Annotated in this window: 51 protein-coding genes and 1 tRNA gene (2 of these 52 cut by a window edge); 32 read left to right on the forward strand and 20 right to left on the reverse strand. The window is 72.8% G+C overall.

The window, feature by feature from the left end; translation table 11 throughout:
* Positions 1-801, reverse strand: the beginning of a protein-coding gene (typA, locus tag FHS22_RS11855) for a translational GTPase TypA (RefSeq protein WP_184941045.1). It extends 1053 nt beyond the left edge of the window; only the first 801 of its 1854 coding nucleotides appear in the window; it begins with the start codon at positions 799-801; the stop codon falls past the left edge of the window.
* A 210-nt stretch (positions 802-1011) separates the two neighbouring features.
* On the opposite strand from typA, the gene FHS22_RS11860 reads away from it, so the two are divergent.
* Genes FHS22_RS11860 through FHS22_RS11870 form a run of 3 tightly spaced genes read left to right on the forward strand, consistent with a single transcriptional unit; the run spans position 1012 to position 5001 of the window.
* On the forward strand, positions 1012-1761 hold the full coding sequence (locus FHS22_RS11860; protein WP_221473529.1) for an alpha/beta hydrolase: 750 nt from the start codon (positions 1012-1014) through the stop codon (positions 1759-1761).
* Between the two features lie 43 nt (positions 1762-1804).
* Positions 1805-3844: a phosphate acetyltransferase gene (pta, locus tag FHS22_RS11865; RefSeq protein ID WP_184941046.1), complete on the forward strand. Its 2040-nt coding sequence runs from the start codon at positions 1805-1807 to the stop codon at positions 3842-3844.
* Complete coding sequence (locus FHS22_RS11870; protein WP_184941048.1) at positions 3841-5001, forward strand: acetate/propionate family kinase; 1161 nt, start codon at positions 3841-3843, stop codon at positions 4999-5001. The genes pta and FHS22_RS11870 overlap by 4 nt, the downstream gene beginning before the upstream one ends.
* A 247-nt stretch (positions 5002-5248) precedes the next feature.
* On the opposite strand, the gene FHS22_RS11875 is transcribed toward FHS22_RS11870, so the two are convergent.
* On the reverse strand, positions 5249-6682 hold the full coding sequence (locus FHS22_RS11875; protein ID WP_184941049.1) for an aldehyde dehydrogenase: 1434 nt from the start codon (positions 6680-6682) through the stop codon (positions 5249-5251).
* A 482-nt stretch (positions 6683-7164) separates the two neighbouring features.
* Here FHS22_RS11875 and FHS22_RS11880 point away from each other — a divergent pair, with 482 nt between their 5' ends.
* The 5 genes from FHS22_RS11880 (at position 7165) to FHS22_RS11900 (ending at position 12542) form a co-directional block, all read left to right on the forward strand.
* Positions 7165-8076, forward strand: coding sequence for a coiled-coil domain-containing protein (locus FHS22_RS11880; protein ID WP_184941050.1), 912 nt, complete (start codon positions 7165-7167; stop codon positions 8074-8076).
* 86 nt (positions 8077-8162) lie between these two features.
* Entirely contained in the window at positions 8163-8768 is a 606-nt protein-coding gene (locus tag FHS22_RS11885) for a DUF4240 domain-containing protein (protein ID WP_184941051.1), read from the forward strand.
* Between the two features lie 149 nt (positions 8769-8917).
* Positions 8918-10387, forward strand: coding sequence for an AAA family ATPase (locus FHS22_RS11890; RefSeq protein ID WP_184941052.1), 1470 nt, complete (start codon positions 8918-8920; stop codon positions 10385-10387).
* Between the two features lie 96 nt (positions 10388-10483).
* Positions 10484-10870: a nuclear transport factor 2 family protein gene (locus FHS22_RS11895; RefSeq protein WP_184941054.1), complete on the forward strand. Its 387-nt coding sequence runs from the start codon at positions 10484-10486 to the stop codon at positions 10868-10870.
* A gap of 163 nt (positions 10871-11033) precedes the next feature.
* A complete protein-coding gene (locus tag FHS22_RS11900) occupies positions 11034-12542 on the forward strand; it encodes a glycosyltransferase family 39 protein (RefSeq protein WP_184941056.1) in 1509 nt (502 codons plus the stop codon).
* Here the strand turns inward: FHS22_RS11900 and FHS22_RS11905 are convergent.
* Positions 12533-13846 (reverse strand): GH1 family beta-glucosidase, encoded by a 1314-nt coding sequence (locus tag FHS22_RS11905; RefSeq protein ID WP_184941058.1) that lies wholly within the window; start codon positions 13844-13846, stop codon positions 12533-12535. The two genes, FHS22_RS11900 and FHS22_RS11905, sit on opposite strands and share 10 nt — an antisense overlap.
* 71 nt (positions 13847-13917) lie before the next feature.
* On the opposite strand from FHS22_RS11905, the gene FHS22_RS11910 reads away from it, so the two are divergent.
* Positions 13918-14568: a TetR/AcrR family transcriptional regulator gene (locus tag FHS22_RS11910; protein WP_184941059.1), complete on the forward strand. Its 651-nt coding sequence runs from the start codon at positions 13918-13920 to the stop codon at positions 14566-14568.
* A gap of 18 nt (positions 14569-14586) precedes the next feature.
* On the opposite strand, the gene FHS22_RS11915 is transcribed toward FHS22_RS11910, so the two are convergent.
* A complete protein-coding gene (locus FHS22_RS11915; RefSeq protein WP_184941060.1) occupies positions 14587-15525 on the reverse strand; it encodes an aldo/keto reductase in 939 nt (312 codons plus the stop codon).
* Positions 15526-15688: 163 nt separating this feature from the next.
* On the opposite strand from FHS22_RS11915, the gene FHS22_RS11920 reads away from it, so the two are divergent.
* Positions 15689-16054 carry a MerR family transcriptional regulator gene (locus FHS22_RS11920; RefSeq protein ID WP_184941062.1) on the forward strand — a complete coding sequence of 122 codons (366 nt, stop codon included), beginning with the start codon at positions 15689-15691 and terminating at the stop codon, positions 16052-16054.
* Between the two features lie 159 nt (positions 16055-16213).
* The gene (locus FHS22_RS11925) at positions 16214-17677 is read left to right on the forward strand and encodes a penicillin-binding transpeptidase domain-containing protein (protein ID WP_184941064.1); all 1464 of its coding nucleotides are present in this window, start codon (positions 16214-16216) and stop codon (positions 17675-17677) included.
* Positions 17678-18036: 359 nt separating this feature from the next.
* Here the strand turns inward: FHS22_RS11925 and FHS22_RS11930 are convergent, their stop codons facing one another.
* Positions 18037-19188: an RNA-guided endonuclease InsQ/TnpB family protein gene (locus FHS22_RS11930; protein WP_184941066.1), complete on the reverse strand. Its 1152-nt coding sequence runs from the start codon at positions 19186-19188 to the stop codon at positions 18037-18039.
* A 22-nt stretch (positions 19189-19210) separates the two neighbouring features.
* On the opposite strand from FHS22_RS11930, the gene tnpA reads away from it, so the two are divergent.
* The 5 genes from tnpA (at position 19211) to FHS22_RS11955 (ending at position 24398) form a co-directional block, all read left to right on the forward strand.
* Positions 19211-19627 (forward strand): IS200/IS605 family transposase, encoded by a 417-nt coding sequence (gene tnpA, locus FHS22_RS11935; protein ID WP_184941067.1) that lies wholly within the window; start codon positions 19211-19213, stop codon positions 19625-19627.
* Positions 19628-20369: 742 nt separating this feature from the next.
* Positions 20370-21656 (forward strand): ABC transporter substrate-binding protein, encoded by a 1287-nt coding sequence (locus FHS22_RS11940; RefSeq protein WP_184941069.1) that lies wholly within the window; start codon positions 20370-20372, stop codon positions 21654-21656.
* 180 nt (positions 21657-21836) lie between these two features.
* Positions 21837-22724, forward strand: a complete 888-nt coding sequence (locus tag FHS22_RS11945; RefSeq protein ID WP_184941071.1) for a carbohydrate ABC transporter permease — start codon at positions 21837-21839, stop codon at positions 22722-22724.
* A complete protein-coding gene (locus FHS22_RS11950) occupies positions 22721-23629 on the forward strand; it encodes a carbohydrate ABC transporter permease (protein WP_184941073.1) in 909 nt (302 codons plus the stop codon). The genes FHS22_RS11945 and FHS22_RS11950 overlap by 4 nt, the downstream gene beginning before the upstream one ends.
* 31 nt (positions 23630-23660) lie before the next feature.
* Entirely contained in the window at positions 23661-24398 is a 738-nt protein-coding gene (locus FHS22_RS11955) for a hypothetical protein (RefSeq protein WP_184941074.1), read from the forward strand.
* An 80-nt stretch (positions 24399-24478) separates the two neighbouring features.
* On the opposite strand, the gene FHS22_RS11960 is transcribed toward FHS22_RS11955, so the two are convergent.
* Entirely contained in the window at positions 24479-25321 is an 843-nt protein-coding gene (locus FHS22_RS11960) for an NAD(P)H-binding protein (RefSeq protein ID WP_184941076.1), read from the reverse strand.
* 76 nt (positions 25322-25397) lie between these two features.
* Between FHS22_RS11960 and FHS22_RS11965 the strand changes: the two genes are divergently transcribed.
* Positions 25398-26000 carry a TetR family transcriptional regulator gene (locus FHS22_RS11965; RefSeq protein ID WP_184941078.1) on the forward strand — a complete coding sequence of 201 codons (603 nt, stop codon included), beginning with the start codon at positions 25398-25400 and terminating at the stop codon, positions 25998-26000.
* A 31-nt stretch (positions 26001-26031) separates the two neighbouring features.
* Here the strand turns inward: FHS22_RS11965 and FHS22_RS11970 are convergent, their stop codons facing one another.
* The 6 genes from FHS22_RS11970 to FHS22_RS11995 form a co-directional block, all read right to left on the reverse strand.
* Entirely contained in the window at positions 26032-27027 is a 996-nt protein-coding gene (locus tag FHS22_RS11970; protein WP_260407870.1) for a LacI family DNA-binding transcriptional regulator, read from the reverse strand.
* 94 nt (positions 27028-27121) lie between these two features.
* Positions 27122-27925, reverse strand: coding sequence for an IclR family transcriptional regulator domain-containing protein (locus FHS22_RS11975; RefSeq protein WP_184941080.1), 804 nt, complete (start codon positions 27923-27925; stop codon positions 27122-27124).
* A gap of 84 nt (positions 27926-28009) precedes the next feature.
* Positions 28010-29338 (reverse strand): 3-carboxy-cis,cis-muconate cycloisomerase, encoded by a 1329-nt coding sequence (pcaB, locus tag FHS22_RS11980; RefSeq protein ID WP_184941082.1) that lies wholly within the window; start codon positions 29336-29338, stop codon positions 28010-28012.
* Positions 29339-29471: 133 nt separating this feature from the next.
* Positions 29472-30677 (reverse strand): thiolase family protein, encoded by a 1206-nt coding sequence (locus FHS22_RS11985; protein ID WP_184941083.1) that lies wholly within the window; start codon positions 30675-30677, stop codon positions 29472-29474.
* 73 nt (positions 30678-30750) lie between these two features.
* Complete coding sequence (locus FHS22_RS11990) at positions 30751-31515, reverse strand: CoA-transferase subunit beta (protein WP_184941085.1); 765 nt, start codon at positions 31513-31515, stop codon at positions 30751-30753.
* The gene (locus FHS22_RS11995) at positions 31512-32345 is read right to left on the reverse strand and encodes a CoA transferase subunit A (RefSeq protein WP_184941087.1); all 834 of its coding nucleotides are present in this window, start codon (positions 32343-32345) and stop codon (positions 31512-31514) included. The genes FHS22_RS11990 and FHS22_RS11995 overlap by 4 nt, the downstream gene beginning before the upstream one ends.
* A 140-nt stretch (positions 32346-32485) precedes the next feature.
* Between FHS22_RS11995 and FHS22_RS12000 the strand changes: the two genes are divergently transcribed.
* Positions 32486-33709, forward strand: a complete 1224-nt coding sequence (locus tag FHS22_RS12000; RefSeq protein ID WP_338047714.1) for a CynX/NimT family MFS transporter — start codon at positions 32486-32488, stop codon at positions 33707-33709.
* A gap of 52 nt (positions 33710-33761) precedes the next feature.
* On the forward strand, positions 33762-34805 hold the full coding sequence (locus tag FHS22_RS12005) for a glycerophosphodiester phosphodiesterase (RefSeq protein WP_260407887.1): 1044 nt from the start codon (positions 33762-33764) through the stop codon (positions 34803-34805).
* Positions 34806-34818: 13 nt separating this feature from the next.
* On the opposite strand, the gene FHS22_RS12010 is transcribed toward FHS22_RS12005, so the two are convergent.
* Together FHS22_RS12010 and FHS22_RS12015 are read right to left on the reverse strand one after the other, a co-directional pair.
* The gene (locus tag FHS22_RS12010; protein WP_184941089.1) at positions 34819-35331 is read right to left on the reverse strand and encodes a cysteine dioxygenase; all 513 of its coding nucleotides are present in this window, start codon (positions 35329-35331) and stop codon (positions 34819-34821) included.
* Between the two features lie 109 nt (positions 35332-35440).
* The gene (locus FHS22_RS12015; protein ID WP_260407871.1) at positions 35441-36349 is read right to left on the reverse strand and encodes an amidohydrolase; all 909 of its coding nucleotides are present in this window, start codon (positions 36347-36349) and stop codon (positions 35441-35443) included.
* 108 nt (positions 36350-36457) lie between these two features.
* Between FHS22_RS12015 and FHS22_RS12020 the strand changes: the two genes are divergently transcribed.
* Positions 36458-37453: a LacI family DNA-binding transcriptional regulator gene (locus tag FHS22_RS12020; RefSeq protein ID WP_184941090.1), complete on the forward strand. Its 996-nt coding sequence runs from the start codon at positions 36458-36460 to the stop codon at positions 37451-37453.
* Positions 37454-37480: 27 nt separating this feature from the next.
* On the opposite strand, the gene FHS22_RS12025 is transcribed toward FHS22_RS12020, so the two are convergent.
* Positions 37481-37849 carry a phage holin family protein gene (locus FHS22_RS12025; RefSeq protein ID WP_184941092.1) on the reverse strand — a complete coding sequence of 123 codons (369 nt, stop codon included), beginning with the start codon at positions 37847-37849 and terminating at the stop codon, positions 37481-37483.
* Between the two features lie 234 nt (positions 37850-38083).
* On the opposite strand from FHS22_RS12025, the gene FHS22_RS12030 reads away from it, so the two are divergent.
* The 5 genes from FHS22_RS12030 to FHS22_RS12050 all read left to right on the forward strand — a co-directional run bounded on the left by FHS22_RS12030 (position 38084) and on the right by FHS22_RS12050 (position 41352).
* On the forward strand, positions 38084-38359 hold the full coding sequence (locus FHS22_RS12030; protein WP_338047716.1) for a hypothetical protein: 276 nt from the start codon (positions 38084-38086) through the stop codon (positions 38357-38359).
* A gap of 73 nt (positions 38360-38432) precedes the next feature.
* On the forward strand, positions 38433-38831 hold the full coding sequence (locus FHS22_RS12035) for an OsmC family protein (protein ID WP_184941095.1): 399 nt from the start codon (positions 38433-38435) through the stop codon (positions 38829-38831).
* 429 nt (positions 38832-39260) lie between these two features.
* A tRNA-Lys gene (locus FHS22_RS12040) sits at positions 39261-39334 on the forward strand.
* A gap of 114 nt (positions 39335-39448) precedes the next feature.
* On the forward strand, positions 39449-40942 hold the full coding sequence (locus tag FHS22_RS12045) for an AAA family ATPase (protein WP_260407872.1): 1494 nt from the start codon (positions 39449-39451) through the stop codon (positions 40940-40942).
* Positions 40943-41100: 158 nt separating this feature from the next.
* Positions 41101-41352 (forward strand): hypothetical protein, encoded by a 252-nt coding sequence (locus tag FHS22_RS12050; protein ID WP_184941097.1) that lies wholly within the window; start codon positions 41101-41103, stop codon positions 41350-41352.
* Positions 41353-41543: 191 nt separating this feature from the next.
* Here the strand turns inward: FHS22_RS12050 and FHS22_RS12055 are convergent, their stop codons facing one another.
* From FHS22_RS12055 to FHS22_RS12070, 4 genes are all read right to left on the reverse strand, one after another.
* Positions 41544-42974: a hypothetical protein gene (locus tag FHS22_RS12055; RefSeq protein ID WP_184941099.1), complete on the reverse strand. Its 1431-nt coding sequence runs from the start codon at positions 42972-42974 to the stop codon at positions 41544-41546.
* Between the two features lie 2 nt (positions 42975-42976).
* Positions 42977-44431, reverse strand: coding sequence for a hypothetical protein (locus FHS22_RS12060; RefSeq protein WP_184941101.1), 1455 nt, complete (start codon positions 44429-44431; stop codon positions 42977-42979).
* Between the two features lie 84 nt (positions 44432-44515).
* Positions 44516-46132, reverse strand: a complete 1617-nt coding sequence (locus FHS22_RS37280) for a serine/threonine-protein kinase (protein ID WP_221473532.1) — start codon at positions 46130-46132, stop codon at positions 44516-44518.
* 11 nt (positions 46133-46143) lie between these two features.
* The gene (locus tag FHS22_RS12070; RefSeq protein ID WP_184941102.1) at positions 46144-47715 is read right to left on the reverse strand and encodes a serine/threonine-protein kinase; all 1572 of its coding nucleotides are present in this window, start codon (positions 47713-47715) and stop codon (positions 46144-46146) included.
* 249 nt (positions 47716-47964) lie between these two features.
* Between FHS22_RS12070 and FHS22_RS12075 the strand changes: the two genes are divergently transcribed.
* The 3 genes from FHS22_RS12075 to FHS22_RS12085 all read left to right on the forward strand — a co-directional run bounded on the left by FHS22_RS12075 (position 47965) and on the right by FHS22_RS12085 (position 53220).
* Positions 47965-51096: a M14 family metallopeptidase gene (locus FHS22_RS12075; RefSeq protein ID WP_184941104.1), complete on the forward strand. Its 3132-nt coding sequence runs from the start codon at positions 47965-47967 to the stop codon at positions 51094-51096.
* A 216-nt stretch (positions 51097-51312) separates the two neighbouring features.
* Positions 51313-52188, forward strand: a complete 876-nt coding sequence (locus tag FHS22_RS12080; protein ID WP_338047717.1) for a lytic polysaccharide monooxygenase auxiliary activity family 9 protein — start codon at positions 51313-51315, stop codon at positions 52186-52188.
* Positions 52189-52638: 450 nt separating this feature from the next.
* Positions 52639-53220, forward strand: a complete 582-nt coding sequence (locus tag FHS22_RS12085) for a DUF305 domain-containing protein (RefSeq protein WP_184941106.1) — start codon at positions 52639-52641, stop codon at positions 53218-53220.
* A gap of 76 nt (positions 53221-53296) precedes the next feature.
* Here FHS22_RS12085 and FHS22_RS12090 read toward each other — a convergent pair whose 3' ends face one another.
* Positions 53297-53815 (reverse strand): shikimate kinase, encoded by a 519-nt coding sequence (locus FHS22_RS12090; protein ID WP_338047718.1) that lies wholly within the window; start codon positions 53813-53815, stop codon positions 53297-53299.
* Between the two features lie 76 nt (positions 53816-53891).
* On the opposite strand from FHS22_RS12090, the gene FHS22_RS12095 reads away from it, so the two are divergent.
* From FHS22_RS12095 to FHS22_RS12110, 4 genes are all read left to right on the forward strand, one after another.
* Positions 53892-54155 (forward strand): DUF6458 family protein, encoded by a 264-nt coding sequence (locus FHS22_RS12095; protein ID WP_184941108.1) that lies wholly within the window; start codon positions 53892-53894, stop codon positions 54153-54155.
* A gap of 37 nt (positions 54156-54192) precedes the next feature.
* Positions 54193-54444: a DUF4235 domain-containing protein gene (locus tag FHS22_RS12100; RefSeq protein WP_184941110.1), complete on the forward strand. Its 252-nt coding sequence runs from the start codon at positions 54193-54195 to the stop codon at positions 54442-54444.
* 836 nt (positions 54445-55280) lie between these two features.
* Positions 55281-55526 (forward strand): BON domain-containing protein, encoded by a 246-nt coding sequence (locus FHS22_RS12105; protein ID WP_184941112.1) that lies wholly within the window; start codon positions 55281-55283, stop codon positions 55524-55526.
* Positions 55523-56227, forward strand: partial view of a metallophosphoesterase family protein gene (locus tag FHS22_RS12110; protein WP_184941114.1) — the 5' portion only. 24 nt of this gene lie beyond the right edge of the window; 705 of the gene's 729 nt are visible here — the first part of the coding sequence; its start codon is at positions 55523-55525; its stop codon lies beyond the right edge, outside the window. The genes FHS22_RS12105 and FHS22_RS12110 overlap by 4 nt, the downstream gene beginning before the upstream one ends.

Consider the following 56227-nt stretch of genomic DNA (forward strand, 5'->3'; position numbering starts at 1 on the left):
CTCGGTCATCAGCAGCTCGCTGATCTTGACGCGCTCGATGGTGCCGTCGGTCTTGCACCAGGCGACCTGCTGGCCCTTCTTGATGGTGCCCTGGTGGACGCGGAGCAGGGCGATCCGGCCCAGGTAGGACGAGGAGTCCAGGTTGGTGACGTGGGCCTGCAGCGGCGCGGACGGGTCGTAGGTCGGGGCCGGGATCGTCTCGTTGATGACCTGGAAGAGCGGCTCCAGGTCATCGGAGTCGGGCATGCCGCCGTCCTCGGGGCGGTTCAGCGAGGCGCGCCCGGCCTTGGCCGAGGCGTAGACGATCGGGAAGTCGATCTGGTCCTCGGTGGCGTCCAGGTCCATGAAGAGCTCGTAGACCTCGTCCACGACCTCCTTGATGCGGGCGTCGGGGCGGTCGACCTTGTTGATGCAGAGGATGACCGGCATCTTGGCGGCGAACGCCTTGCGCAGCACGAACCGGGTCTGCGGCAGCGGGCCCTCGGAGGCGTCCACCAGGAGCACGACGCCGTCCACCATCGACAGGCCGCGCTCGACCTCGCCGCCGAAGTCGGCGTGGCCGGGGGTGTCGATGATGTTGAGGGTCATGTCGCCGTGCTTGACGGCGGTGTTCTTCGCGAGAATGGTGATGCCCTTCTCGCGCTCGAGGTCGTTGGAGTCCATGACGCGGTCGTCGACGTCCTGGTTGGCCCGGAAGGCGCCGGACTGCCAGAGCATGGCATCCACGAGAGTGGTCTTGCCGTGGTCGACGTGCGCGATGATCGCGATGTTCCGCAGGTCGTCGCGGCTGTTCAAAGGCATGATGGAGTCTCACTCTGTGATCGTGGAGGCTGGCCGCGGACCGTGCGGCCCCACCATTTTAGTTGATGCGCGCAATCGCTCAGGCGCTCTCCTGGTGAAGTGCCCCAATTCATCCCCCGTCTACCTTTTTGTCGATAAGTCGTCGATGATCCCGGCGGTCGCGGCCGATCCCGGCACGCCGTGAGATCGATCACTCCCTAAGCTCGGGGCATGCCTCTCGCGCCCTCGTTCCCCGTGATGCTCAGGACGTCCGACCACGTGCGGATCGACGCCGCGCACACCCCGTCACGCGGTGCCGCCGACCTCGGGATCGTGCTGGCCCACGGGTTCACCGGCTCGCTCAGGGAGCGCCCCACCCGCCGGATCGCCCACGTGCTCAGCGGGTTCGGCGGGGTCGTCTCGCTCGACTTCCGGGGGCACGGCCGGTCGGGCGGGGAGACGACCGTGGGGGACCTGGAGATCCTCGACCTGGACGCGGCGGTACGGCACGCCAGGGTGATCGGCTACACCAGGGTCGTGACCGTCGGGTTCTCGATGGGCGGGGCGGTGGCCCTGCGCCATGCCGGGGTCCTCCAGGGCGTGGACGCGGTGGTCGCGGTGAGCGCGCCCGCCCGGTGGTACTACCGGGGCACCCGGCCGATGCGGCAGGTCCACTGGGCCATCGAGCACCCGGCCGGGCGGCTGGCGGCCCGGCTGGGCAAGGGCACGCGGATCAGGCGGGGCGTGTGGGACCCCGTGCCGCTGGCGCCGTACGAGGCCGCGGCGAAGATCGCGCCGACGCCGCTGCTGGTCGTGCACGGCGACGCCGACACGTTCTTCCCGCTGGAGCACGCCCACCAGATCCACGACGCGGCCGCCGAGCCGAAGGAGCTCTGGATCGAGCCGGGGTACGGCCACGCGGAGTCGGCGGCCACGCCGGAGCTGATCCGCCGCATCGGGCGCTGGGTGAGCATGGTTTAGTCCTGAGGTGTACGGCAAATGGTCGATGCGGGGGTAAGCGCGCATGCGGAGCATCTACGTGGCGGGTCTCGGCCCCGGGGACGGCCGGCAGATCGTCGAGCTGGGCCTGATGGAGCTGCTGACCCGCCGGGTCGACAGGACAGGGGTGTTCCGGCCGATCGCCCGGGGCGCGCACGCCTCGGAGCTCCTGGAGGCCAGGTACCGCCCGGCCGCCGCGGCGATCGGGGTGACCGCGGAGGACGCCGCCGGGATCTACGCGCGGCAGGGCGCCGAAGAGCTCATCGGCCGGCTGGTCGCCCGCTTCCACACGCTGGAGCGCGAGTGCGACGCGCTGCTGGTGCTGGGCAGCTCGTTCGCCACCGACGACCTCCCGCGCGAGCTGGCCTTCAACGCCCGCCTCGCCGCGGAGTTCGGCGCCCCGGTGATCGTGGTGGTGGGCGCGCACGCCGACGCCGCCGACGAGATCGTCAGGGAGATGCGGACCGGGTACCAGGTCTTCTCCGACCTGGGCTGCACGGTCCTGGCGGTGATCGCCAACCGGGTGCCGCCCGAGATGGTCGTCGAGCCCGACCTGCCGGTGCCCTGCTACGTCATCCCCGAGCATCCGTCGCTCTCGGCGCCGACCGTGGGCCAGGTGGCGCAGGCCGTACGGGGCAAGCAGGTCCAGGGGGACGAGGAGGGGCTGCGCCGCGACGTGACCGGGTTCGTGTTCGGCGGCGCGACGATCCCCGTCTTCCTGGAGCACCTGGTGGACGGGGCGCTGGTGATCACTCCTGGTGACCGGCCCGACCTGCTGCTGGCCTCGCTGGCCGCCGAGGCGGCCGGTACGACCCGCCCCTCCGGCGTGGTGCTCACGCTGGGCGAGGAGCCCACCGCGAACGTGCGGGCGCTCACCGCGCGGCTGGCCCCCGGCATGCCGGTGCTGGCGGCCGCCGACGACAGCTTCACCGTGGCCACCACCCTGGCCGGACTGGAGGGGCGCCTCACCGCGGAGAACCCCCGCAAGATCGAGACGGCGCTCGGCCACTTCGACGCGCACGTCGACACCGCCGATCTCGCCGACCGCATCGAGCTGGCCCGCTCCGAACGGGTCACCCCGATGATGTTCGAGCACATGCTCCTGGAGCGGGCGCGCGCCGACCGCAGGCACATCGTGCTGCCGGAGGGCGAGGAGGACCGCATCCTGAGGGCCGCCGACGTCCTCCTCCGGCGCGGCACCGTCGATCTCACCCTGCTGGGCCGCGAGGAGGTGGTCCGGCGGCGGATCGCCGACCTCGGCCTGGACCTGGCCGGGGCGGCCGTGGTCGACCCGCTGACCTCGCCGCTGCGCGACTCCTTCGCCGAGGAGTACGCGCGGCTGAGGGCGCACAAGGGCATCAGCATGGAACGGGCCAGGGACGTGCTCACCGACGTCAACTTCTTCGGCACGATGATGCTGCAGGCGGGCGAGGTGGACGGCATGGTCTCCGGCGCCGCGCACACCACGGCCGCCACGATCCTGCCCGCCTTCCAGATCGTCAGGACGGTCCCGGGCACCTCGATCGTCTCCTCGGTGTTCTTCATGTGCCTGGCCGACCGCGTGCTCGTCTACGGCGACTGCGCGATCAACCCCGACCCGGACGCCGGGCAGCTCGCCGACATCGCGGTCTCCTCCGCCCGTACGGCACGGCACTTCGGCGTCGAGCCGAGGGTCGCGATGCTCTCCTACTCGACCGGGCGCTCGGGCCACGGGGCCGACGTGGACAAGGTCCGCGAGGCCACCGCCATGGTCGCCGAGCGGGCGCCGGAGCTGCTGGTGGAGGGGCCCATCCAGTACGACGCGGCGGTGGACCCGAGGGTCGCGGCGGCCAAGCTCCCCGGCTCGCAGGTCGCCGGCCGGGCCACCGTGCTGATCTTCCCGGACCTGAACACCGGCAACAACACCTACAAGGCCGTGCAGCGCTCGGCCGGGGCGGTCGCGGTCGGCCCGGTCCTGCAGGGCCTGCGCAAACCCGTCAACGACCTGTCGCGCGGGGCGCTGGTCACCGACATCGTCAGCACCGTCGCCATCACCGCCATCCAGGCCCAGGAGGCCGCCCGATGACCCGCGTCCTGGTCCTCAACTCCGGGTCGTCCTCGGTGAAGTACCGGCTGCTCTCGGCCGGGGACCGGTCCTCGCCCGGCGCGGCGGTCCGCCTGGCCTCGGGGACGGTCGAGCGGATCGGCGAACCCGGCTCCCCGGTGGCCGACCACACCGCGGCGCTGGAGTCCGTGGCCGGCGAGCTCGCCGCCGCGGGGTTCGGGATCGACTCGCCGGAGCTGACCGCGATCGGGCACCGGGTGGTGCACGGCGGCACGGCCTTCACCGAGCCCACGCCGATCACCGACGAGGTGGTCGCCGGGATCAGGGACCTCATCCCGCTCGCGCCGCTGCACAACCCGGCGAACCTGGCCGGCATCGAGACGGCCCGGCGGCTCCGCCCGGACCTGCCGCAGGTCGCGGTCTTCGACACCGCCTTCCACGCCACGATCCCCGCCGAGGCCGCGACCTACGCGATCGACCGGGAGACGGCCGCGCGCCACGGCGTCCGCCGCTACGGCTTCCACGGCACCTCGCACGCCTACGTCTCGCGGGAGGCGGCGGCGCTGGCGGACCGGCCGGAGACCGCCAACGTGATCGTGCTGCACCTGGGCAACGGCGCCAGCGCCTCGGCGGTGGCGGCCGGGCGGTGCGTGGACACCTCGATGGGCATGACCCCCCTGGAGGGCCTGGTGATGGGCACCCGGAGCGGTGACGTCGACCCGGGCGCGATCGCCCACCTGAGGCGGGCGGGCATGTCCCCCGACGAGATCGACACGCTGCTCAACCGGCGCAGCGGCCTGCTCGGCCTCTGCGGCGACAACGACATGCGGGAGGTGGAGCGGCGGGTGGCGGCCGGGGACCCGGACGCCGAGCTGGCCCTGTCGGTCTACTGCCACCGGCTGCGCAAGTACGTCGGGGCCTACTACGCGGTGCTCGGCACGGTGGACGTGATCGCGTTCACCGGCGGGGTGGGGGAGAACTCGTCCCTGGTCAGGTCGCGGGCGCTGGCCGGCCTGGAGCCGCTCGGGATCGAGCTGGACCCGGTGCGCAACGCCGCGGGCGGGGGGACGGTCTCGGCCGAGGGCTCGCGGGTGAGGGTCGCGGTGGTGCCCACGGACGAGGAGCTGGAGATCGCCCGGCAAACTTTGCGCGTGATTCCGCGAACTAATCACGGATGAATGCCGTCTACCTAGAGCGGATGGATGAAATCCGCCGGGAGAAGTCCACGGGACACGAACCGCCATCAGCCGGTGGTCGTGGGACATACTTCATGCAGTCGGGCGGTTGCCCAGCGTCGCGGGGGCGTGCTGGGCCTTCCATTCCCGCCGGCGCGCGCCGTACGGCTCCGCGTGAGCCGCACGGCGCGCTCCGGCGGTCCTCGGCCCGGCCGGGCAGTGGACCTGAAGCCCGGCCGGGCGATGGACCTCAGCCCAGCCGGGCGATGGACTTGTACTCCAGGTAGGAGGCCAGGCCCTCGGGGCCGAGCTCACGCCCGAGGCCGCTGCTCTTGAAGCCGCCGAACGGGGAGCTGGTCTCGATCATGAAGAGGTTGACGCCGTAGGTGCCGGTGCGTACCCGGCGGGCCACGTCCATGCCCCGCTCGGTGTCGGCGGTCCACACCGTGCCGGCCAGGCCGTAGTCGCTGTCGTTGGCGATGCGGACCGCGTCCGCCTCGTCCTCGTAGGGGATCACGGTCAGGACCGGGCCGAAGATCTCCTCACGGGCGATGCGCATCTCGTTGGTGGCGCCGGCGAAGACCGTGGGGGCGACGTACCAGCCCCGGTCGTGGGGGCGGTCCAGGCCGCCGACGACGGGCTTGGCGCCCTCGTCGATGCCGATCTTGATGTAGCCCTCGACCCGCTCCTGCTGGCGCCTGGCGACCAGCGGGCCGATGCCGGTGGCGGGGTCGGCGGGGTCGCCGACGGGCATGCTCCGGACCATCGCGGCGACCGCGTCCACGACCTCGTCGTAGCGGTTGCGGGAGGCCAGGATGCGGGTCTGGGCGACGCAGGCCTGGCCGTTGTTCATCAGCGAGGCGATGGAGAGGAAGCCCGTCGCGGAGGACAGGTCGCAGTCGTCCAGGATGATGGCGGCGGACTTGCCGCCGAGCTCCAGGGTGCAGCGCTTGAGCTGCTCGCCGCAGATGCTCCCGATGCGCCGGCCCGCCGCGGTCGAGCCGGTGAAGGCCACCTTGTCCACGCCGGGGTGGGAGACCAGGTGCTCGCCGGCCTCGCGCCCGGCGGCGACGATGTTGACCACGCCGTCGGGGATCCCGGCCTCCTTGACCATCTCGGCCAGGAGGTAGGCGTCGAGCGGGGTCTCCGGGGCGGGCTTGACCACGACCGTGCAGCCCGCGACGAGCGCCGGGGCCAGCTTGATCATGATGACGAACTGCGGGACGTTCCACGGGACGACCGCGGCGACCACGCCGACCGGCTCGCGCCGTACGATCACCGGGCCGAAGGTGCCGGGCCGCTCCTCCTCCACCGGGAAGGTCTTGCCGAGCTCGGCGTAGTACTGGAGCATGCCGAGCGGCTGGGGGGCCTGGGCCATCTGGGAGAAGGTGATGGGGGAGCCCATCTCCTCGGTGATGATCTCGGCCATCTCGCCCTGCCGGGCCGCGTAGATCTCGGCGAGCCTGCCGACCACGGCGGCGCGCTCGGCCATCGTCATCCGGGGCCACGGGCCCTGGTCGAACGCCTGGCGGGCGGCGGCCACCGCGCGGTCCATGTCGGCCGGAGTGCCGTCGGGGACGCGGCCGACGACCTCCTCGGTGTGGGGGGAGATGACGTCGATGGTCCCGGTGCCCGCGGGGGCCACCCAGTCGCCCCCGATGAACAGCGTGTCGTGCTGGCGCATGATGTGTTTCCTCCTGGTGGGCGGGCCGGAGTGTCGGGTCGCATTTGAGCTAATGCTTGCTTGGATAGTGTCGTCCGGGGAGGGGGGCTCCACAAGTCCCGGTATCGATGAGACCGAATCACGTTCTAGCCACCCTGACAAGAGAGCGCCGTGCCCGGATCCACCGGCCGCTCGTGCGCCGTGCCCGCGGTCGCGGGGCGGGGAGTTCTGGACGGGTTCCTCCCTGGCCGGACGGAGTGCGTCCGGCCCCTTCTCTCCTTCCGGGACCCCGGCGGCATCCGCCTCGGGCTATCCTTCACGCAGGGTCGACGCTTGGATCCGTCACCGCGTGATGATCCCTTTGGTCGTTTTGTCCAAAGCGCCGCAAACTGGTAGATAGTTCGTCAATGACACATGAGTTCTGTCGTTCCGGTGGCGGGCCTGAAGATCGTCTTCTATAGTTTCGCTCCGTCCATGAGGGGGCTCTTGGAGGTGAGCGAGGGGTGAGACCGAGCCGCCCGGCGATGCTGGGCGTCCTGCTCACCGCGCTGCTCCTGAGCCCGGCGATGGCGGGGGCGAGCGCCGGCCGGAGTGCCCGGTTCGACCCCGAGGCCGAGCTGCGCAAGCTGACCAAGCAGGCCGGCCAGCTCAACAAGGACTACCGGGGGCAGGTGCAGAGCCTGGAGGACGCCCGGGTCAAGGCGAAGAAGGCCACCGACACCGCCAAGAAGCTGAAGGCGGCCCTGGCCACCGCCGACAGCGACGTCGTGCGCTTCGCGCAGAGCGGCTACATGGGCGGGGACCTGGACGGCGAGAGCCTGTTCTCCTTCCAGGGCGACGCCTCCCTCGCCCTCAGCCAGGCCGCCGTGGTCTCGCACCTCGCCAGTGAGCGCGCCAGCCGGCTCGTCCGGGTCAAAGAGCTGATCAAGGAGGCCGAGAAGGCCGAGAAGGCCGCCGAGGCCGAGATCGTCGAGCTGCGCAAGGACATCGAGAAGCTCAAGAAGGACCGCGTCAAGATCGAGACGCTCCTGGCCAAGTACGGCTTCCAGACCCCCTCCGGCAGCGGCGGTCTCACCGCCCGCACGGTCACGATGCGCAACCTGGTGCTGCAGACCTTTCCGATGCCGTACGGCTACGGCTGCCTGCGCCCCGGTGACCCCGGAGACCACGGCAGCGGCCGGGCGTGCGACTTCATGATGAGCACCGGCGGCCGCGTGCCCACCGAGGAGGCCAGGGCCCGCGGCGACCGCCTGGCCCAGTGGGCCATCTCCAACGGCCAGCGCCTCGGGGTCATGTACGTCATCTGGCAGCAGAAGTACTACGACGTCCGCACCGGCGCAGGCTGGCGGATGATGGCCAACCGCGGCGGCAACACCGCCAACCACATCGACCACGTGCACATCTCGATGTTCTGACCGGCTGAGCCTTCGCAGCGGTACCGAGTTCGGCGACGAGGAACTCGGGACACGCGGGCATGCCAGAGATGCCATGATCGCCTTTCATGGATGTGGATGCCTTCTGGGATTTGATCGAGCGGTCCGGCAGGGAGAGCGCCACCAGACAGGAGCGCCTGGCATGGCTGGAGGGTGAGCTCTCTCGGCGCTCGGCTGAGGAGATCGTCGGCTTCAAGGCGTGGTGGGAGTCCGTCAGAAGCCGGCTGTGCACCTGGGACCTGTATGCGGTGTACTGCTCCGCCCTCGGCTGGGGGTCGTTGGACGGGTTCGAGTACTTCGCGAACTGGATCGTGAGTCTGGGGCGCGAGCCGTACGAGCAGGTGGCGGAGTGTCCGGACACGGCGATCGAGCTGCCGCAACTCCTGCGTCTGTTCGAGGTGCGGCACAGGCAGATCGCCGAGAAGAAGCCTCCTGTCTGGTCGGTGGAGGAGGAGCCGAAGTTCGAGCTTCTGGACTACGTGACATTCGGCCCGTACGAGAGCGCCACGGGCCTGGACGCCGGGTCGCTGGGTGAGGCCGTACACGCTAGGGGAGTTCGTCGGAGGTTCCCGCTCGTCGGTGCTGATTTCGGCGGTGAGGCATGGGACCTCGACGATCCGGCGGAGATGGCGCGCCGGCTTCCCCGTGTCGCTCGCCACCTGGGCATTCCGTAGGAGACAGGTCCTGTAAGGATGGGGCGGGGTGACTGTTGGTCGAACCGCGACGGGTTTGGCTGTCGGCCGCCCGGTCTGGCTGCTCCGCAGTTGCCCTCATCAATGATGAACGTATCTATAATAGACTTACTCATCATTGAGGAGGAGGCGTGGACAGGCCTGCGGAGATGTTCGACCGGGAATACGAATGGTCGGAGCTGACGCGGTTCGTCCGCTACCCGGGGCCCGAGGCGACGCTGGGGGTGGTGTCCGGCCGGCGGCGACAGGGCAAGACCTTCCTGCTGGACGCGGTCTGCCGGGCGGCGGGCGGGTTCTACTTCGCCGCGACCGAGGCGGGCGAGGCCGAGTCCCTGCACCAGTTCGGCACGGCGCTCGCCCGCCATCTCGGAGAACCGGTCCCCCGCAGGTTCGCGCACTGGGACGAGGCCGTCGAGGTCCTCATGACGATCGCGACCTCCGGGCCGACGCCGGTGGTCATCGACGAGTTCCCCTACCTGGCCAAGGTCTCCCCGCACCTTCCCTCCCTGATCCAGCGGGCCCTCGGCCCCCAGGGGCGGCGGCAGGGCGGCGCCGTACGGCTGCTGCTGTGCGGATCGGCCCTGTCCTTCATGGGCTCGCTGCTCGCCGGGACGGCACCGCTCCGCGGCCGGGCGAGCCTGGAGCTGGTCGTCCCCACCCTCGACTACCGGCTGGCCCGGGAGTTCTGGGAGATCGGCGACCCGGCCCTGGCGCTGCTCGTCAACGCCGTCGTCGGCGGCACCCCCGCCTACCGACGGGAGTTCACCCTCGGCGACACCCCCGCCGGCATCGAGGACTTCGGGCCGTGGGTGGTCAGGAACGCGCTCAACCCCGGCCGGCCCCTCTTCCGAGAGGCCCGGTTCCTCCTTGCGGAGGAGCCCGAACTCCGCGACACCGCCCTGTACCACGGGGTCCTGTCGGCGGTCGCGGGCGGCAACCACACGAGAGGCGGAATCGCCGGCTACCTGGGCCGCAAGTCCACCGACCTGGGCCATGCCCTGACGATCCTGGAGGACGTCGGGATGATCACCCGGGATCCGGACGCGTTCCACGGCAAACGCTCCGCCTACCGCATCACCGAGCCCATCCTCGCCTTCTACCACGCGATCATGCGTCCGGAGTGGACCGACCTGGAACGTCCCGGTTATGCCGTCCAGGTCTGGGAGCGCTCGCAGGAGGCGTTCCGGAGCAGGGTCCTGGGTCCGCATTTCGAACATCTCGCCCGCACCTGGACCCGCTGGCACGCCGACGCCGGGACCCTCGGCGGGCTGCGCACCCGTGTCGCCTCCGGCGTCCTGCCCGATCCGGCCGCCAAGACCGGTCACGAGATCGACGTCGTCGTCTTCGGGCGCGACGGCGAGGGCAGGGAGAGCATCCTCGCGATCGGGGAGGCCAAGTACGGCGACGTCATCGGCCGCGGTCATCTGGAACGCCTTGAGCGCCTCCGCGAGCTGCTCGTCCGCCGCGACGCCCGGGCCGCCGCCGGCACCCGGCTGCTGCTGTTCAGCGTGGCCGGGTTCATGCCCGAGCTCCGGGAGGCCGCCCGGACCCGCGAGGATCTGCAGCTCGTCGACCTCGACCGCCTCTACGGAGGATCCTGAGCACTCCATCGGCGGACGCCCGTGGCGGCGCGGCGGGCGTTCTGGTGTACTGCGTGCGGACCGGCATGCATCCCCATCCGGAGAAGCGGAGTCCCCATGACCGAACGGACGCTCACCGACGAGCTGTACGAAGCCGAGCGGCGGCTGCAGGCGGCGCAGCTCGCCGGGGACGTCGAGGAGCTGGACCGGCTGCTCGACGAGAGGCTCGTCTTCACCGGCCCGCCGGACGGACGTCTCCACACCGGGGCCAAGCGGCTCGACCTGCACAACCACCGCTCGCGGACGCAGGTCATGACCAAGGTCGCCGAGGAGGAGCTCACCGTGCTCGTCGCGGGGACCACCGGCGTCACCTGCTTCCTCGGCACGCTGGAGGGCGCGTTCGCGGGCGAGCCGTTCGCCGGTCGGCTGCGCTACACCCGAACCTGGATCCACACCCCCGAGTACGGCTGGCGCATCCTGGCCGTCCACGCCGGCCCGGCGTGACGGGAGCGGTCTCCCCGCCGGAGGCGCGGTGGGCTCCGGCCGGCCGGTGCCCACCGCTTCCGCGCGGAGCTCCCGGAGCGTCGGATGCGTCCGTGCGCAGAGGAATGATCTGTCGCGCGGGACCCATGGGGAGTGCGTCCCCGCGCTGATAGTTTGACTGGTCATGGTGCGATTGCGGATGCTCCCCGCTGAGGACGACCGCGCCGGGGAGATCCCCGCGTTCGCCTGGCGGGGTGTCGCGGCCGTCTCCGCCGTACTCTTCGCCGTGCTGCTGGCCCTCAGCCCGTGGTACGGCTACCACCGCGACGAGCTCTACTTCCGCATGCTCGGCGAGCAGCCGGCCTGGGGGTACGTCGACCAGCCCCCGCTGACGCCGCTGCTGGCCCGGGCGGCGATCGCGCTGTTCGGTGACACGGTGACGGCGATCCGGGTGCCCGCCGCGTTGAGCGCCGCGGTCCTGGTCGTGCTGGTGGCGCTGCTCGCCCGGGAGCTGGGCGGCGGCCGTACGGCGCAGCGGCTCGCCGCGGCGGGCATCGCCGCCGGCGCGTTCACCCTCGTCGCCGGGCACAGCCTGCTGACGCTCAGCGCGGACATGCCGCTGTGGGCCGCGGCGATCCTGTTCGTCCTGCGGGCACTGCTCCGCGGGGACGGGCGGTGGTGGCTCGCCGCCGGGGCGGTGATCGGGCTGGCGACCTACAACAGGCACCTCATTGCGCTGCTGGTCATCGGACTCGCCGCGGGCCTGCTCGCGACCGGCCCCCGGGAGGTGCTGCGCGGCCGGTGGCTCTGGGCCGGTGCCCTGCTCGCGGTCGTGCTGGCCCTGCCGAACCTGCTCTACCAGGTCGCGAACGGCTGGCCGCAGCTGGAGATGGCCGCCGCCCTCGGGGAGGACAAGGGCGCGGAGTTCCGGGCGCTGTTCGTCCCCCTGCAGATCATGCTGTTCGGCCCGGTGGCGGCGGTCGTCGGCGCGGTCGGCTGGGTGCGGCTCTGGCGGGACCGGCGGGTGCGCGCGCTCTCCGTGGCCTACCCGGTGGCGGCGGCGCTGACGCTGCTCAGCGGCGGCCGGTTCGACTACACGGCGGGCCTGATCCTGCTGCTGTTCGCGGCGGGCTGCGTGAGCACCGAGGCATGGGCGGCGGGGCGCGGGGGCCGGCTGCGGAACGTCGCGCTCGCGCTGGCCGCCAACGGCGCCCTCTCCGCGGTGGTCGCCCTGCCGCTGGTCCCGGTGGCGGCGCTGAGCTCCACGCCCGTCCCGTCCATGAACGAGGTCGCGCGCGAGTCGGTCGGCTGGCCGGAGTTCGCCTCACAGGTCGCGGCGGTCGTGCGGGCGCTGCCTCCCGGGGACCGGGCCCGGGCCGTGCTCCTGGCCGGGAGCTACGGCGAGGCGGGGATGCTGCACCGCACCGCCGCGCAGTACGGCCTGCCGCCGGTGTACAGCGGGCACAACCAGCTCCACCTGTACGGCCCGCCGCCGGAGGCGGCTGCGGTCGCGGTCGCGGTCAAGATCCCGCGCAGGCTCCTGGGGAGGGTGTTCGGCGACTGCGCGGAGGCGGGCCGGACCGGTAACCGCGCCGGCGTCGAGAACGAGGCCCAGGACCTGCCGATCTTCGTCTGCCGGGAGCGGAAGGAGCCGTGGCGCACGGCGTGGCCCCGCTTCCAGCACTACAGCTGAGGCGCCGCCCCGGCGATGCGCTCCCTGAACCAGTGGTAGGAGGCCTTGGGGGTGCGCTTCTGGGTGGCGAAGTCGACGTGGACCAGGCCGAAGCGCTGGTGGTAGCCCTCGGCCCACTCGAAGTTGTCCAGCAGGGACCAGACGTAGTAGCCGCGCACGTCCACGCCCTCGGCCGCGGCCTGCTCGACGGCCCTGATGTGGCCGTCGAGGTAGGCGATCCGGGCCTGGTCGTCGACGGTCCCGTCCGGGCCGGTCTCGTCGGGCTGGGAGCAGCCGTTCTCGGTGATGTAGACCGGGGGCAGGGCGTCGCCGTACCGGGCCTTCAGGCCGGTCAGCAGCTCGCGCAGGCCGTCGGGGACGACGGGCCAGCCGAAGGCGGTGACCGGGTGGCCGGTGATCCCCGCGTCGGTGAACGGCAGGCCGTCCCCGGTGGGGGCGGCGATCCGGGTGGGGTTGTAGTAGTTGATCCCGAGGCCGTCGAGCGGGGCGGAGATCAGTTCGAGGTCGCCGTCGCGCACGCAGTCGAGCGCGGTGCCGTACGGCGCGAGGTCCGGGTAGCTCCCGAGCAGGACCGGGTCGTTGAACAGGCGGTTGTGCAGGATGTCGTAGGCGTCGGCGGCGGCCAGGTCGGCCGGGTCGGCGGAGGCGGGCCAGACGGGGGTGCAGTTGTTGGTGATGAGCACCTGCCGCGCGCCGTGCGCCCGGAGCGCGGCCGTGGCCAGGCCGTGCCCGAGGAGCTGGTGGTGGGCGGCCGGCAGGGCGCCGGTGAGCAGGGCCTGGCCGGGGGCGTGCACGCCCATGGCGTAGCCGAAGGCCATGTGGACGAACGGCTCGTTGAGGGTGATCCACATGGGGACGCGGTCGGCGAGCCGCTCGGCGGCCAGGGCGGCGTAGTCGGCGAGGCGGGAGGCGGTGTCGCGGGCCAGCCAGCCGCCCTCGTCCTGGAGGGACTGCGGCAGGTCCCAGTGGAAGAGCGTCGCGGCCGGGACGATGCCCTTCTCGCACAGGCCGTCCACCAGCCGGTCGTAGAAGTCCAGGCCGGCCTGGTTGGCCGGGCCCCTGCCGCCGGGCTGGACCCGCGGCCAGGCGATGGAGAAGCGGTAGGAGCCGACCCCGAGGCCGGCCATGAGGGCGAGGTCCTCGGGCCAGCGGTGGTAGTGGTCGCAGGCGGCGTCGCCGGTGTGGCCGTCGCGGACGCGGCCGGGTTCGCGGGAGAAGGTGTCCCAGATGGAGGGGGACCGGCCGTCCTCGGCGACGGCTCCTTCGATCTGGTAGGAGGCGGTAGCCGTACCCCAGAGGAACATCCTGACCTCCCAGTTGTATGAGTACTGCTCATGTTAGCCGCTGGGCGGCCTCCGTAGGGGATGATGAAAAGATGACGAATGCCTCCGGGGGAACGCTGCGCCGCCGCCCCGCCCAGCGCCGCAGCGTGGAACGGGTCGAGCGCATGCTGGACGAGTGCGCGAAGCTGCTGGACGAGGTCGGCTACGAGGCGCTGACCACCAAGGAGGTCGCGCGCCGCGCGGAGGTGCCGATCGGGACCTTCTACCAGTTCTTCCCCGACAAACACGGCCTGGTGCGCGCGCTGGCCCTGCGGAACCTGGAGGCGTTCCTCGACCGGATCACCACCAGGCTCTCGACGGACGAGCCGTCCGGCTGGATCGACCTGGCGGACCTGGCGATCGACGAGTTCGTCGCCATGAAGCGCTCCACCCCCGGCTTCGGAGTCGTCGACTTCGGCGAGGTGCTCGCCGCGCCGGGCGGCCCGGCGCTCAAGGGGACCGACCGCATGCTCGACGCCGCGCTGGAGAACAACATCGTCGTGGCCGACCGGCTCCGCGCGGTCACCGTGGAACTGCTCGGCGCGCCGGCGGACCCCGCGCTGGACCGGGCGCTGGTCGTCGCGGTCGAGGCCGCCGACGCGGTGCTCAAGCTCGCCTTCCGGACCCTTCCGGAGGGCGACCCCGAACTGATCGCCGAATGCAAGCGCCTGGTCCGGCGCTACCTCTCCGACCACCTCGCGTAGGAGGTCCCGGCGCCGGGCTCAGTGGGCGGCGTCCAGGCGGGCCCGCAGCTCGTCGTCGAGCTTGAGGCCGGCGGCCCCGATCGCCTCCTCCAGCTGGGCGAGGCCGCTCACCCCGACGATCGGGACGACGGCGGGGGAGCCGCCGGTCAGCCAGGCGAGCACCACCTGGTTGGGGGTGGCGCCCAGCTCGGCCGCGACCTCGCGCAGGACGGCCAGGCGGCGGGTGGTGCCGGGGTGGTCGTAGGCCTCCTCCAGGGGGCGGTCCGCGCGGGTGTAGCCGCCGCTCAGCAGCGTGCTGTAGGCCCAGAGGGAGACCTCCGGCTCCTGCCGCAGGTAGTCGAGGGTGTCGTCGTTGACCAGCGTGTGCCCGGAGGACTCCAGCGGGACGTCCGGGCGGGGCCGCAGGTAGGAGTGGCGGAGCTGGAGGTGGGTGTAGGGGGCCCAGCCGTTCGCGCGGGAGACGGCCCGGGCCCGTTCGAGCCGCCAGGCCGGGAGGTTGCTGGCGCCGATCTCGCGGACCTTGCCCGCCGCGGCCAGCTCGCCGAACGCGCCGAGGGTCTCCTCCAGCGGGACCGACCGGTCCTCGATGTGCGACCAGTAGACGTCGATGCGATCGGTCCCCAGCCGCCGCAGACTGCCCTCCGCGGCCGCCGCGATCGTCTTCGCGGAGAGCCCTTCGGCGGAGCCGAGGGTGCGGTCGCCGGGGACGGTCGGGCGGGCGCCGCACTTGGTGCCCAGCACGATCCGGTCCCGGGCGCCCCGGGAGGCCAGCCAGCGGCCGATCGCCAGCTCGCTCTCGTCCCCGGTCGCTCCGTCACGCCAGAAGGGGTAGTTGTTGGAGGTGTCCAGCATCGTGCCGCCGGCCTCGGCGAACCGGTCCAGGATCGCGAAGGTCGTCTGCTCGTCGACGGCGGTGCCGAACGGGATGGTGCCCAGGGCGAAGGGGAGACGTGTCATACGGCACACCCTGGGAGCTGGAGTGGACTCCATGTCAAACCGTCCGCCCCGGACCTTTCCGGCGGAGGTTCCGCGGGGTCTCCCCGGATGCGAGGTCTTCCGGGCGCGGCCGGGGACCGCCCGGCTTGACCTGGAGCCGACTCCAGGTGCGATGCTGCCGGGCATGAGTGTGTACACGCCGGGACAGGTGGCCGAGGAGACCGGGTTCAGCCTCGACACTCTGCGCTACTACGAGCGCATCGGGCTGCTGGAGCCGGTCGGGCGCAACGCCGCGGGCCAGCGCCGCTTCACCCAGGACGACATCGGCTGGCTCGGCATGATCAGGTGCCTGCGGGACACCGGCATGCCGATCGCCGGGATGCTCCGCTTCGCCGAGCTGGTCCGGGCGGGCGAGCACACGGTCCCGGACCGGATCGCGCTCCTGGAGGCCCACGACCGCCGGGTGGAGGCGCAGGTGGCCAACCTGCGGGAGAAGCAGGCGGCGATCCGCAACAAGATCGGCTACTACCGTTCGGTGGCCGCCGGCTGACCACCGGCACCGCCGTGCGGAGCCTGCCCGCCGGTCACCGCGGCACACCGGTCGTCATCGGGCGTCCGCCGTACGGAGGTGTGCGTCTTTGCCCGGGGGCGGGGGTCCCTTTCCCGGCCGGCTGTTAGACCGGATAGCCGGATCTCAGGGAGGGGGGCCATGGCCGCTCCGCGCGCGCGCCGGATCAACGTCCCGCTGCGGCACGTCGCCGCTGGGTGCGGGATGCTGCTGTTCGCGCTGCTCGGCAACGTCACCTACATCCAGGCGTTCGACGCCGGCCGGCTGAAGGAGAACCCGCACAACCAGCGGCCGCTGATCGCCCGCTTCGACCGGCCCCGGGGTGAGATCCTGCTGCGCGACGGCACCGTCGTGGCGACCGTCGCGCCGGCCGGCCGGGAGACGGGCGGCCGGTTCAGGCACCGGCGGGTCTACCCGGAGGGACCGCTCTACGCGCCGGTCACCGGGCACCTGTCGCGCTACGGCGCCACCGGGCTGGAGCGGGCCGAGGACGCGGCGCTCGCGGGAACCGACCCCCGGATCAGGGTCCGCTCGGTCATGAACGGCGCCGCGGCGGGGGCCGCGCTCGAACTCACCGTCGAGGCGCGGGCGCAGCGCGCCGCCTACGAGGGGCTGCGCGCCACCGGCCGGCCCGGGGCCGCCGTCGCGATCGACCCGGCCACCGGCGCGATCCTGGCGATGGCGTCCTTCCCCTCCTACGACCCGAACCTCTACACGACCTTCGACGTCGGCGCCCTCGACCGGGCCGACGCGCGGTTGCAGGCCGACCCCGCCGGACCGCTGCTCAACCGGGCGATCCAGCGGAACTACCCGCCCGGCTCCACCTTCAAGATCATCACCGGGGCCGCCGCACTCGCCTCCGGCGACTACAAGCCCGCCGGAAGCGTCAGCGCGCCCGCCGCCTTCCTCCTCCCGGGCACCTCGATCCACCTGCGCAACGCCCGGGGATCGTCCTGCGGCAACGGCGACCCGCCGCTGGTCTACGCCTTCAAGGCGTCCTGCAACACCCCGTTCGCGAAGATCGGGGTCGAGCTCGGCCAGGACACGCTGCGCGAGCAGGCCGAGGCGTTCGGGTTCAACGACGGCGGCCTGGCCGTGCCGATGCCGGTGGCCGAGAGCGTCTACCCCGAGGGAATGGACGCGGCGCAGACCGCGATGTCGGCGCTCGGCCAGTTCGACGACCGGGCTACACCGCTCATGCTCGCGATGATCTCGGCCGCGGTCGCCAACGACGGCTCGCTCATGCGTCCCCATCTGGTGCGGGAGGTCCGCCTCGGCGACGGCACGGTGATCGACGAGACCGAGCCCGCGGAGTACCGGCGCGCGCTCGACGCCGGCGACGCCGTACGGCTCGCCGCCATGATGGCCGCGGTCACCCGGCCGGGCGGCACCGGAACGGCGGCCGCCATCCGGGGCGTCGCGGTGGCGGCCAAGACCGGCACCGCGGAGACCGCTCCCGGGGAGCGGGACCACGCCGTCTTCACCGGATTCGCCCCGGCGGGTTCGCCCCGGGTGGCCGTGGGGGTCGTCGTGGAGGGCGGCGGGTCCGGCGGCCGGGTCGCGGCCCCCATCGCGAAGGCGATCATGCGGGCCGTCCTGCGCTGACGGCTCCCTTCCCGCGGCGGCCGACCTCCCGCCGGGGCCCGTACGACTGGCCGCTTCCCCACACCGGTGACCCGGCCGCCGTCAGGCCGAGTAGGCGCGGGCCTGGAGATCGTAGAGCTCCGTGTAGAGATCGCGTCGTACCTCCGCATCAGGAAGCCGCGCATGGTGAACGAACGCACCTCCGCGGCGGGCTCGCGGTCGGCCGACAGTTCGGCGATGATCCATTTGTGGCGGTGCGCGGGGATCAGCGCGTACATCGTCGTTTGACGCGCTCTCCGGCCTTGAAGGCCGGGGATTCAGCCCGTGCCGCGTCATGCGGCACCTCTGCGGCTTCCTGTTTCACCGGGTCCTGCCCTCCGCTAGGCGGCGGGTCTCACGGTCCCTCCGCAGGCGTTTAGCCTCTCCGCCCGTCCGGCGGCGAGGATGTTGATCGCGGCGTTGACGTCCCGGTCATGGACCGCGCCGCAGGCGCACTCCCACTCCCGGACGTTGAGCGGCATGGAGGCGGCAAGCGCCCCGCAGACCGAGCACATTTTCGACGAGGGGAACCAGCGGTCGATCCTGATGAGGGTCCGGCCGTACCGGGCGGCCTTGTAGGTGAGCATCGCGACGAACTGCGACCAGCCCGCGTCGTGCACGGACTTGGCGAGCTTTGTGCGGGCCAGGCCCTTCACGGCTAGGTCCTCCACGACCACCGCTTGGTTCTCGCGGATCAACGTGGCGGACAGCTGGTGCGCGAAGTCCCGGCGCGCGTCGGCCACTCGGGCATGAGCCTTGGCGACCTTGACGACGGCTTTCTTGCGGTGGTTCGACCCTTTCGCTGTTCGGGACAGGGCCTGCTGTGCTTTCTTCAGGCGGCGTTCGGCGCGGCGCAGGAACCTCGGGTTGTCGATCTTCCGGCCGTCCGAGAGCACCGCGAAATGCGTCAGACCCAGGTCGATGCCCACCTCCGACGCGGTCTCGGGCAGCGGCTCGTCGCTCGTCTCGACGACGAACGACGCGAAGTACCGCCCGGCCGCGTCCTTGATGACCGTCACGGTTGAGGGGGCCGACGGCAGATCCCGCGACCAGCGCACGTCCATGTCTCCGATCTTCGGCAGGCGCAGCTTCCCGCCCGCCGTGATGGAGAACCGGGCATTGCGGGTGAAGCGGATCGCCTGCCGGTTGTCCCTCTTCGACCGGAACCGGGGTGGGGTGACCTTCGGCCCCTTGCGCTTGCCCGACAGGGAGGCGAAGAAGTTGCGGTAGGCGGTGTTCAGATCGGCCAGGGCCTGCTGGAGCACTACCGCCGACACCTCGGAAAGCCAGGAGCGTTCCGAGGTCTGCTTGGCCTGCGTGATGACCCGCTTGGACAACTCGGTGTCCGAGACGTACGGCAATCCTTGGGCGCGGGCATCCTGACGTGCACGCAGCCCGTCGTTGTACACCGTCCGCGCGCACCCGAACGCCCGCGCCAGCGCGGCGCGCTGACCCGGCTTCGGGTAGAGGCGGAAGTTGTACCGGAGTTGCACGCCCTGATCCCCCCATTGGGTTATGGCCGAGTATGGAGACATCAGAACAGGTAGACACTGCGTTTTCGCCCTGCATGCCCATTTGGTCTTCGTGACCAAGTTTCGGCACCCGGTCTTCGCCGGCACCCATCTGGAGCGCCTGGAGCAGATCACGAGGGACGTATGCGCCGACTTCGAGACGGAACTGACCGAGTTCGACGGCGAGAGCAACCACGTGCACCTGCTGGTGAACTTCCCGCCGAAGATCGCCGTCTCCAAGCTCGTCAACTCCCTCAAGGGCGTCTCCTCCCGCAGGCTGCGCACCGAGTTCCCCGAACTGGCCCGCCACTACTACCGGGCGAACAAGCTGTGGTCGGGCTCCTACTTCGCCGGGTCGGTGGGCGGGGCGCCGCTCAGCGTCCTGCGGCAGTACATCGAGCAGCAGAACCACCCGGCTTAGGGCAGGCGCGGGCCTGACGGCTCTCCCGCGCAGGCCTTCACCCCCGGCCGGAAGGACTCCGTTGCCCAATTCGGCGCGACGCCGTGGAAGCGGCTCGTGTCCTGCATCAGAATGACCTGCTGCTGGAGCTCACCGGGTGATCCACGTAATTGGGCAACGGAGTCCTTCCGGCCGGAGCACTGGCCCGTATCCCGGTAGCGCACGCGCGCCGTGCGCACGGCCGCCCAGGCGTCGGGCAGTACCGGGTGCAGGACACGGCGTGCACGACGAGGGCGGGCAGGCGGCGGGCGATGGTCAGGAAGCCGATGCCGACGAGTTTGTCCGCGCGGGCGTGCCTGTCGGAGAAGGTGAGCTCGCCGAGCTCGGGGGTGGATTCCCCGGGCGCTTCGGGGGCGGCGTCCGCCAGGGGAGGGCTGTCCGCCGTGCGGGAGCCCGGCTGCGGGTGCGGAGCCGGTGGGTGTGGTTCCGGGGGAGTGTCCGCCATGCCAGCAGTGTGAGCGCCGCCACCGACAGTTCGCCATCGGATAACCGGTGGAGCGGCGGCCGCCGTACCGGGGGAGGTGGTGCGCGGCCCGCCGTGCCGGGAGGGCGGCCCCGCCCGGCGTGGCGCAGACGTTATGCGCGCGGCCTTGACGCCGGTCGGGGTGAAGTGGGTTGATTGCCCTACTGACAACGTTGTCACCTTTCTCGGGGGACCGGCGGCGCACATGCCGCACCAATGACCCAGGAGGGACGGGAAGTTATGCGACGACGGTGGATGTCGGCCGTCGCGGTCACCGTGGCGGGCCTGCTCACCCTGACCGCGTGCGGCGACGGCGGAGGGTCCGCGCAGAGCCCGCAGGCCGATGCGGCGAAGAAGGTCGAGGTCTTCTCCTGGTGGACCGGGCCCGGCGAGGCCGACGGTCTGAAGGCCATGAAGGAGATCTTCGAGAAGCAGAACACCGGGCTGACGTTCTTCGACGCGGCCGTGGCCGGCGGCTCCGGGGACAAGGCGAGGGCCCTGCTCGCCACGAAGCTGCAGGCCGACACGCCGCCGGACACCTTCCAGGGGCACGCGGGCGCGGAGCTGCAGGGCTACATCAAGGCCGGTGACCTGGAGTCGGTCAACTTCCTCTACGACGAGCTCAAGCTCAGGGACGTCTTCCCGCAGCAGCTCGTCGACCAGATCAGCGTGGACGGCCAGATCTACTCGGTGCCGGTGAACATCCACCGCTCCAACGTGATGTGGTTCAGCCCCGTCGTGCTGAAGGAGGCGGGCGTCACGGAGGTGCCCGCCACGATCGAGGACTTCGTCGCGGCGCTGGAGAAGGTCAAGCAGAAGGGCAAGGTCCCGCTCTCGATCGGCTCGGAGTGGACGGTCGTGCACCTGCTGGAGAGCGTGCTGCTCGGCTCGCTCGGCACCGAGGCCTACAACCGGCTGTGGACGGCGAACTCCGACTGGTCCGGCCCGGCGATGACCAAGGCCCTGAACGACTTCAAGACGATCATGTCCTACGCGGGCGACCCGCAGGACGACTGGCAGCCCGCGGCCAAGCAGGTGGCCGACGGCGAGGCCGGGTTCACCATCATGGGCGACTGGGCCTACGGCTACTTCCACAACCCGCCCGACGGCGGCCTGGGCAAGACGTCCAAGACCGACTTCGACTGGGCGCCCGCGCCCGGCACCGGCGGCACGTTCATGTGGCTGTCGGACAGCTTCACCCTGCCCAAGGGCGCGCCCAACAGGGACGGGGCCGTGGCCTGGCTGAAGGTGGCCGCGAGCAAGGAGGGCCAGGACGCCTTCAACCCGAAGAAGGGCTCGATCCCGGCCCGCAAGGACGCCGACGCCTCGCTCTACACCGACTACCTGGCCGACGCGCTGAAGGACTGGGGGAGCAACAAGCTCGCCGGCTCCATCCAGCACGGCGTGACGGTCAACGACGCCTGGCGGACGGCGATCAACGAGGCGGTCGGCCTGTTCCAGCAGTCGCAGGACGTGGCGGCGCTGCAGACCGCCCTGGCCGAGGCCGCCAAGAACTCCGGCCAGTGATCTCCGGCCAGTGATCTCCGGGCCGCCGGCCGGCCGTGATCGGCCGGTGGCCGCCGGTACGGCCCGTGTCCCGGCGGGGCGCGGGCCGTACCGGAGGGGTGTGCGCCGTGAGAGCCGCGCGCCGGGCCGTGCGCCAGAAACAGGGTGTACGTCGGAAAGGGCGTCGGAGAAAGGACGTCAGTGACACGGGTACGCAGGTGGCTGCCGGGGTTGTTGCTGGTGGCGCCGTCGATCGCGGCCATCGCCGTCTTCGTGTACGGCATGCTCGGCTGGAACTTCCGGCTGGCGATGACCGACAAGCACGACGAGATCTCCGAGGGGAGCTTCGTCGGACTGGAGAACTTCATCGGGCTCTGGGACCAGCAGCGCTGGCACCTCTCGGTGAACCACGCGATCGTCTTCACGGCGGTGTTCGTGGGCGGGGCGCTGGTGCTGGGCTGGCTGCTGGCGTTCCTGATGGAGAAGGGCATCCGGGGTGAGGGGACCTTCCGGGCGATCTACCTCTTCCCGATGGCGATCTCGTTCGTGGCGACCGGGGTCGTCTGGCGCTGGCTGATGAACTCCGGCACCGGGGAGCGCGCGGTCGGGCTGAACCGGCTCCTGGACGGCCTCGGGCTGGAGTTCCTGCAGTGGCAGTGGTTCCGGGATCCGGACTGGGGGATGGCCGCCATGGCCGTCCCGGCGATCTGGCAGATGTCCGGCTATGTCATGGCACTGTTCCTGGCGGGTTTCCGGGGCGTCCCGGAGGAACTGCGCGAGGCCGCCCGGGTGGACGGCTGCACCGAGTGGGACGTCTACCGGCGCATCGTGCTCCCGATGCTCCGCCCGGTCACCCTGTCGGCGCTGATCATCCTCGGCCACATCTCGCTGAAGGCCTTCGACCTGATCGTCGCGGTCTCCGGCAAGCAGATCATCACCGATGTGCCCGCCGTGTTCATGTGGGTCGCGGTCTTCGACTCCCACGACCCGGCCAAGGGCGCCACCATCGCGGCCTACATCGTGATCGCGGTGAGCGTCTTCGTCATCCCCTACCTGGTCTGGTCGTTGCGCAAGGAGAGGCGGTCATGACGGCGCAGGACGTACGGGCACCGGAGACCCGGGGCGCCGGGGACGGGGGCGAGCGGGCCGTACGGCGGGCGCGGTGGGCCCGCGGCGTCCGGCTGGCGGTGCTCGCCGCCTTCGTGGTGGTCTTCCTGATCCCCGTCTACGTGCTGCTGGTCACCAGCTTCAAGCCGCTGACCGAGGCCGACCCCTCCCGGGCCTGGGCCCTGCCCGAGACGTGGACGTTCGAGCCGTGGCGGGTGGCCTGGGAGAAGCTCGCGCCGGGCATCGCCAACAGCGTGCTGCTGGCCGTGCCCGGCTCGCTGATCTCGGCGGTCCTCGGCTCGATGAACGGCTACGTGCTCTCGAAGTGGCGCTTCCCCGGCGCGGACGTGGTGTTCACGCTGTTCCTGTTCGGGATGTTCATCCCCTACCAGGGGGTCATGATCCCGCTCGTCCAGCTCCTGGTGAACCTCAACGAGCTGACCGGGCTGAACGGGGTCTTCTACGGGGGCATCCCCGGCCTGGTCCTCGCGCACGTGGTCTACGGCATCCCGATCTGCACGCTGATCTTCCGCAACTACTACGTGACCATCCCGGACGAGATCATCGAGGCGGCCCGGGTGGACGGCGCCGGGATGCTGCGGACCTACCGCTCGGTGGTGCTGCCGGTCTCCGGCCCGGCCTTCGCCGTCGTGGTCATCTGGCAGTTCACCGCGCTCTGGAACGACTTCCTGTTCGCCGTCTTCCTCACCGGCCCGCAGAGCTGGCCCACCACGGTCATGCTCAACAACATCGCCGGGGCCCAGACCGTCCCCTACAGCCAGCAGATGGCCGCCGCCCTGCTCGCCTCCATCCCCACCATGGTCGTCTACGTCCTGCTCGGCCGCTTCTTCATGCGCGGCCTCATGGCCGGCGCCCTCAAGGGCTGAACCGGGCGGGGCCCGCCCGCGTCTCATGATCATGCGACTGGCCGTCCTCCTGCTCGTCCTCGCGCTGGCCGCCTGCGGGGCACCCGTGACCACGGCGAGCCCGGTTCCCGCGGGCACCGGGACGCCCATGGCCACGGACGCACCGGTGGCCGCACCGGCGCCGGCCTCCACAGGGCCGGACGCGCCAGAGCCCGTTTCCGTGTGTGTCCCGGCCCCCGCCCGGCAGCTGAACGTCAGGCTGCTCCGGCAGGTCGCCTACGACTACGACCCGCTCAACTCGCCGGAGGAACTGGTGGCGGAGGTCCCGCTGGTCGTCGCGGGCACCGTGGAGGACTTCCTGCCGGGGCGGGTGGCCGAGGAGGGCATTCCCGGTGATCGCACGCACTACGTGCTCATGCCGGTGCGGGTGAGCGACCGTTTCAAGGGACAGGCCGGAGACGTGGTCCACGTCCAGTTCTTCCAGGGAGGGATCTGGAGGAACGAGACCCCGGTCCACTCGGTGGCCGACTTCCGGCGCGCGATACCCGCGGGCACCCGGGTCCTGGTCTTCGTCCATCCGCATTCTCCGCAGGGAGCCGTGATCAAGGATCGGGCCGGGCTCCCCGCCGGGACCCCGGTCTACTCCGCCCATCCGCAGGGCGTGCTCCTCGGCCGGGGGCTGGATGTGATCGGCGGCATGGAGGAGATCGATCCGCGCTCCCGCTGGGCGGACCCCTGCGGTCTGGACGGCATCGCCGCGCGGCTGCGTGCCGCAGGTTTCACCGGCTGAAGCCGGACGGCCGCCGCGCGGCCCGGGCGGGGACCGTCCGGTGAGGTTCTCACGGACGTCCCCGCCCGGGTTGCCGGGAGTCAGCGGAAGACCGCGGCGTTGCGCTCGGCCCACGCGGCGAACGTGCCGGGGGAGCGGCCGAGGACGCGCTCGATGTCCGGGCTGACCCGCTGCTCGTCCCGGGTCGGCTCGCCGAGGATGGCCAGGGTGGTGTCCACGACCGGTCCGGGCATGAACGCCAGCATCTGCGCGCGGGCCTCCTCGCGGCTCTGCTCGGCGAAGGCGACGGGCTCTCCCAGCGCCCGGCCGATGGCGTCGGCGCTCTGCCGCGGGCTCACCGGCTCCGGTCCGGTGAGCTCGTAGATCCGGCCGCCGTGCTCCGGCTTACGCAGCGCCGCGGCCGCGACCTCGGCGATGTCGTCGGGGTCGACGACCGGAAGCCCGACGTCGCCGAACGGCGCGGCGACCGTGCGCCGCGTGCGGACCGACTCGGCCCACGCGAACGTGTTGGAGGCGAACCCACCCGGGCGCAGGATCGTCCACTCCGCCCCCGAGTCCATGACCGCGCGCTCGAATCCTCCGCCGAAGCGGCCGTGGGAGACGCTGCGCGGGCGTGTCGCGACGGCCTGCGAGGAGAGGAAGACGATCCTGCCCGCTCCGCTCGTGCCGGAGATGACCTCCTCCGGGGTGCGTCCGGAGGCGAAGAGGTCTCCGGACACGAGGAGGAAGAGGGCGTCGGCGTCTTCCAGGACAGGGCGCAGGCTCTCGGGACGGGCGAGGTCCGCGGGGACCGCGCGGACGCCCCGGGGCACGTCGGAGCCGCCGATGCGGCGGGACACGGCGGTCACCTGCTCGCCCGCCTCGGCCAGCAGCCGGACCAGCGTCCGGCCGACGTTCCCGGTGGCTCCCGTGACAACGATCATGATGGTCTCCCCAGAAGTTAGTTAGTCGACTGACTGAGAAGGACCGTAGCACAACCGGGGCCATATAGTTAGTCGGGTGACTGACTCGAAGGGCTCCCGGGGGAGGGCCGCGGCCGGAAAGCGGCAGCGGCTGATGGCCGCCGCCGCCCGGGTCGTGCACCGGCAGGGCGCGGACCGCACCACCATCGCCGACATCGCCCGCGCCGCCGACGTGCCCGTGGGCAACGTGTACTACTACTTCAAGACCAAGGACGAGCTCGTCGCGGCCGCGCTCGGCGAGCACGCCCGGCAGCTGGAGCTGCTCACCGGGCGGCTGGACCGCCTCCCCGACCCGAGGGAGCGCCTCAAGGACCTGGTGGAGGCGTGGGTCGGCCAGCGCGACCTCGCGGCCCGCTACGGCTGCCCGACCGGAACACTCGCCGTCGAGCTGGACAAACGCCCCGAAGGGGGCCTGGACGTGGAGGCGGGCAAGGTCATCCGGCTGCTGCTGGACTGGGTCGAACGCCAGTTCCGCGAGCTCGGGCTGCCCGATCCCGACGAGCTCGCGCTGACCCTGGTGGGCGCCTACCAGGGCATGTCGCTGCTGGCCAACGCCCTGCGCGACCCCGGAGTCATGCTGCGCCAGGGCGCCCGCCTGACCGGCTGGCTCGACTCCCTGCCCGGCGGTACCCGGCTCTGACACCGGGGCGCGGGCGGTCCGGCCCCACGGGTCACGGCGGGAGCTCGCCCGAGCCGCGGGGGATGAGCCGGGTCGGGAGCTCGATCCGCCGGGCGGGGCCGTGCTCGCCGGCCAGGCGGCGGAAGAGCAGCTCGGCGGCGGTGCGGCCGAGGCCGGCCGGATCCTGGGCCACCACGGTGACCGCGGGTGAGAGCACGTCGGCCAGCTCGAAGTCGTCGAACCCGACCAGGGCGGGGCGGTGCCGGGTGCCGCGCAGCACGGCCACGGTGATCCGGCCGTTGCCGGTGAGCACCGCCGTGGGCGGCTCGGGCCCGGCGAGCATGCGCTCCAGCGCGGCCCCGGACCCCTCCGCCGGACCCATCGCGACCAGGGCGTCGTCGGGGCCGAGGCCCGCGTCCGCCAGCGCCCGCCGGTAGCCGCGCAGCCGTTCGGCGGCGGTGAAGATGGACGGGTCGTCGCCGAGGAAGGCGATCCGGCGGTGCCCGTGGCGGATCAGGTGGACCGTCCCGGCGTGCGCGCCGCCGGCGTTGTCGCAGAGCACGGTGTCGCAGCGCACGGGGCCGGCCTCCAGCCCGCCGGGCCGGTCGGCGAAGACGGCGGCGACGCCCGCGTCCAGCTCGGGCAGCAGGTAGCCGTGGTCGGATCCGGCGGGGACGATGACCAGCCCGTCCACCCGGCGGGCGCAGAAGGTGAGCACGAGCTCCCGCTCACGCAGGGGATCCTCCCTGGACGAGCCGCTGAGCACCAGCGAGCCGTGCCGGAGCGCCACGTCCTCGACCGCCCGGCTGATCTCCGAGTAGAACGGGTCCGCCACGTCCTCGATCACCAGGCCGATCGTCGCGGTCCGGCCGCCGCGCAGCACCCGGGCGCTCTCGTTGCGCCGGTAGCCGAGCCGCTCGATGGCCGCCAGCACCCGCGCGGCCGTGGCGGGGTTGACCCCCGGCTCGCCGTTGACGACCCGTGAGACGGTCTTGAGCGCCACCTCGGCCGCCGCGGCGACGTCCTTCATCGTGGGGCGTCCCCGCATGCTCCCTGTCACAGGCCGATCATCACCCAGCATCGGCCTGCGGACAACGTTGTCATCGGCGTGGCCGTACGGCGGCCGGCCGCTCCGGGAGCGTTCAACGGGACAGGGCGGTGGCCGCCGCCCCGGTCGCGTGCAGGTCGGCCTCCACCCGGGCCGCCGCCGCGAGCAGGGGCGGCAGCAGGTCGCGCCGGGCGGACTCGGCGGTCGTACGGCTGGCGTGGGAGGAGATGTTCATCGCCGCGGCCACCCGGCCGGAGCGCTCCCGGATCGGGACCGCGAGCGAGCGCAGGCCCTCCTCAAGCTCCTGGTCGACCATGGACCACCCCTGGGAGCGGACCCGCTCCAGCTCGGCGCGGAGCGCGGCGGGCGAGGTGAGGGTCCTGGCGGTGAACGCCTGCAGCTCGGCGCGGTCCAGGTAGGCGTCGAGCCGCTCGGCGGGGAGCCAGGCCAGCAGCACCCGCCCCATCGAGGTGCAGTGGGCCGGGAAGCGGGTGCCGATGCTGATCGTCACCCGCATGATCCGGGTGGTCGCCACCCGGGAGACGTAGACGACGTCCTCGCCGTCGAGCACCGCCACCGATGCCGACTCGTGCACCTCGGCGACGAGCCGTTCCAGGTGCGGCGCGGCGACCTCGGGCAGGGAGAGGCTGGACAGGTAGGCGTAGCCCAGCTCCAGCACCCGGGGGGAGAGGGCGAACAGGCGCCCGTCGGTGCGGACGTAGCCGAGGTCCACCAGCGTCAGCAGGAACCGCCGGGCCGCCGCGCGGGTCAGCCCGGTGGCGCGGGCGACCTCGCTGAGCGTGAGCTCGGGCGCGGCCGCGCTGAACGTCCGGATCACCGCGAGCCCTCTGGCCAGCGACTGCACGTGATCCGAGCCGCGGTCGACCGCTTCGGCCATCTGCTCCTCCTCGTCCGATCGAACCCTAGCGCCGCCCCGGACGGCACGGCGCGGCCCGGTTCCCGGTACGGCTCCGGCCCGCCGTCAGCCCTCCCCGCCCGCCCGGCCGAGCACCCGGTCGACGAAGACCCCGGCAGAACCGAGATGGCCCGCGGGATCGAGGGCGGCGTCCAGCTCCTCCGGCTCCAGCTCCGCACCGGGTGTGGCGAGCAGCGCCTCCCGCAGGGAGAGCCCGTCCGCGACGGCCCGCGCGCAGGCGGCGTCCACCGCCGCGCGGGCCTCGGGGGAGCCGCCGAGCACGGCGACGGCCCGCTCGGCCATCAGCAGCCCCCGGGTCGTGCCGAGATTGGCCCGCATCCGCGCGGCGTCGACGGTCAGACCCTCCAGCACCTCGCCCAGCCACGCCGCGGCGGAGCCGGTCAGGCGGAGCAGCTCGCCCAGCGTCTCCCACTCCGCCTGCCACGGCCCGGCCGCGCGCTCGTGCTCCTGGGCCATCCCGCCGAGCACCGAGGCCACCAGGCCGGGCACCCGCTGGACGCAGGCGAGCACCGACATGGCGCCCACCGGGTTGCGCTTGTGCGGCATCGCGCTGGAGCCGCCCCGCCCGGGGGCCTGCGGCTCGGCCGCCTCGCCGACCTCGGTCTGGGCCAGCAGCTTCACATCGGTCGCGATCTTGCCGAGCACTCCCGAGGCCACGCCGAGGGCGCAGGCCAGCTCCGCGACCGGGGTCCTGTCGGTGTGCCAGGGCAGGAGCGGCTCGGCCAGCTCCAGCTCGGCCGCGAGCAGCGGCAGGACCTCGTGGCCGCGACCGCCCAGGACCGAGAGCGTGCCGGCGGCCCCGCCGTACTGCACGGGCAGGTCCAGCCCGGTCAGCAGCTCCCGGGCGCGGTCCAGCGCGCTCAGCCAGCCGGCCGCCTTCAGCCCGAAGGTGATCGGCACGGCGTGCTGCAGGACGGTCCGCCCGGCCATCAGGGTGCCGCGGTGCTCGGCGGCGAGCCGCGCGCACGCCTCGGCCGAGGCGGCCAGGTCGGCCAGGATCGGGACGAGGGCGCGGCAGGCGACCAGCATCGCGGCCGTGTCGTTGACGTCCTGGCTGGTCGCGCCGTGGTGCACGTACCGCCGCAGGCCGGGTTCGACCCGCTCGCGCAGGGCGGCGACCAGGGGGATCACCGGGTTGCCCGCCGGACCCGCCCGGTGGCCCAGCTCGGCCAGGTCGTAGAGGCCGGGGTCGCAGGCCTTCGCGACCGCCTCGGCCGCCCCGGCCGGGATGAGGCCGAGCTCCGCCTGGGCGGCGGCCAGCGCCGCCTCGGCGTCCAGCATCGCCGCCAGCCACCCGGAGTCCGACACCTCCGCCGCAGCCCCGCCCCGGGAGAACGTCCCCGAGAACAACCCGTCGGCTCGTGACGAGGTCATGACCACCTCCGCTGGATGCGTATCGTTGCGCCGCCCCCGGGACGGCCGGTGCGACCGGCCCCGGCTCCGGACGCGGTTCCGGTCGTCCGGTACGGCCGCGTGCCCGTGGCCGTACCGGACCCGCCGGGGTCTTTCACGAGGGCATTCCCTCCAGGACCACGGCCAGTCCCTGGCCGACACCGATGCAGATGGCGGCCAGGCCGTACCCGCCGCCCCGGCGGTGCAGCGCGTGCGCGAGCGTGCCCAGGACGCGGGCGCCGGAGCAGCCGAGCGGGTGGCCGAGGGCGATGGCCCCGCCGTTCACGTTGACGATCTCCGGGTCGAGGCCGGGCCACTCGGCCAGGCAGGCGAGTGACTGGGCGGCGAACGCCTCGTTGAGCTCGACCGCGCTCAGGTCGGACCAGCCCAGCCCCGCGCGCCTGAGCGCCGTGCGGGCGGCCTCGACCGGGCCGATCCCGAACAGGTGCGGCTCCACGCCGGTCACCGCCCGGGAGACGATCCTGGCCAGCGGGCGCCGCCCGGCCCGGGCGGCGCCCGCCCCGTCGCCGAGGAGCAGGGCGGCCGCGCCGTCGTTGAGCGGGGAGGCGTTGCCCGCCGTGACGGTGCCCCCGGGGCGGAAGACCGGCTTGAGGCGGGCGAGGGACTCCGTGCTCGTGTCGGCCCGGATCGACTCGTCGCGGTCGAGGGCGGCGAGGGCGGGGCCGCCGGGGGCGTCCAGCGGGACCACCTCGGCGGCGAAGGCGCCGGCGTCCCACGCCGCGGCGGCGCGGTGGTGGCTGCGCAGGGCGAAGGCGTCCTGCGCCTCGCGGGTGATCTTGTAGCGGTCGGCGAGGATCTCCGCGCCCTCGCCCAGCGCCACCGTCCACTCGGCGGGCATCCGCGGGTTGACCATGCGCCAGCCGAGGGCCGTGTCGTGCAGGGTCCGGGAGCCCCGGTCGAAGCCGCGCGAGGGCTTGGGCATGACCCACGGCGCGCGGCTCATCGACTCCGCGCCGCCGGCGATCACCAGTGAGGCGTCGCCCACGGCCACCGCGCGGGAGGCGGCGATCGCGGCCTCCATGCCGGAGCCGCAGAGCCGGTTGACGGTCGTGCCGGGGACGGTGACCGGGAGCCCGGCGAGCAGGACGGCCATCCGGGCGACGTCGCGGTTGTCCTCGCCGGCGCCGTTGGCCGCGCCGAAGAACACGTCGTCGACGGCTGCCGGGTCGAGATCGGGGGAGCGCCCGGCCAGGGCCCGCACCACGTGCGCGGCCAGGTCGTCGGGGCGGACCTCGGCCAGCGCCCCGCCGTACCGGCCGATGGGGGTGCGGACCGCGTCGAGGACGAAGACATCGTTCATGATCGGGTTCTCCCGTCCGCCGGGCACCGGCGCCCGGCGATATCCGCTGCCGGGCACCGGTTCCCGGCGGGGTTCACTGTCGTTCTCCGGTGAGGCCGCGCAGGGCGGCGAGCTCCTGCGCGGTGGGGGGTTCGGTCTCGCGCAGCCCGGAGGCGGCGGCGAGTTCCCAGCCGGTGGCGGCGCGGGCCGCCTCCAGGGTGACGCCGGGGTGCAGGTGCGTGAGGACCAGTTCGCAGGTGGCGGGGTCGGGTTCGAGGACGCCGAGGTCGGTGATGACCGTCCGGGGGCCGCTGCCGCGCAGGCCGAGGCGCTCGCGGTCGCCGGGGCCCGAGCCGAAGCCGACCGAGGTGACGAAGTCCACGCGGTCGACGAACGCGCGGGGGCTCTGCCGTACGATCACGGTCACCTCGCGGCAGGAGGCGGCGATCTCGGGCGCCCCGCCCGCGCCGGGCAGCCGGACCCCGGGGTCCTCGTAGGGGCCGATCACGGTCGTGTTGATGTTGCCGAACCGGTCGATCTGGGCCGCGCCGAGGAAGCCGACGTCGATGCGGCCGGGCTGGAGCCAGTAGTTGAAGATCTCCGGGACGCTCACGACGGCGTCGGCGGTCTCGGCCAGCTCGCCGTCGCCGATGGACAGCGGCGGGCGGGAGGGCTTGGCGCCGACGGTCCCGGACTCGTAGATCAGCACGAGGTCCGGGGCGTGGGTGCGGCGGGCCAGGTTGGCCGCGACGCTGGGCAGGCCGATGCCGACGAAGCACGAGCCGCTCCGCAGCCGTCTGGCGGCGGCCACGGTCATCATCTCGTCGGAGGTGTAGGAGCCCGCGGGCGAGACGGTCATCGGCCGGCCTCCGAGGCGGTCGCGGAACGGTCGAGGACGTGGTCGCCCATCCAGGCGAGGAAGGTCTCGCGGTCCCGGGAGATCTCGTCCCAGGCCTGGTAGAAGGCGTTGTCGCGGACGGAGTAGCCCGCGCTGTAGGAGGGGTGGGAGCCGCCGGGCGCCGCCGAGACGCGGGTGATCGCCCAGCCGGGCAGCACGACCGCCCCGGGGCGGGGCTCCAGCTCCTCGACGATCTCCTCCACGGTCACGAGGGAGCGCCGGGCCGCCAGCACGGCCTCCTTCTGCACTCCGGTGATCCCCCAGAGCTGCACGTTGCCGCTCCGGTCGGCGCGCTGGGCGTGCACGATCGCGACGTCGGGGTTGATCGCCGGGACGGCGGTGAGCTCCTCGCCGGTGAACGGGCAGGTGATGGGCCTGATGTTCGCGGTCCGGGAGGGCAGGTCGGTGCCCCGGTAGCCGCGCAGCACGGCGAACGGCAGCCCGGAGGCCCCGGCGACGTAGGCGTTGGCGATGCCGGCGTGGCTGTGCTCCTCGATCTCCAGCGGGGCCGGCCACCGGTTCTGCACCGCGTCGCGGAAGCGGTGCAGCGAGCCGACGCCGGGGTTGCCGCCCCAGGAGAAGACCAGCCGCCGGGCGCAGCCCATCCCGATGAGCTGGTCGTAGACCAGGTCGGGGGTCATCCGGATGAGGGTGAGGTCGCGGCGCCCCTGGCGGATGATCTCGTGGCCGGCCGCGTAGGGAATGAGGTGGGTGAAGCCCTCCATGGCGACGCTGTCGCCGTCGCGGACGAGCTCCGCCACCGCCTCGGCGAGTGGGACCACCGTGGCCATCCTGCCCCCTTCACATTTGTTCGCTGTGCGAACGTAGGTTCTCTGTGCGAACATACTGAATCCGGACAGGGCCGGTCAATCGCCGGCGGCGGCCTCGCCCCGGTCACCGCGGGCGCCGGGAGCTGTGCGAAGGTTGAACGGTGTCTGAGCGCCGGGTCGGTCTGTCGTGGACGGTGATGGTCGCGGGGTTCGTGCTCGCCTCGTTCAACCTGCGGCCCGCACTGGCGGGGATCTCGCCGGTGCTCGACGAGATCATGGGGGACCTCGGGCTGGGTCCGGCCGGGGGCGGCGCGATCACCACGGTGATGGTGGTCTGCCTGGGCGCGCTGGCCCCGCTCGCCCCGCCGCTGGCCCGCAGGTTCGGCCTGGACCGGGTGCTCCTGGCCGGGCTGCTGGTCCTGGCGGCGGGGATCCTGCTGCGCGCCGCGGGCGGCGTGCCCGCCCTGTACACGGGCGCGGCCGTCGCCGGCACGGCGATCGCGGTCATGAACGTGGTGATGCCCGCCGTCGTCAAGCAGCACTTCCCCGACCGGGTCGGCCTGTTCACCGGGGTCTACGTCTCCGCCCTGGTCCTGGGCGCGGCCGTGGCCTCCGGGCTGACGGTGCCGCTGGAGCACGCCACCGGGTACGGCTGGCGCGAGGTGACCGCGATGGCCGCGGTCCCCGCGGTGGCGGCGGCCGTGCTCTGGCTGCCCCAGGCGCTGCGGCCCCGGGCCGGGGGGAGGGCGGAGCGCAGGCCGTTCCGGGAGCTGCTGGGCAGCAGGACGACGTGGTTCGTCACGGTCTTCATGGGCGTTCAGTCGCTGACGTTCTACGTCACGCTCGCCTGGCTGCCGACGATCTTCCAGGAGGCCGGGCTCCCGGCGGACCAGGCGGGCTACCTGCTGGGCCTGTCCAACCTCGTGCAGGTCGGGGTCACGCTCATGGTCCCGGTGCACGCGGGGCGGGCGCGCTCGCAGGCGCCGCACGTGGCGGTCGCGACCCTGCTCACCGCCGCCGGGTACGCCGGGGTGCTGGCGGCCCCCACCACCGTCCCCTGGTTGTGGATGGTCCTCCTCGGAGTCGGCCAGGGGGCCTCGATCGCCCTGGCCCTGCTGATCATCACGCTCCGCGCTCCCGACCCCGCCGCGGTGACCGCGCTCTCGGCCGTCGCCCAGTCCGCCGGGTACGTGCTGGCGGCGCTCGGGCCGTTCCTGATCGGCGTGCTCAGGGAGGTCTCGGGCGGCTGGACGCTGCCGCTGCTCGCCGGGCTCGGCGCGTGCGCGGTGCAGCTGGCCGCCGGGTTCCCGGCCGGCCGCCCGGCGCCGTCCGGGACCGCCCGCGGGGGAGGCGCCGCGGACGCGCCCGCCGTACGCCGGGAGTGAGGCCCCCGCCGCCGCCCTGGCCGTCCTCGCGACCGGTACCGTCGCCGTTGTGCTGAACCGACCCGAGCCCGCAGCCGCGGACCGCCGCGGCCCTGCCTCCGCCGAACCCGTCGTCATCGGCCACCGGGGCGCCAGCGCCCACCGGCCCGAGCACACGCTGCTCTCCTACGAGGCCGCGATCGCCCTGGGCGCCGACTACATCGAGCCCGACCTGGTCTCCGCCAAGGACGGCGTTCTCGTGGCCAGGCACGAGAACGAGATCGGCGGCACCACGGACGTGGCGGGCCACCCCGAGTTCGCGGCCCGCCGTACCACCAAGACCATCGACGGCCGGCCGGTGACCGGCTGGTTCACCGAGGACTTCACCCTCGCCGAGCTGAGGACGCTCAGGGCGGAGGAGCGCATCCCCGACCTGCGCCCGGACAACACCGTCTTCAACGGCCTCGCGCAGATCCCGACCTTCGAGGAGGTCGTGCAGCTCGCCAAGGAGCACGGTGTCGGCGTCTACCCCGAGACCAAGCACCCCACCTACTTCGACTCCATCGGGCTCTCCCTGGAGGAGCCGCTGCTGGAGGTGCTGTCCCGGTACGGCTGGCGCGGGCGGCGCGACCCGGTCTTCATCCAGTCGTTCGAGACCGCCAACCTGCGCGAGCTGCGCAGGAGGACGCAGCTCCCGCTGATCCAGCTGATCAGCGCGAGCGGCGCGCCGTACGACTGGACCGCCGCCGGGGACCCGCGCACCTACGACACCATGGTCACCCCGGAGGGCCTGCGCGAGGTCGCGGGCTACGCCGACGGGATCGGCGTGGACACCCGGCGGATCGTCCCGGCCGGTCCCGACGGGCGCCTGCTCGCGCCCACGACGCTGGTCGACGACGCCCACCGGGCCCGCCTGAAGGTCCACACCTGGACCGTGCGGAACGAGAACTCCCAGCTTCCGGTGGACTTCCGGCTCGGCGACCCGGCCAACCCGGCGTTCCCGAGGGCGACGGGCGACGTGATGGGCTGGCTGGAGAAGCTCTACCGGCTCGGCCTGGACGGCGTCTTCGCCGACGACCCGGGCATCGCCCGGGCCGTCAGGGAGCGCGTGCTCTGACGGGCGGCGCGCCTCAGGCGACGTCGCCCACGGGCTCGTCCACGGGCCGCAGCTCGTCGGCGTAGCTGACCGAGACGCGGCGCATGAGGCCGGTCTCGCCGATGGAGTACTGGCCCATCCGCCACAGCGGCGGCGAGTACGCGTGGATCGAGACGCTGCCGGGCTGTGCGCCGGTCAGCCGGTGGATGTGGTCGGGGCCGAAGGAGAACGACTCGCCCGAGGAGACCACGGTCTCCAGGTGCTCGCCGCCGATGCGGGGGTTGCACTCCAGGAGCGCCCCGGCCACCACCCGGACGGCGCCGGAGGAGATGTCGTGGTCGTGCCAGCCGGTGTCGTCGCCGGGCCGCCAGCACAGCAGCCAGACGTCGATGTGGGAGTCCCGGTAGAGGGAGGCGTAGTGGCGGCCCCCCTCCTCGGGGAAGGCCACCAGGTCCGCCCAGCGGGACGGGTCGGCGGCCAGCGCGTCGACCAGGTCGCGCAGCTCGCGCCGGTCGAGGGTGCGCGCGGGCAGGGACGCGAAGCTCACCGCGGCCCTCCGGGCGGCTCGGGGGACGGCCCCGCCGGGACGGGCGGCGCGGGTGGCGCGGGCCTGGGGAACGCGGGGAGCGCGCAGCGCCCACGGCTCTGGGACTGGTTCACGGATGGGGCTCCTCCCGGTTCAGCAGCCGGTTCGGGTTGGTGACGGTAACGGCGTGCCGGGCGGCCTCGCCGAGTGGGGGCAGCAGGTCGGGGGCGGTGGCGTAGGGCTGGTCGGAGCCGTTGACCACGACGTCGACGCCCAGCTCGCGCACCGTCGCGTCGACGGCCCGGGGGCCGTAGGAGGAGGTCTCCACGAAGACCCGCGGGTCCACCCGCCCCCGGCCCCCGCCGCCCCGGGCGGCCAGCCGCTCGGTGTGGAGCGGGGCCAGCCCGGCCAGCAGCGCGAAGCAGACCCGCAGGCCGGGGTGCCGGGGGCGGCCGAAGGCGGCGAACGCGAACCACGCGGCATGCATCTGCTGGACGTACGGCACGACCGCCGGCCACCACCCGGGGCTCTGCGAACGTCCGGCCGGGCCGGGGTGGACGAAGAGCGGCAGGCCTCGCCCGGCCAGCACGTCGAGCAGCGGGGCGACGCCCCGCCACCCCTCCTCGGTCCCCACGGCCGTCGCCGGGAGCTGGAGCCCGGCGAGGCCGCGGCCGAGGTCCGCCTCCAGCCGCACCGGGTCGGCCTCGGTGAGGCAGGTCGCGGCCCAGGCCCCGAAGGGGGCGGGGAGGGCGAGGGCGTCGTCGTGGTAGGCGTCGATGATCGGCCAGGCCTCCTCCGGCGGAAGCGTCTCGACGCCGAGCGGGCTCGACAGCGAGACCAGGGCCAGGTCGAGGCCGGCGTTGCGGGCGAGCCGGGTGGCGAGGTCGTGGTCGCGCGGGTCCGCCTCGCAGGGCGGTTCGCCGTCCAGGTGGAGGGTCCAGCCGTCGAGGCGGGGCGGTGCCGTGCGGCGCCGGAGCGCGTCGGTGAACGCGGGCGTCCACAGATGCTGGTGCACGTCGACGGCCATCTCCACCTCCATTTATCTAATTTCCTACCTACAATACAGGTAATCGTGTAGGTTCCGGTACGCCGCCGGGCGGTGCGCCCGTCCATCCCCGGCCCGGGAGGAGGGGCATAAGCTTGCCGGGTGCCGCAGCCACGCAAACGCGCGACGATCCGCGAGGTCGCCAAGGCCACCGGTCTCTCCCCCGCCGCCGTCTCCTACGCCCTGCGCGGCATGCAGGTCTCCGAGGAGACCATCGAGCGGGTCCGCAGGGCCGCCGCCGAGCTCGGCTACGAGGCCGACCCGATCGCCCGCGCGCTGGCCAGCGGCCGGACCGGGATGATCGGCCTGCTCTGCGGCTCCCTGGAGGACCTCTGGCAGCAGGCGCTGGCCGTGGGCATCGGCCGAGGCCTCAAGGACAACGACCACTACGCGCTGATCCTGGACGCGGCGGGAGATCCGGCGCGGGAGCGCGTCCTGGCCGGGCAGCTCCGCGACCAGCGGGTGGACGCGCTGATCGTGCAGCCGGTGGACCCGGCGGCGCCGTTCTGGGCCTCCCTCTGCGAGGGCCTGCCGGTGGTGGCGATCGGGGACGCGCTGGCCGGGGCACGGACGGCCGGGGAGGTCGTGTTCGACAACCGGGCCGGGGTGACCCTGGCCCTGGAGCACCTGCGCGGGCGGGGGCACCGGCGGGCCGCCGTGCTCACGCCGACCCGGGCCAGCACCCCCGACCGCCCCGCCGACGTGCACGTCCTGGCGGAGGCCGCGCGGCTGGGGCTGGACATCGAGGTCGTCACCGCCCCGCAGGCGCTGGCGGGCGCGACGGAGGCGGCCGGCCGGGCGCTGGCCGCCGGGCACCGGGCGTTCTTCTGCTTCGCCGACTCGATCGCCTACGGGGTGTACGCGGCGGCGGCCGGGCGGGGACTGGCGATCCCGGACGAGGTGGCCGTGATGGGCTACGACGACCACCCCATGTCCGGGCTGCTCACCCCGGGGCTGACGACGGTCGACTGGGACATCGACGGGATCGTCGGCGCCGCCGTCCGCCTGGTCGTCGGCGCCGCCGAGGGCGATCCGCACCACCGCCGCATCGTCCAGGCGCCCCAGCTCCGCGAACGCGGCTCGGTCGGCGCCCGCTGACGGCGGGCCCGTGCGGTTCCGGTGTGATCAGTCGCCGAGGACCAGGTCGAGCAGCCAGCTCACCACGCCGACGATGATCGCCCCCCAGAAGGCGGCCCAGAAGCCGTCCACATGGAAGGGGAGGTCGAGCTGGGCGGAGATCCAGCTCGTGAGCAGGAGCAGGCCGGCGTTCACGACGAGGGCGAACAGGCCGAGGGTGAGGACGTAGAACGCGCAGCCGACGGTCTTGATGATCGGCTTGAGGACCGCGTTGACGAGGCCGAAGATCAGGGCGGCCGCGAGCAGGGTCAGGACGTTCTTGGTGGTGGTGTCGCCCGAGACGGTGATGCCGTCCACGAGCTGGGTGGCCGCCCACAGGGCGGCCGCCACGATGAGGATTTTGACGATGATCTTCACGCTGGGGCGTCCTCGCGATGTCGGTCGGATGGGCGGTCGGTCTTCACGATGAGGATGTGTATACCAAGACACTAGACACTCCGGGATCACTGTGGCGGTCGCCGTACCAGGATCACTGTGGCGGTCGCCGTACCGGGATCGCGGATGCCGAGGGGGCGGGACGCCCGTCCGGCGCGCCGATCGTGAATGATCACCTGGATCCGGGGGCAGAGGGGGCGTAAGGGGGTGGGTTCAGTGAAAACGGATCAGCTGGAAGCGCTGCCGGCGCAGGAACTGCACGAGCGGGCGGTGAACTACGCCGTGCGCCACGGAGACTTCGGGTTCCTGTGGGAGCTGCTCAAGGTGATCCCGGCGGCCGAGGCGGCCAGCGGGAACAGCGACGAGGCGGCCAACGACCTCAGCCGGGTCTCGGCCCTGCTCAGCGATGCCATGGCGGCGGGGGCGGGTGAGCTCGGCGAGGCCCTGCGCCCGTTCTACGTCGACTACCTGTCCAAGCATCCCGACGCCTGACCCGGGCAGGGGTTTCCCGCCGGGTCCGCCGGTCTCGGTAGGGTGATCGGCAGGTGACGAGAGGGGACACGCCGTGGCGTCGGTGAACGTGGAGCGGACCGAGGACGGATACGTCGCGCGCAACGACCGCGGGGCGGAGGTGGCCATGGGCGGCGGCGACGAGCAGGGGGTGTTCACCCCCGTGGAGCTTCTGCTCGCCGCGCTCGGCGGCTGCAACATCGTCACCGTCGAGCCCCTCACCGCCAAGCGCGGCCACCGGCTGGTCCGCCTGGCGATGACCGTGCACGCCGAGAAGGTCGAGACCTCGAAGCTGGGCCCCATCACCGTCTCCTACGACGTCGAGCTGCCCGAGGGCGACGAGAAGGCCGAGGAGGTCTTCCGGGCGGTGGCCCACCGGGCGGAGGAGAAGTACTGCACGGTGAGCAACGCCCTGCGCAACGAGACCGAGGTGATCCTGGAGCTGCCCGGGTGACGGGGCGGCGACGGTCCTGGCTATACCGGGTCAACTCCGGCTGTAGGGCCAGAATCAACCTGTGGATGACGTGCTCGTTGCAATCGGCTCGGTAGTGTTGAAGCAGGTCGACAGGCCCGCAAGCCTCGCAGTGGTGCACACGGGGGCGTACGGCGGGCGTCATATGGACTTTCACCGGAACAGGACGCGGGGGATCGCGTCTCTGAGCGGAGCCGCCCGAGTCTTGGGGGAGGCGAGGGAGAGGCCCGCGAGGTAAAGACGGAGCCGGACGGTTGGGGGAACCGTCCGGCTCCGTCGTCTTTCCCGGACGTCCGCGCGGTCGGGCGGACGGCCGGCGCCGCGTCCCCGCGACCCGCCCCGGCTCCCCGGCGGGCGCTCCGGGAGGTGTGCGTTCCACCTGGCGGGGCTGCTAGAGTTGACCCATCGCAAGCGCCGCTAGCTCAGTTGGTTAGAGCAGCTGACTCTTAATCAGCGGGTCCGGGGTTCGAGTCCCTGGCGGCGCACCGATCGAAGACCCAGGCCACATCGTGGCCTGGGTCTTCGTGTTTCCGGACCGCGGTTCTCAGAGCGCTGACACCTATATGGGACTACACTTTACATAAGTGCATCCCCATATCTTGAGAGGTGAAGTGGACAAGCCCGCCGCGATGTTCGACCGCGACTACGAGTGGTCGGCGCTCTCCCGCTTCGCCACCGATCCGCAGCCCGGGGCGACCCTGGGCGTGGTCTCCGGCCGCCGCCGGCAGGGCAAGACCTTCCTGCTGGATGCCGTGTGCACGGCGGCGGGAGGGTTCTACTTCGGCGCGACCGAGGCCGCCGACCCCGAGTCGCTGCGGCGGATCAGCACCGCGCTCACCGCCTACGGTTCGCCGCCCACGCCGTACCACTTCGCCGACTGGTTCGAGGTGGTGGACGCGCTGCTCGCCCTGGGGCGCGACCGTCCGGTGCCGGTGGTCATCGACGAGTTCCCCTATCTGGCCAAGGCCAACCCCGAGCTGCCCTCGATCATCCAGCAGGCCTTCCGCCCACTGCGCGCGGAGCGCTCGGAGTCGCGCACGCGGCTGCTGCTGTGCGGGTCCGCGCTCTCCTCCATGGGCAAGCTGCTCGCGGGGAACGCCCCCCTCCGTGGCCGGGCCGGTCTCGAACTGGTCGTCCGCACGCTGGACCACCGGCTCGCCGCACGTTTCTGGGGGCTCTCCGATCCGCATCTGGCGCTGCGGGTGAACGCGATCGTCGGCGGCACGCCCGCCTACCGCAAGGAGTTCGCCCGGGGAGACAGCCCGAGCGGGCCGGAGGACTTCGACGACTGGGTCGTCCGCACCGTGCTGAGCCCCGAGACCCCGCTGTTCCGCGAGGCGAGATATCTGCTGGCGGAGGAGCCGGACCTGCGGGACCCCACCCTGTACCACTCGGTGCTCGCGGCGGTGGCCGAGGGCAACGCCACCCGCAGCGGCATGGCCGGCTACCTGGAGCGGAAGGCCGCGGACATCGCGCACCCGATCAACGTCCTGGAGGACGCGGGACTGCTCCACCGCGACGCGGACGTCTTGCGGGACAACCGCCCCGCCTACCGGATCGCCGAGCCGCTGGTCGGCTTCTACCACGCCATCATGCGGCCGGTCTGGGACCAGCTGGAGCGCCCCGGCGCGGCCGGACGGGTCTGGCAGGCCAGCCGCCGTCGCTTCGTGAGCAACATCCTCGGGCCGCACTTCGAGCAGGTCTGCCGGGACTGGGCATCGCACCACGCCGACCCCGACCTCCTGGGCGGGCTTCCCGCCAAGGTCGGGCACGGTGTCGTCAACGACGCGGCCCGCCGTACCGGCCACGAGGTGGACGTCGCGGTGGCCGGCATCGGCGATGGGCTGAAGGCGCCCCTGCTGGTGATCGGTGAGGCCAAATGGAACGACGTCATGGGGATGGGGCATCTGGACCGCCTGCGGCATATCCGCTCCCTCATCGCCCAGGGGGGGCGGTACGACACGGCCTCGACCCGGCTCGCCTGCTTCAGCGGCGCCGGGTTCACGGACGAGCTGCGGGCTCTCGCCGCCGGGAGCGATCCCGATGTGCTGCTCGTGGACCTGGCCGAGCTCTACGGGGATCTCGGCGCCTGAGGCCCGGGAGGGGCCGGTCTTCTCCGGAAGGGATGCCGGAACTCTGGAAATGTCAGTGGCGTTCGACATGATGGAGTTGTGAGCAGGGCATAAACGATCAGACGGGGCACCACCGGGGTCCTGAGGGGCCCGGAGAACCCCGGGGAGAGAGGCATGCGATGCCGATCACGATGAGCGTTCCCGAGTTGGCACAGGTTCTCTTCGCCTCCGCGCTGCAGGCATCCGACGACCCCTCACCGGACCAGGTCCGCACGGCCGTCGAGGAACGGCTGCGGGCCTGCCACGAGGATCTCGCCGACTGCGTGGCCTGTGTCGCCCAGGAGGCCGGCGACCACCCCGAGACCTACGCGGCCCGGATGCGCTGGGCGCTGAGCGTGGCCGGCCGGGTCGGTTCCCCCGCCGCGGCCTGACCGCGACGACCTCCGGCCCGGCGGCCGGCTGAAGGACCACCGGGAGCGGACGGGTCCGCGGAGACGCGGACCCGTCCGCTCCTTTCGTCGTTGATCCGCGATGCCTGTCTGCTTACCGGCGGACGATGGAGCGGGGTGCATTCCGCGCCGGGCGCCGTTCCGCCGGGCGCCCCCGCTCCCGGCCGGTTCCCTCAGCCGGGCTCCGCCTGCCGGAAGGCCCTGACGACCGCCCCGGCGAGCGGGGTGACGCCGGTGACGGCCTCCCGCAGCGGCAGCAGGACGGACCTCGGGGAGTCGACCCCCCTGCCCTCGGGCCGTTCCGAGCCGGCGTAGACGATCTCGATCACGGTGGAGCCGGACAGGACGAGAACGCCGGCGGCCCCCGCGTACAGGTCCGGCGTCCGGTGCCGCCGGTACTGGGAGTAGGCCCGCTCGCCCAGCCCGCGCAGCTCGGCGACCGATCCGTAGGAGACCCCGGGGTAGGCGGGGTCCCTGCCCTCCCGCTGCAGCCGTACGGCCCGTGCGTACCGCTCGGCGTAGTGCAGGCGGGCCGCCTCGTGGTCCGGGCCTCCGGCCCGGTCGGCGAAGGAGGTGAAGCTCACCGAGACGGCGCGCAGGCTCAGCCCTCCCGGGCTGCGGATGTCCGGGTTCTCCCACCAGCAGGTGACGGTCGTCCGGTCCTGCTCCCGCGTGCGGCCCGCTCCGGTCTTCGGGCGGGGGACCAGCCTGGTGACGGCGGGTGCCAGCGCGGTGCAGGCCGGGGGGACGGCGATCGGGACGGGCGTGGGTGTGGGCGTGGCGGTGGGCGCGGGCGTGGGGGACCGCTCCGGGACGGCGGTCGGGCGCGCGTACGGCCGGCCCTCCCGCCACGCCGCGGCCGACTCCGTCGCCTGCCGGAGCAGGAGCCCGGCCTCCCGCAGCGCGTCCTTCTCGAGGCCGGGCTCCGCGGGCGCTCCCCGGAGGTAGCGGTCGTACTTCACCGCGACGGTGACGTCCCCGACCCGGCTGAACCCCTCTGCGGAGGTGATGCCGCCGCTCTCGGCCAGGGGCCGGGAGAACCGGACGTGGGCGCCGTCGCCGACTCCGGTGAGCTGCACCGGCCGGGAGTGGCGGTATCCCTCGGGCGGGGCCGTCGCGAAGCGCCGGCCGTTCTGGAGGTCGAAGCCGTAGCCGCCCTGGGCGGCGGCGACGGCGCTCCTGTCCTGGTCGCCCTTGTGCCGGACGACCGTGATCGTGATCTTGTTGTGCACGGGGCGGCCGCCGGAGGAGGTGAAGTCCCCGCTCCAGCGGCAGCTCCAGGTGGTCCTGCCGGAGTCGTCGCTGCTGTCCCGCTCGACTTCCGGCTCCAGGATGAGGCGGCCGGTCTCGGCTCCGCCGATCATGGCGCAGACGTCGGGGGCCCCCGGCGGGGTCAGGGCGGCGGGAGAGGCGGAGGCGTCCCCGGAGGCGCCTGCCGAGGCGCTCCCGGAGAAGGGGGCCGGGCCGGGGCGGGTCGCCAGGTGGACGGCGACGCCGCCGGTGACGGCGAGCGCGGCGGCGCCCGCCACGACCGGCGCGATCCAGCGCCGCCGCGGCCCGGCGGGGGGCGGGGCGGGATACGGGGGGGACGGCGGGGAGGCCACCGCTACTCGATCCCCGTGCGCTCGAAGGCCTCGACGACGGCCTCGGTGACGGGCAGGAGCCCGGCGACGGCCTGCTTCTGCGGCATGAGGACGGACTTGGGGGAGTTGATCGGTGTTCCCTCGGGCCGTTCGGAGCCGCCGTGGGTCACCTCGATCACGGTCGGGCCGGTGAGTACGGCGCTGTCGGCGATGCCCGCGTGCGCGCTCGGCGTTCGGTTCTTCCGGTACTGGTAGTGGGCGCGCTCCCCCCAGCCCTTGGGCTCGGTCACCTTGTAGTAGAAGAGCCCCTGGAACCCGCTGCCCTCCCACTCCTTGGCCTTGGCGCGCAGGTCGATGTAGTACTGCTTGGCCGCCCCGGTGTCCGGCGCCCCGGCCCGGTTGGTGAAGGTGGTGAAGCTGACGAAGACCGTGCGCATCCCGAGCCCCTTCGCCACGGGGATCTCCCGGTTGTTCCACCGGCAGGTGACGATCGTCCTGCCGCCGTCCTGCGTCCGCTCGGACTTCGTCGCCGCGCCGGGGACCAGCGGGGTGGCGACCGGCGCCACCGCGGCGCAGGTGGCGGGCAGGGCGATCGGCACCGGCGTGGGCGTCGGGGTGGGGCCGGTCGGCGTCGGGGCGGGTGTCGAGCGCGCGTACGGGCGGCCCTCCCGCCACGCCGCGACCGACTGCGAGACCTGCCCGAGCAGGAGGGTGACCTCCCGCAGCGCGTTCTCCTCGGTGACCGCCTTCTTCCCGGTGGAGGTGAAGAGGGGCAGGTCCTTGCGCTGCTGGCTGGCCTGGTACTTCACGGTGACGGTGACGTCCCCGATCCGGCTGAAGCCCTCGCCGAAGGCGTTCGGGGTGGTCCCCTTGTACCAGGTGTACTGGGCGTGCGCCTCGTCGCCGACGCCGGGAAGCGTCCGCACCGGGGAGTAGTAGGCCTCCTTGTTGGGGTGGTGCTCCAGGTACTGGTGGTACTCCAGGTCGTGGCCGTAGCTCGTCCGGGAGACGGTGTCGGCGGTGTCGTTCTTCCGCGCCTGGTGCTGGGTGATCTTGACGGTGATCTCGCGCTGCCGGCTGTACTCCCCGAAGGAGTGGTTGAGGTTCTGCCAGGTGCAGCTCCAGCTGATGGAGCCGAGATCCGAGTCCCGCTTGTCCTGGACGGACTCGACCGCCTTCCCCCGGGGGACGAGGCGGTCGGTCTCCAGCGCGTCGACCGTGGCGCAGGCGTCGATCGGCCCGGCGGGGGTGCGCGCCGCGGGAGTGGTGGAGGGGGCTGCGGCGGGGGCCGGGGAGTCCTGCGGGCCGCCGGACCGGGTCACCAGGTAGGCGACGCCGCCGCCGGCGACGGCGACGGCGAGGGCGGCCGCGCCCGCCACGGCCGGGACCAGCAGCCGCCTCCGCCGCGGAGCGGGGGACGGCACGGTGGCCGTCCACCGGACCTGGGCGGTGGGGGGCTCAGGACTGTCGTGGCTCATGGAGCCTCCTACGGGGGAGTCGGGGGAGCGGGCCCGTGGCTCGCGGGATCTCCTGTACTACGAGTCGGATGAACGGGCGATGGTTCACTCTTCCGGGGATCCGGACGCCCCCGCGGAGGGTCCCGCCTTCCCTCCGGGCGGCGCGCCCGCGCCGAGCCGCGCCGCCACCGCCTCGGCCGCGCGCCGTACGGCCCGCTGGTCGGCGGGGGTGACCCCGCCGTCCTCCGCGCGCACCCACTCGACCGTGGCGATCAGGTTGCCGACGCGGAGCCAGGTGGTGCAGACGGTCCGGGAGATGTTCGCGCCCACCCTGAAGTAGTCCTGGGTGAACGCCTCGTCGCCGACGCCGGGGACGGCGCGGACGGGAGACCACGTCTGGCGGCCGAACAGCTCGTCGCTCCCGGTGGCGGAGGCGGCCTCCTGCCTCCTGCGCTCGAACAGCAGCCGGGCGGCGTCGGTCGCGCCCGTGTCCGCCTGGGCGGGTACGGCCTGCGCCTGCACGGTGATCCAGCGGTAGCGGCGCCCGGCCGGCTCCTTCCACGTGCACTCGTCGACCTTGGTCATCCTGGGGTCGGTGACCTGGCCGATCAGCTCGCGGGCCTGCTCGACGGAGAGCAGGCCGCAGGCCTCCGGCGCGGTGGCGAACCGCCCGTCGTCCAGCGCGGGCGCGGCGGGCGCGGCCGTACGCCAGGCGAGCACCGCCCCGGCGGCCGCGGCGGCCAGCAAGGCCGCCGCCGCGACCCACACGAGCCCGCGGCGCCGCCCGGGGCGCCGGGGCTGCGGGCCGTACCCGCGGACGGCCACGGTGGGGGTCCCGTCCATGCCGGGGCGTGCGGCGGCCCAGGCGCCGTGGGGGACGGCCATGCCGGGCATCGTGCCCGTGCCGGGGGCGCGCCCGGCGCGGGCGACGCCGTGCAGGGCCCGCCGGATCTCCGCGGGAGCCGGGCGCCCGTCCGGGTCCTTGGCCAGCAGGGCGAGCAGGAGCCCGCCGAGCTCGGGGCCGGCGCGTTCCGGGGCGGGCGGCTCGCGCGTCAGCACCGCGGCGGCGACGGCGGCGGGGTGGTCGCGCTGGAAGGGGGCGCGGCCCTCGGCGGCCGCGTACAGCGTCGCCCCCAGCGCCCACAGGTCGGACTCCGGACCGGCGGGCTCCTCCCGGAGCCGCTCCGGGGCCGTGTACCCGGCGGAGCCGGCGCGGCTCGCCAGGCTCAGCTCGCCGGTCATCGGGACCGCGATGCCGAAGTCGGCGAGCATCGCGGCGCCGTCCTCGTCGAGCAGGACGTTGCCGGGTTTGACGTCGCGGTGCAGCATGCCGTGGGCGTGCGCGGCCTCCAGCGCGTCCAGGATCCGCAGGCCGATCTCGGCGACCACGGGAGGCGGGAGGGGCCCCTCCCGGTCGATCACCCGGTCCAGCGAGCTCCCGCCGACCAGGTCCATCACGATCCACGGCCGGCCGCCGTCGGTGACCACGTCGTGGACCATGACGATGGCCGGGTGGTTGACCCGGGCGGCGGCCCTGGCCTCCCGGATCGCGCGTTCGGCGAACCCGCCGCCGCCGCGCATCTCCTTGACCGCGACGTCGCGGCGGAGCATCTCGTCGCGGGCGCGCCAGACCGTGCCCGCCCCGCCCTCGCCGAGCCGTTCCAGCAGCCGGTATCTGCCCGCCAGCGTCCGGCCGGTGCCGCCCGTTGTGCGCTCGGTCATCTCCGGTCCCGTCATTTCCCGTTCTGCAGGGCCGTCCGGGCCCAGCGTGCGGCCTTGAGCGCGCCGTCCCTGATGTCGGCGTCGGTGGGTCTGCCGGAGAGCGTGGAGTACCGGGCCTCGACGACCAGGTTGAGGACCCGGAAGTGCACGGCGCCGGTGTGCGTCCGGCCGAGCTCGGAGGTCAGGTCGTGGGCGAAGGCGCCCTCGCCCAGCTCCGGCACCGCCCGCCGGGGTGTCGTGGCGGCGTTCAGGCGGCCGGCTCCGATCTCCTTCCACTCCCAGGTGATCTGCTGGGTCTGCTCGTACGACCGCTCCCGGGCGGCGAGGAACTCCCGCGCCGCCTGCGGGCTCATCGCCCACGGCTGCGCGGCGTCGTCACCGGCGTGCGGGACCAGGGCGACCCCGCTGCCGCGGACGGTCCAGGCGCAGCCCCCCTGGTACGGCGTGCCGGCCGGAGGCCGGGGGACCCGCGTGATCTCGCGGATCTGCGCGGGGGTGAGCAGCGAGCAGAAGTCCACGGGCCCGGTGAACTCCGTCCGCTCTCCTCCTCCGCCGAGCAGCACCACCGCGGCGGTGGCCCCCGCCGCCGCGACGAGGCAGGCCGCGGCCACGGCGATCCAGAGCCGGGACCTGCCCCGCGCGGCCGGGCCGGGGGCCGGAGGCACGCCCGGGACCGGGGCCGGGGTCGGACCGGGAGGCGTTCCGGGGACGGGGAACGCCGGCGCGTGGGGAGGCGGGGGCGGGGCCTGCACACCGGGGGTCTCCGGGACGAGGCCCTCGGCGACCTGGGTGAGCAGCCACCGGGCCGAGCCCGCGTCCGGGCGCGCCGCCGGGTCCCTGGTCATCATCGCCATCAGGACCGGGGTGAGCGGGCCCGCCAGCCGGGGCGGCCTGACCCGTCCGGACAGCGCCGCGCTCAGCCTCGCCACGGCCTCGCCCTCGTAGGCGGCGACGCCCTCGACCCCGTAGTAGAGCGTGGCGCCGAGCGACCACAGGTCCGAGGCCGGTCCGCCCTGCTCGCCGTCGAGGCGCTCCGGGGCGATGAAGCCGGGCGAGCCGATGAGCATCCCGGTCTGGGTCAGGGTCTCCGTGCCCGCGAGCGTGGCGATGCCGAAGTCGGTCAGCACGGCGCGGCCGGAGTCGGTCAGGAAGACGTTGCCCGGCTTGACGTCCCGGTGCTGGATGCCGCGGGCGTGCGCCGCCGCGAGCCCGTCGAGGAGCTGCGCGCCGAGCGAGGCGACCTGGCGCGGGGGCAGCGGCCCCCGCTCCTCGACGAGGTCGGCGAGGCTCCGGCCGCGCAGCAGCTCCATGACGATCCACGGCTTGCCGTCGTGCACCGCCACGTCGTGCAGGGCGACGACGGCGGGGTGGCGGAGCTGCGCGGTGGCCTGCGCCTCCCGCACGGCTCGGGCGATCAGGTCGGCGCGGCGGGCCTCGTCCACACCGGGAGGCATGGTCAGCTCCTTGACCGCCACCTCGCGGTCGAGCATCTCGTCCCTCGCGAGCCAGACGGTCCCCATCCCGCCGCTGCCGAGCCGCCGCAGCAGCCGGTAGCGCGTCGCGAAGTCCTCCTTATCTGGCATAGCGGGAGAATAGCGGACTTGCTGATCACACCCATCGATTCGCCGTATGCAACGCCTTACACGAGAAATATGGGACGTTCCAATGGCCCGCCGTACCGGAATGTTGGTCGGCACACCAGGGGCGGGCGGGGAAGGCCCAAAACCGCCGCTGGCCACATGTGGTCAGCGGGATCCACAGCGTTGACAGTATTCCGGGCACCGCGCAGATTTCGGACATTCCTGTGTTTCGGGGGATGTGCGGAGGTTGCGATGAAGCGTGCGCGATTAGCGGTTCTCGCGGTCATGGTCATGCTGCTGAGCATGGCCGTGACCCTGCCTGCGGCGGCGGTGCCGGACCCGCCCGCCGCGGGGGACGGGATCCACGTCTACACCGGTGAACTGACCCTGGAACAACTCGCGGCGCTGGTGGAGTCGGGCGTCGACCGCGAGGAACTGCGGCTCACCAGATCGGCGGACGGCAAGAAGGTCCTCGTCGAGGTGGTCCTCGGCGCGGCCCAGGCCGAGCAGCTCACCCGGCGCGGCCTCGGGCTGAGCGTGCAGAAGGCCGCGCAGAAGCGGGCGGCGGCCAAGGGGGACGGCGTCTTCAAGCCGTACAGCGGCGCGGGCGGCATCCGCGAGCAGATCGTCGCCGCGGCGGACGCCGAGCCGGGCATCGCCAAGGTCGTCGACATCGGCACGACCGTCAAGGGGCAGAAGCTCACCGCGATCAAGGTCACCAAGGGCGCCCGCAAGCTCAGGGACGGCACGCGCAAGGCCACGCTCTACATGGCGGCCCAGCACGCCCGTGAGTGGATCACGCCGGAGATGGTCCGCCGGCTCCTGCTGCACGTCCTCAACGGCTACGGCACCGACGCGGAGATCACCAAGCTGGTGGACACCACCGAGCTGTGGTTCATCCCGGTGGCCAACCCCGACGGCTACGACCACTCCTTCACCGAGGGAAACCGGCTCTGGCGCAAGAACCTCCGCGACAACGACGGCGACGGCCAGATCACCAGCGCCGACGGCGTGGACCTCAACCGCAACTTCGCCTACAAGTGGGGCTACGACAACGAGGGCTCCTCGCCCAACCCGGTCAGCCTGACCTACCGCGGCCCGAGCGCCCAGTCCGAGCCGGAGACCAGGGCGGTCGACGACCTCGCCCGGCGGATCGGCTTCACCTATCTGATCAACTACCACTCGGCCGCGCAGCTGCTGCTGTACGGCGTCGGCTGGCAGCAGGCCACCCCGACCCCCGACGACCTGATCTTCGAGGCGCTGCTCGGCGACGACGCGACGCCCGCCGTACCCGGCTACGACCCCGACATCGGCGCCGAGCTCTACACCACCAACGGCGAGACCGACGGGCACATGACGAACAGGCACCACGCCCTGTCGATCACTCCCGAGATGAGCACCTGCGAGAGCGCGGTGGAGAGCGTCCCGGACGACGAGTGGACGCTGGAGGACTGCGCCGGCGGCCAGGGCTTCACCTTCCCCGACAGCGAGGCGCTGATCCAGGCGGAGTTCGCCAAGAACGTCCCGCTCGCGCTCTCCGTGGGCAAGTCCGTGCACACCCCGGACCGGCCGGTCTCCCCGGTCGGCCGCACCGTGCCGGACTTCCGGCCGGACAGCTTCACCGTCTCCTACGGCGACCCGCAGCCGGTGGCGGTCACCGCCCGCCGGTCGCTGCTCGCCAAGCTCATGCGCTTCCGGATCAACGGCGGGCCCGCCCAGGTCCGGCCGCTGAGCGAGTGGGACGGCGGCGAGCGCTACGGCGACGAGAACGACGACTACTTCGCCGAGTACCGCGCCACGGTGCGCGGTGCGAAGCCGGGGGACAAGGTCGAGGTCTGGTTCACCGGGTTCAAGCTCGGGGCCGGGACGGTGGAGAGCGAGCACTTCACCTACACGCTGGAGAAGAAGAGCAGGGCCAAGGTGCTCGTGCTGGCCAACGAGGACTACACCGGCCGCAACCCCGACTACCCGGCCTCGGTGACCGCGCCCAAGTACGCCGCGCAGTACGCGCAGGCGCTGCAGACGGCCGGGTACTCCTCCGAGACCTGGGACGTCGACAAGCAGGGCGTCCCGCACCACCTGGGCGTGCTCGGCCACTTCAAGGCGGTGGCCTGGTACCTCGGCGACGACCGGCTGGCCATGGACGACCAGGACGTGGTCACCCAGACCCCGTTCGGCCCGCTGCCCGACATGGACGTCAAGCGGTCGCAGCAGGACCTGACCATCGCGGTCCGCGACTACCTCAACGAAGGCGGCAAGCTGCTGCACACCGGCGAGACCGCCGCCTACTACGGCTTCTTCGGCACCTCGCTCGGCGGCATCTACTACGGCCTCGACGGCGCGCCGGACGCCGACTGCGTCGTCACCACGGTCGACGGCTTCTTCGAGGAGTGCCTGATCCTGGCCGACGACTTCGCCCAGTACTACCTGGGCGTGTACGGCCGGACCCCGCGCAGCGGGCCGACCGGGTTCACCGGGACCGGCACCCCGCTGACCGGGACGCAGGCGGCGTTCGGCGGACCGGCCGTGGCCGACAACCCGCTGGACGAGGCCGGCAGCCTCCAGGTCACCAGCGACACGCTGCCACCGGAGGAGTTCCCGCAGTTCAAGAGCTCGGCCGCGGCGGTCTACGAGGGCGCCACCGGGCCCTTCGACCCGGCCGAGGGCGACTGGCACGTCGCCGGTCCGCACACCGACGACGCGTACATGAGGCTGACCCGCACGGTCGACCTGTCGTCGACGACCGCCGCCCAGCAGCCCAAGCTGGAGTTCCAGCTCTCCTACAACACCGAGCAGGGCTACGACAACGTCATCGTCGAGGCCCACACGGCGGGCCAGGAGGACTGGACCACGCTGCCCGACCTGAACGGCGGGACCAGCACCGCCGTCCCGGCCGAGTGCGAGGCCGGCTTCCTGCTGGACGAGCACCCGTGGCTGACCCACTACCTGACGCCGGGCAACCCGTGCGCGCCGACCGGCACCAGCGGGTCGTGGAACGCCTTCACCGGCGACTCGGGCGGCTGGCGGCAGGTGGCCTTCGACCTGTCGGCCTACGCCGGCAAGCAGGTCGAGGTCTCCATCAGCTACGTGACCGACCCGGGCACCGGCGGGGTCGGCGCGTTCGTGGACGACACCAGGATCACCACCACCGGCGGGACCGTGACCGCCGAGGGCTTCGAGTCCGGGCTCGGCGCCTGGTCCGTCCCCGGCCCGCCGGCCGGCAGCCCCACCGGGGCCGGTGACTTCGCCAGGGCCCAGGCCGACAAGACGGCCGCCGTCGCCACCAGGGACACGGTGTTCCTCGGCTTCGGCCTGGAGCAGGTGGCGGACGACGCCGCCCGGGCCGCCGCGCTCAAGAAGATCATGAAGTATCTGATCGGTTAGGAGGTGGGGGCCGTACGGCGGGCGACGCCGTACGGCCCGCACGGGGGCCGGGGGCCGCGCGGCGGGCTCCCGGCCCCCGCCGCGCTCCCGGCCCCCGCGTTCCGGCGAAGGGTGGTCCGCACCCAGAATTCTTAGTAAGGTTTCCTATTAATAACGTGCTATCCGTCGGCCGTTGGACATGTTCCACCTCCATCCCCCCCTGTAGGAGGAGTCCACGTGCATCTGCGAAACAAGGTGGCCGCCGCGGCCGCCACACTCATGGCAGGCTCCCTGCTGGTCCTGCTCCCGTCCTCCCCGGCCGGCGCCCACGGCTCCATGTCGAACCCGCCCAGCCGCGCCTACGTCTGCAAGACCGAGGGCCCGGACAGCCCCGACTCGGCGGCGTGCAAGGCCGCCGTCGCGGCCGGCGGCACCCAGGCCTTCTACGACTGGCACGAGGTCTCCCTGCTCACGGCGGGCGGGCGGCACCGCCAGCTCATCCCGGACGGCAGGCTCTGCAGCGCCGGGCGCGACAAGTACCGCGGCCTCGACCTCGCCCGCGCCGACTGGCCGGCCACGAAGGTCAGCGCCGGACCGCTGACGATCACGTACCACGCGACCGCGCCGCACGCCAACAGCAACTTCGAGTTCTACATCACCAAGCCCGGCTGGAGCCCGACCCAGCCGCTGCGCTGGTCGGACCTGGAGCACATCAAGACCTTCAACAACCAGAACCCCACCACCTACACCAACTGGACGATCAACCTCCCGCAGCGGACCGGCCGCGCCATGATCTACTCGATCTGGCAGCGCGTGGTGGGCAGCGAGGAGGCCTTCTACACCTGCAGCGACGTCGACTTCGGCGGCGGCACCAACCCCACGCCGACGCCCACGCCGACGCCGACGCCGACCGTCACCCCGACGGCCACCCCCACGCCGACGCCCACCGTCACCCCGACGCAGCAGCCGGGCGGCACCTGGGCGCCGAACACCGCCTACGCCGTGGGCGCGAGGGTGACCTACGGCGGCGCGACCTACCAGTGCCAGCAGACGCACACCTCGCTGCCGGGCTGGGAGCCGCCGAACGTGCCGGCCCTCTGGAAGCGTGTCTAGGAGGGATCCCGGTGGATCCGCCGCCCCGGCCGCGGATCCACCGGCACCGCCGGCCGGGCCGGTGGGCCGCCCCTCTCCGGCCCGGCCACCGCTTCCGCGGGAGGAGTTCCCCTGTTGACATCCTCCCCCTCGGGAACGAAGGGGATTCCAGCTGTCACCAGCTGGGTTTCCTGCTTCACCGCCGGTTGCCTTCCCGAGAGGACCCTCGTTGAGGTCTTACACCGGCTCCACAGGCGTTTCACCTCTCCGCCAGCCCGGCGGCGAGGGTGTTTTCGATCGTTCGCTCGGCGGCTTGGTTGTCACCGCCGTCGAACACACTACCGAACCGTGCGATGTCGTGCGGCGTTTTGACGCCGGTTCGCCTGCCGGCGAACCGGCTGCCCCTGCCCTGCTCCGCAGGGATCCGATTCCTCCCCCGCCTGAAGGCGGGGGTCTCCTCGGAGGCTTCAGATGAAACGCTTCGTCCCGGGCGTCCTGCTGCTCGCCGGGCTCCTCGCCGGCTGCGGTGCGCACAGCGGTGAGTGGGCCCGGGAGGCCGTGGCCGCCCGCGCCTCCGAGGCCGCCGCCGGCCGGGACTTCAACTCCGCCGACGTGATGTTCCTGCAGATGATGGTCGCCCACAACGGCCAGGGTGTGGAGATCGCCGGGCTGGCGCGCGACCGGGCCGCCCGTGAGGAGGTCAGAACCCTCGCGGCGGCGATCGCCGCGACGCAGGAGGACGAGATCATCTCGATGGCCGGCCTGCTGAAGGGCTGGGACCAGCCCGCGACCGCTCCGGCCGACGAGCACGCCGCCCACGGCGGGATGCCCGGGACCGGCCGCAGGGAGATCGCCGCCGTCGCGGACGCGGCACCGGCCGACTTCGAGAAGCGGTTCCTCGACACACTGATCGCGCACCAGGACGACGCCGTCCAGATGGCGAAGGCGGAGGTGATCGCCGGGCGGAACCCCGGCGTGAGGCTCCTGGCCGAGCGGATCGAGGCCTCCCGCACCGGCCAGATCGAGCACATGCTGGAGCTTCTGGACCGGTGATCGCAGGCTCGGCGGGCGCCGGCCGTACGGTCACCGCGCGCCGGAACCGTACGGCCACCGCGCCGGAACCGTACGGTCAGCGCCCGCCGAGCCGCTCCAGCACCTCGGCGGCGACCTGCTCGGGCGTGAGCAGCGAGACGTCGAAGGTCAGATCCGCCACCTCGGCGAAGAGCGGTCCGCGGCGGGTGCGCTGCTTGACGAGCATCGCCTCCAGATCGGGTTCGAAGTGCGGGCGGTGCGCGCCGGAGCGCATCCGCTCGGCGAGCACCGCCGGCGGCGCGTCCAGCCAGACCACCAGCGCGGGCTCCAGCGCGGCGCGGCAGGCCGGGTCGTCCACCACGCTCGCCGCCGCGGCGACCACCGCGGCGGGCCGTTCGGCGAGGGACTCCCGCAGGTGCTCCGCCTCCCGGCGGTGCAGCGCCTCCTTGCCCTCCAGCGCCACGGTCTGCGCGGCCGTCTCCCCGCCGTACCGCGCGGCGATGTCGGGATCGCTGTCGCGCAGCTCCCGGCCGAGCCCGGCGGCGAGGATCCGCGCCACGGACGTTTTGCCGGAACCCATCAGTCCGGTGACGACGATCGGGCGGTCAGGTATCACGTACGGCCTCCGGGGCGACGTTTGAGATCCGTGTGGGGGATAGGGAGGAGGTACTGGCTCGAAGGAGGGAAGACCCATGACCATCGCAGGCGGCATCGTCCTCATCATGCTCGGCGCCATCTTCACATGGGCGGTCGAGTTCGATCTCGCGGGGTTCGACATCAACGTGCTCGGCGTCATCCTGATGCTCGGCGGCCTGGTGTGGCTGATGTTCGCGCTCTACCGGATCAACGCCGCCCGGCGCGCCCTGGCGACCAACACCACGGTGGTCACCGAGGACCCGGTGACCCACCAGCGCGTCTACGAGGAGCGCCGCTACGACGACCCCCCGGTCGTGTGAGGTTCCCCCAACCCTCGAAACGGAAGGACCGGACACAGTGAGCAGGGTCGTATCCCGAGGCCTGAGCGCCGCGAGCGGAATGCTCGGCGGTGCTCTCGCCGGTGCCATCTTCAAGCAGGTCTGGAAGCTCGCCTCCGGCAAGGAGGAGGCGCCGCAGGCCACCTCGGAGGAGTACGGCTGGCGCGAGGTCCTGGTGGCCGCCGCCGTCCAGGGCGCGATCTTCGGCATGGTCAAGGCCGCGATCGACCGCTCGGCGGCACAGAGCATCCACCGGGCCACCGGCAAGTGAACCGCCGGTCTGCCGCAACCGACCGGCGGACCGGCGAACGGCCGCCCGTCGCCTGCGACGGTCCGGCCGTTCGGTGTTCTCCTCGTTCGGCACGGTCGTCCGACGCCGTCGGGCGGGGAACCCGGACGTCCACGCCCGGGAGGGCCGCCTCCCTCTTCCCGGCCGCCTCCCTCTTCCCGGCCGCCGCCCTCTTCCCGCCCGGCGCCCGGGCCCCGTCTCCGGGCCGCCGGCGGATCTCCGGAGGTTCCTAGCGCTTCCGGCGGCGGAGCGCAGCGGCGGTGACGATCCACCCGGTCAGGGCGGCCAGCCCTCCTGCGGCCGCGAGGACGGCCGGGCGGTGGCGGGAGAGCCAGGCCCGTCGGCGGTCCTCCGCGCTGCGCTCCTCGCCCGGCAGCCGCCACAGGCTGGCGACTCCGACGGGAGGGTCTTCGCTCCTGCGGTCTCTGCTCCCGCGGTCTCCGCTCCTGGGGTCTGCGCTCCTGGGGTCTGCGCTCCTGGGGTCTGCGCCGGCCGTGCGGAGGCCCCCACGGGATCCGCTCGCGCCGGCCGGACCACCGGCCCTGCCTCTGCGCCTCATCACGTCCCCCCTCGGGCTCACGCCGACGGCCTACCCGCCGTGACGGCGGTCATTCGTACCGCCGGGCTCCGCGACCGGATCCACGGCGGCCGGTGCGGTGGAGACCCCGCAACGCCCCCTGGTCGTATCGCCTCCCGGCCCGTCTCCGGCTCCCGTCTCCCCGGTCGTCCCGGGGCCCACCGGCCTGCCGGGTTTTAAACCTGTTTGACCTCGATGTTCACGGGAAGGCGAGCTGTTTTAAGGGGAGAGGAGTTCGATCATGGAGGCTCCGCAGTACGTCGCCGCCCGGGTCCAGGGCGCGCTGGCGGAAGACGACCGGACCCACGAGCTCGGGATCCGGGTGGACGTCCGGGGGGACCAGCTCTTCCTGCGCGGCCAGGTGGGGTGTCAGGAGCGCCGCACGCTGATCGCCGACGTGGCCGCGGAGGCGGCTCCCGGACTGACGATCCACAACGAGCTCAGCGTCGTCGACATCCGTGAACCGGAAGAGGAGGAGACCCTGTGAGCCTGCGTATCGCGGCGGTCGGTGACGTGCACCTCGGTGCGGACGTCGGCGGTCGCTACCGCTCACATCTGACCGGCATCGAGGAGAAGGCCGATGTGCTGCTGCTGGCCGGGGACCTGACCAGGCACGGCACGCTGGAGGAGGGGGAGGTCGTGGTGCAGGAGTTCCGCGACCTCCCGATCCCGGTGGTCGCCGTACTGGGCAACCACGACCACCACTCGGACAAGCCCGCGGAGATCGCGGCCATGCTCCGCGATGCGGGGATCATGGTGCTGCACGACGACTCCGTCGTCATCGACATCAACGGGACCCGGCTCGGCGTGGTCGGCGGCAAGGGCTTCGGCGGAGGGTTCGCGGGCAAGTGCGCCAGCGAGTTCGGCGAGCCGGAGATCAAGGCGTTCGTGAACCACACCAAGCGCATCGCCGACCGCTGGCGGGTGGCGCTCAAGGAGCTGGAAGCGGACAAGCGGGTGGTCCTTTCGCACTACTCGCCGGTCAACGACACGCTCGCCGGCGAGCCGCCGGAGATCTACCCCTTTCTCGGCAGCTACCTGCTGGCCGAGGCGATCGACGCGGAGGGCGCGGACCTGATCCTGCACGGTCACGCGCACATGGGGACCGAGAAGGGGATCACGTCGGCGGGTATCCGGGTGCGGAACGTGGCGCTCCCGGTACTGGGCCGGGCCTACGGGGTCTACTGC

Origin of the sequence: Thiemannella venezuelensis (genome assembly GCF_014203605.1) — a bacterium.
Lineage (GTDB): Bacteria > Actinomycetota > Actinomycetes > Streptosporangiales > Streptosporangiaceae > Planomonospora_A > Planomonospora_A venezuelensis.

Excerpts from the sequence above, each read along its gene's own strand:
- FHS22_RS11860 (WP_221473529.1), top strand. The coding sequence starts at position 1,012 with ATGCCTCTCGCGCCCTCGTTCCCCGTGATGCTCAGGACGTCCGACCAC.
- pta (WP_184941046.1), top strand. The coding sequence starts at position 1,805 with ATGCGGAGCATCTACGTGGCGGGTCTCGGCCCCGGGGACGGCCGGCAG.
- FHS22_RS11870 (WP_184941048.1), top strand. The coding sequence starts at position 3,841 with ATGACCCGCGTCCTGGTCCTCAACTCCGGGTCGTCCTCGGTGAAGTAC.
- FHS22_RS11875 (WP_184941049.1), bottom strand. The coding sequence starts at position 6,682 with ATGCGCCAGCACGACACGCTGTTCATCGGGGGCGACTGGGTGGCCCCC.
- FHS22_RS11885 (WP_184941051.1), top strand. The coding sequence starts at position 8,163 with ATGGATGTGGATGCCTTCTGGGATTTGATCGAGCGGTCCGGCAGGGAG.
- FHS22_RS11895 (WP_184941054.1), top strand. The coding sequence starts at position 10,484 with ATGACCGAACGGACGCTCACCGACGAGCTGTACGAAGCCGAGCGGCGG.
- FHS22_RS11900 (WP_184941056.1), top strand. The coding sequence starts at position 11,034 with ATGGTGCGATTGCGGATGCTCCCCGCTGAGGACGACCGCGCCGGGGAG.
- FHS22_RS11905 (WP_184941058.1), bottom strand. The coding sequence starts at position 13,846 with ATGTTCCTCTGGGGTACGGCTACCGCCTCCTACCAGATCGAAGGAGCC.
- FHS22_RS11910 (WP_184941059.1), top strand. The coding sequence starts at position 13,918 with ATGACGAATGCCTCCGGGGGAACGCTGCGCCGCCGCCCCGCCCAGCGC.
- FHS22_RS11915 (WP_184941060.1), bottom strand. The coding sequence starts at position 15,525 with ATGACACGTCTCCCCTTCGCCCTGGGCACCATCCCGTTCGGCACCGCC.
- FHS22_RS11920 (WP_184941062.1), top strand. The coding sequence starts at position 15,689 with ATGAGTGTGTACACGCCGGGACAGGTGGCCGAGGAGACCGGGTTCAGC.
- FHS22_RS11925 (WP_184941064.1), top strand. The coding sequence starts at position 16,214 with ATGGCCGCTCCGCGCGCGCGCCGGATCAACGTCCCGCTGCGGCACGTC.
- tnpA (WP_184941067.1), top strand. The coding sequence starts at position 19,211 with ATGGCCGAGTATGGAGACATCAGAACAGGTAGACACTGCGTTTTCGCC.
- FHS22_RS11940 (WP_184941069.1), top strand. The coding sequence starts at position 20,370 with ATGCGACGACGGTGGATGTCGGCCGTCGCGGTCACCGTGGCGGGCCTG.
- FHS22_RS11950 (WP_184941073.1), top strand. The coding sequence starts at position 22,721 with ATGACGGCGCAGGACGTACGGGCACCGGAGACCCGGGGCGCCGGGGAC.
- FHS22_RS11955 (WP_184941074.1), top strand. The coding sequence starts at position 23,661 with ATGCGACTGGCCGTCCTCCTGCTCGTCCTCGCGCTGGCCGCCTGCGGG.
- FHS22_RS11960 (WP_184941076.1), bottom strand. The coding sequence starts at position 25,321 with ATGATCGTTGTCACGGGAGCCACCGGGAACGTCGGCCGGACGCTGGTC.
- FHS22_RS11970 (WP_260407870.1), bottom strand. The coding sequence starts at position 27,027 with ATGCGGGGACGCCCCACGATGAAGGACGTCGCCGCGGCGGCCGAGGTG.
- FHS22_RS11975 (WP_184941080.1), bottom strand. The coding sequence starts at position 27,925 with ATGGCCGAAGCGGTCGACCGCGGCTCGGATCACGTGCAGTCGCTGGCC.
- pcaB (WP_184941082.1), bottom strand. The coding sequence starts at position 29,338 with ATGACCTCGTCACGAGCCGACGGGTTGTTCTCGGGGACGTTCTCCCGG.
- FHS22_RS11985 (WP_184941083.1), bottom strand. The coding sequence starts at position 30,677 with ATGAACGATGTCTTCGTCCTCGACGCGGTCCGCACCCCCATCGGCCGG.
- FHS22_RS11990 (WP_184941085.1), bottom strand. The coding sequence starts at position 31,515 with ATGACCGTCTCGCCCGCGGGCTCCTACACCTCCGACGAGATGATGACC.
- FHS22_RS11995 (WP_184941087.1), bottom strand. The coding sequence starts at position 32,345 with ATGGCCACGGTGGTCCCACTCGCCGAGGCGGTGGCGGAGCTCGTCCGC.
- FHS22_RS12015 (WP_260407871.1), bottom strand. The coding sequence starts at position 36,349 with ATGGAGGTGGAGATGGCCGTCGACGTGCACCAGCATCTGTGGACGCCC.
- FHS22_RS12050 (WP_184941097.1), top strand. The coding sequence starts at position 41,101 with ATGCCGATCACGATGAGCGTTCCCGAGTTGGCACAGGTTCTCTTCGCC.
- FHS22_RS12060 (WP_184941101.1), bottom strand. The coding sequence starts at position 44,431 with ATGAGCCACGACAGTCCTGAGCCCCCCACCGCCCAGGTCCGGTGGACG.
- FHS22_RS37280 (WP_221473532.1), bottom strand. The coding sequence starts at position 46,132 with ATGACCGAGCGCACAACGGGCGGCACCGGCCGGACGCTGGCGGGCAGA.
- FHS22_RS12070 (WP_184941102.1), bottom strand. The coding sequence starts at position 47,715 with ATGCCAGATAAGGAGGACTTCGCGACGCGCTACCGGCTGCTGCGGCGG.
- FHS22_RS12075 (WP_184941104.1), top strand. The coding sequence starts at position 47,965 with ATGAAGCGTGCGCGATTAGCGGTTCTCGCGGTCATGGTCATGCTGCTG.
- FHS22_RS12085 (WP_184941106.1), top strand. The coding sequence starts at position 52,639 with ATGAAACGCTTCGTCCCGGGCGTCCTGCTGCTCGCCGGGCTCCTCGCC.
- FHS22_RS12095 (WP_184941108.1), top strand. The coding sequence starts at position 53,892 with ATGACCATCGCAGGCGGCATCGTCCTCATCATGCTCGGCGCCATCTTC.
- FHS22_RS12105 (WP_184941112.1), top strand. The coding sequence starts at position 55,281 with ATGGAGGCTCCGCAGTACGTCGCCGCCCGGGTCCAGGGCGCGCTGGCG.